Here is a 57,453-nt window from a genome sequence, read left to right as displayed (position 1 = left end):
CGAGTGCCCTGCGGGCGAGCGGCGGAGTCGCCCCGCCGCAGCGGGCGCCGCGGCGGGAGCTGGCGCGCCCGAGCCGTAGAGGCACACACCGGAGCCCGGGCGATCGTCGCTTCTGCATGAGGCAGTTCGCCTCAGCCGGGACATTCTGCCTTTGCGCTGGCAGACACAGCCGCATCCGGGTGGTCGATTGTCGACGCGGTCGACCGCAGAAGGACCTCCTGTGTACGGAGCCCGCCGCGAGCTTCTGCGCGCGCGAGCGTGAGGCCAGAGGACGCAGCGAGGTTTGCTCGCGCGAAACGGCTGCGCTCAGGGCGACGCGGCGGCGTTGGGCAGCCTCGGCGGAGTGACCTTGGGACAGATATCGCGCAGCTCACCGGGGGGTGAGAGCGGATCGGGGCCTTCCCTGGGGCAGGAGCGCGGGCCATTCGCGATGGCGTCCTGCCCACGGTCGTCCGGGGTCCATTCGCGGTTGATGCTGGGCGCGTTCGCGAGCCCCTCGGCGCAGGCCGCGGAGGCGACGAGGAGCAGCGCGAGCGCGGCGCGCATCGAGCAGCCAAGAGAGCATTTCATAGGCACGTCCCATCTCCCCGCGGCGCCTGCGCTGGCGGCGCCAGTCCACGGAAGCTGTCAGGGTTTCCCATCTCCCATCTCCCTTCTCCCAACGGCCTTCACGGTCCGTGCCAGGTCGAGGTTGCCGGGCCGATCGGGATGCCGGGCCGCCCGACGCGGCCGCCAGCGGCCGCGCGAGCGCCGGCCGAGCCGAGCGCGCCGACGGCGACCACAAGTTCCGGCGACGACGTGCGCATGGCTTGCGCCCCCACGCAAATGCCCCAGGTGGTGGGCGGGGGGGGTCCGAGCGGAGCGCGATCCCGGAAGGAGTGTCCATCATGGCGAGAGACGTCTTCGAGGTGTTCAACGACCTCATCCAGCTCGATCGCGACGCGATCGTCGCTTATGACCGCGCCATCGAGGCGTGCGAGCACGCTCATACCAAGGAGCGGCTCGCGAGCTTCAGGGACGATCACGCGCGCCACGTGGTGGATCTGACCGCGCATGTGACGTCGCTCGGCGGCGTCGCGGCACAGACCCGCGACCTCAAGGGCAAGCTCATCGAAGGGTTCACGGCGATCACGAGCCAGGGAGACCAGAGCGCGCTCCTCGCCATGCGCGGCAACGAGGAGCTCACAAACCGGCAGTACCAGGCCGCGCTGGACGAGTCGCTCACGACCGAGGCGCGCGCGATCATCGAGCGCAACTACGCCGATGAGCAGCGGCACCTCGCGTGGATCAAGGACGCGCTGTCAAGGAAGGTCTGGGAACAAGCCGCCTAGTGGGCGGTCGGCCCGCGGCGGTGGTGAGTACGATCGGAAGCAGATTCTACGGTTGGGGGTAATATGAAATCGAATCGGTCCATCCAACTTGCGCTCGCCATGGGAGCGCTCGCGGTCGTGCCGGCGCTCGCAGCCGCTCAGACGGGCGGCACGAGCACGCCGCAGCAACGCGAATCGGGCACGCCGGGAGCGGCGCAGGGCGGTGCGCAGCATCAGGGCGACAAGCCCAGCCCGAGCGGCGCACAGCGCGGGCAGCAGCAGCAGCAGGGTCAGAAGAAACAGGCGATAAAGCTCCAGGAGCAGATCTCGTTCCCGGTCGAGGAAGGGTGCACCTACACGGCCTCCGTGAACGGTCGGATCGAGCCCGTCGCCGCAGGCAAGTCGCAGCAGCCGTCGGGCGGCCAGACCGGCGGCGGCAACCTGGGACGGGGCGGCGCCGGAGAGCAGGGCCATACCGAGGGCAGCCAGGCCCAGGCTCATGCCGGCGGCGCTCAAGGCGGCAGCCAGCCCAGCGCAGGCGCACAGGCCGGCAGGGCCGAAGGGGGCGGCCAGGCGGGGCCAGGTGCTGATTATCGCGAGGGTCAGGAGAAGGTGAAGCCCAACCTCACCGTGGCCGCCAGCGTCAGCTGCCCGAACGCGGTCGATCTCAAGGTCTCGGACACGCTGAAGACGGATAAGGCCGTCAGCCGCTCGGAGCTCGAGGAGATGATCTCGCGTCGAACGAGCATCGCGACCGAGAAGGGCGGGCGCTTCTGCATGTACGTGCCGCAGTTCGAGCTGACCCGCGAGAAGCTGAGCGGAAAGGGCATCGCCCAGCTCTGCCGCGTGCCCGCGGCGGCCGAGAAGGGCGGAACGCCGTAAACGCCGAAGGGGAGAGGGCGATCCTGAGAGCACGCGCCCTCAGGATCGCCCGGCGGCCACGGCGCCGCGAGCGCGCGCGGGGCCTCTCAGGACATCGAGCCGGAGCTCAGATCAGAGCGGAGGGCACGGCGTCAGCCTGCCGATCTTGAAGGGCCGGTCCGAGATCGAGTAATAGCTGCTTGTACCGACCGAAGCGACGCTCCATGTGTGGCCTCCCGGGACTCCCGTGAGATCATTGGCGTAGAGACGCATATAGGCCGTCCCCTCCCCAGCGGTAAACACGCCGCCAACGCACCGGCTGTCAGGATAGGCCACACTGCAGCCGTGCTTCGAGGAGGTGGAGTCGGCGATCGGCAACGCCCACTGCTTCGTGGTCCCGTAGACCGGGGACAGCGCCGGCAAGACCTGCGTCACTGGGCCCGTGATGATCGCGGTGTGCCCGGAGTACGACGCCGTCGCGTCGATGATGAGGACGTCGCCCGCAGCAATGTTGGCGACGTTCGTGATCTCTGTGAAGTGGCTTGTTGCGGGGGCAACCGCGAAGAAGTTGTCGAAGTACAGCGCCGAGTTCGGGCTGACGTTGCCCCAGAGGACGGCGATGTCTGTGCTCGTGTATCCGAAAGCCGCCTTCTGGACCGCCGTGAAGAACACAGCGCCGCTCGCCACCGGTGTGGTATCAGCGATGAGATCGAGCGCGGTGTCGGAAATATCGACGCACGCATCGGCCGGGGCAGAGCCAAGCGCGACGAAAGAAGCAGCAGCAGACACCATCAGGAAACGAGCCATATTGCTGAGCATGAATTACCTCGGTTGACGGTTACCACGTTGCCGTTCTGCAGGCCGAGCAGATTCGGTAGAGGAGGCCGATCGTGTACAGCGATAGAATCGCACCTGGTCGCGTCGAGCCTAGCATCCAATGTTTACTCCCAATACAATGCATCCGTCAACACACTTCGAACATCCCCTCGACTCAACGAATCACTTTTCTGGGCCCATGTAGGACACGAGAGCTCTTCAGCCGGCACCGCCGGATAATGTCTACCGCTTGATGGCCTCCTCGAATGATTAACTCAGCCATCTGCAGCTGACGCCACGCGCCAACGGCTCCGTGACGAATAGCCGCGAGGAGAGATTGACCCCCGGAGACCCGTATCACTGGAATCCAGCAACACGCCACACGCCGAGCTCAGCGGCCCAATGGCGCTGCGACGGGTGGCGCCCAGGACGCGCGAGGAGCGACAGGTGGTTGGCGAAGAATCGTGCTGCGCCAAATGGCCGGACGGTCGACGACCGATGGCCCACGAGCAGAGCAATCGAGCCGTCCTTGGGAGAATGGTTCGCGTTGCTGGCGCGGCGACGAGCTGGTACATGCCAGGCGACCCGACGGGGTGCGCGGCTGCCAGGAGCACGCCCAGGCGCCGCACGGGCGCGCATTCATCGGCAGCCTCCGGCCGCGTCGCGCGGGGGCCCGCGGGGGCGAGGGGCGCCGCAAGGCGGCTTCTCCCAGCCGACTCGCTCGTCGCTACCCCGCCGTCAGTACGGCAGCTCATCCAGCGCTGGGACCTCCGGCGGCCGCCCCCGCGCGCCGTTCTTCCCGAGCCGCGCGGTGGTCGGCACCTCGGCCCCGGGCTGCGTCGCCTCGCCGTCGTCGTCCGGACCCGGCAGCGCCTGCGCCACGCCCCGCCGCCCCGTGAAGCGGAGATCCCGCGCGATCACCTCGGTGCGGTAGCGCCGGATGCCGTCCTTCTCGTAGCTCGACGTGCGCAGCCCGCCCTCGATGAGCACACCGTCTCCCTTGGACAGGACCTTCGCGAGCGCCTCGGCGCGCTGCCCCCAGAACACGATGTTGTGCCACTCCGTGCGCTCCTTCGGCTCCTTGTTCTTGTCGACGAACGACTCGTTCGTCGCCATACGCAGCTGGAGCACCGGCGTGCCATTGCCGGTGTAGCGCAGCTCCGGATCCGAGCCGAGGTTGCCCATGAGAATCACCTTGTTCAGTCCGTCAGTCATGATGTGCTCCAGTTTACCACGTTGTTGTCGTCTGCCATCGTCTACTGTCGTTCGAGAGCGTCAATCGCTGTCACCAACGACATCTGCGGCCGTTTCATCCCCGCCCGCGACAGGCCATGTCGTCCCCGAGGGTGGTTCAGAAGGACGAGCGGCGCCCGGCGGCGACGGGCCGCCGGCGCGCCGCCTGCTCGGGCTCATGCATCCATCGCCGCGCCGCCGTTGCCACCGTTAGCGCGCGCCGGCGCCGCCGCATCGACGGCGGCGCGGAGCGACGTGGCGAGCGTCGGCTTGCCGAGCAGCGCCTCGCGGGCGCGCTCCCTCCCCTGCCCGATGTGCTCGCCCGCGAACGACAGGTGCGCGCCGCTCTTCTCGACGACCCCGATCTGGCAGGCGAAGTCGATGAGATCCGCCGCGCCGTCGATGCCCGCTCCCCACCGGATGTCGAACTCAGCTTCCCGGAACGGAGGAGCCATCTTGTTCTTGACCACCTTGACGCGCGTCCTGCTTCCAATGGCCTCGTCGCTCACCTTCACCGGCCCCACCCGGCGCACGTCGAGCCGCACGCTCGCGTAGAACTTGAGCGCGTTGCCGCCGGTCGTCACCTCGGGATTGCCGAACACGACGCCGATCTTCTGCCGGAGCTGGTTGATGAAGATGAGCGTCGTGTCGGTGCGGTGGCATATGCCCGTGAGCTTCCGCAGCGCCTGGCTCATCAGCCGCGCCTGGAGGCCCATGTGGGAATCGCCCATGTCCCCCTCGATCTCGGCCTTGGGCGTGAGCGCAGCCACCGAGTCGACGACGATCACGTCGACGGCGCTCGAGCGCGCGAGCATCTCGACGATCTCGAGCGCCTGCTCGCCGTTGTCCGGCTGCGATACGAGCAGCCTGTCGATGTCGACGCCGACCGTGCGCGCGTACGTGACGTCGAACGCGTGCTCGGCGTCGATGAACGCGGCCACGCCGCCCGCGCGCTGCGCCTCCCGCATCGCGTGCAGCGTGAGCGTGGTCTTCCCCGACGACTCCGGGCCATAGATCTCCACGATGCGGCCGCGCGGGTATCCCCCGATCCCCAGCGCCGCGTCGAGCGACAGCGATCCGGTCCGGATCAGGCCGATGTCCCGGGTCTCGTTCTCGCCGTTCAATGACATGATCGCCCCCTTCCCGAACTGCTTCTCGATGGTGCCTACGACGGTCTTCACGGTGCGGAGCTTCTCAGCGATCTCGGTCATCATCTCGGTCTCTCCTTTTCGACGTGCGTTCGTTGCTTGTTGCGTGTTGCTGTTGCGTGTCGAGCGTGCGCGCCCCCGAGCGCGCGGACAGACGATCCAGCGCGGCCGTCGGGGCGGCCGCGATCGCGCCGGCATCGCTGCGGGCGCGGTGGTCCTCGGCGCCGCGGCGAGCTCAGGCGCCCGCGGCGGTGGTGGCGGGCGCCGGCCCGGAGGCGGCCTCGCGGTCGAACAGCCGCGCGCCGATCGCCTCGGCCACGTGCGCTGCCCGCACCGCAGAGCTCCTGTCCATGTCGGCGAGCGTCCGGGCGACCCGCAGCACCTTGGTGTACGCCCGCGCCGAGAGGCCGAGCCGCTCCACGGCCGACGCGAGCACGCGCGCGCCGGTGGCGTCCGGCATCGCGACGCGCGCGAGATCGCGCGGTCCGAGCTCGGCGTTGTGCGTCGCCGCGACCTCCCCCGCCTCGAAGCGCGCGCGCTGCGCGGCGCGGGCCTCGACCACGCGCGCCCGCACCGCCGCGGAGCTCTCGGGCGCCTCGAGCGACGACCGGCCGTCGACGAGCGGCGCGCACAGGTGAGCGACATCGACGGGCGGCAAGGAGATGTGAAGATCGATGCGATCGAGCAGCGGCCCGCTCAGCCGCGCGCGGTAGGCGCGGACGCGATCGAGGGAGCAGGCGCAGCGATTGCCGCGGTCGCCATGGAAGCCGCACGGACAGGGGTTGATGGCGGCCACGAGGATCGGGCGCGCCGGGAATACGACGCGGGCGCGGGCGCGGCAGAGGGCGACCGTGCCCTCTTCGAGCGGCTCGCGGAGCGCCTCGAGGACGCCGCGGCGGAACTCGAGCAGCTCGTCGAGGAACAGGCACCCATGGTGGGCCAGGGAGACCTCGCCGGGGCGGATGGGATCCCCGCCGCCGACGAGGCCCGCGGCGCTCACGGTATGATGCGGGGCGCGGAACGGCCGAATCGCGACGAGGCCCCTGTCCGGGGAGAGCAGCCCGGCGACGGAGTGGATCGCGGTGATATCGAGCGCTTCGTCGTAGGACATCGGCGGCAGAACCGTCGGCAGGCGCCGAGCAAGCATGGTCTTTCCACTGCCTGGCGGACCCATCATGATCAGGTTATGTCCCCCGGAAGCGGCGATCTCGAGGGCGCGGCGCGCCCCGTGCTGGCCGCGGACCTCGGCGAGATCCGCCGCTGCAGCGCTCGGCTCTGCGTCGATCGCGGCCATGGTCCCTGCGCCCGGAAGTGGCCTGTTGCCGCGGAGGTGCGCGACGACCTGGCCGAGGTGCTCCGCGATGAGGACGTCGATGCCAGCCACGCTCGCCGCTTCGCGCGCGTTGCCCTGGGGGACGATCGCGCGCGCGACCCCCTGCGCCGCCGCGCCGCGCAGCGCGGGCAGGACGCCGCGCACGGGGCGCACCGCGCCGCTCAACGAGAGCTCGCCGAGCAGGCCAATCCGGTCGAGCCCCTCGGCGGGCACCTTGCCGAGCGCCGCGAGCGCGGCGATCGCGATGGCGAGGTCGTACGCGCCGCCGCTCTTCTTGAGGTCTGCCGGGGCGAGGTTCACGGTGATCACGTATTCGTCGAGCTCGATGCCCAGTTGCTGGAGCGCGGCACGGACGCGCACGCGGCTCTCTCGGACGCTCGCCTCGGCGAGGCCCACCATCTGGAAGAACGACGGACCGCGGCCCGAGTCGACCTCCACCCGGATGGGGTGCGCGTCGAGCCCGAGCAGAGAGAACGTGAGCGCCGTGGCCTGCATGCCAGAGCCCTTTCGCGAAAGGCGTGCCAGGCGGAGAGGGCGGTGAACTCAGGGAAATTCGCCGCGGGAGGGGTGGCGGACACGGCGGAGGAGGTGGCGGCCGCCATGGTGAGTCGCCGGAATCGAGGTGCTCGCTGACGCAAGCGGAGGAGCTGGCCGCTCGCGGTCAGCGTGCTTGTCCATCAGGAGAAGGCGATGGGCGAGGTCCTCGTGATCACGGCCAGCCGCCGTGTGGCCTCCTGGGCGAAGCGGGTCGCGCACCTTCAGGGCGCGCTCGGAACGCGCTTCGAGCCGACGCCGCGGGTGCTGCTCCTGGCAGGTCGACGCGTCGAGGCGCTGCTCGATCCGATGCACCCGGAGCTCGCGCTCTTCGCCGCGTGGGCCGTACGCCAGCCTGCACGGCTCCTGCGGAGCTCGACCGATGGATCGCCCGCGCGGCGACGGCGGCGTCCATGAGCGAGGTGTTCGCGCCGAAGCCGGCCAGCACGACCCGCCGATCCCCTGCCAAGACGCGCTCGCGCGCGCCGGACCGCGGGCCGCGGGCACAGAAGGCGGCAAGGCCTCAGAAACCAGGGCGCTCGCCGTAACAGCGCACGGCCTTCTCCTTCGCCCTCTCGCCAGCAGAGGCACCAGCGGTGCCCCACGCAGCGAGGAGCTTCATCGGCGCGACGGGTCCACAACGAGGAACGCGCCCGGCCAGGGCGAGCCCCGCTCCGCCGCAGCTACTCGGGCGCGCGATACCTCGCCACGACGATCGTGATGTCGTCGTCCGGGCTCGGGCACCACCCCTCGACCTCCTCGAGGATCCGGTCGCGGATCACGCCTACAGGCTCGGTCTGGACAGCCTCGATGACGGCGCAGAGCCGCTCCAGCCCGAACTGCTCGTGATGGGCGTTCCGCGCCTCGGTCACGCCATCGCTGTAGAGCACGAGAACGTCCCCGTCCCCAAGGTAGAGCTCCGCATCCCGCGTCAACGCGCCGATCTCGGGCAGCGCGCCGATCCAGACGCCTGAGCTCGGAATGCACGCGCAGCGCCGCGTCCGCGCCGAGCACACGATCAGGTCGTCGTGCGCGCCCGCGAACGTCATGCGCCCGTTGCGCTCGTACCGGAGCAAGAGGAGCGTCGCGTGCTCGTCGCGCTCCAGACGATCGCGGACGTTCTTGAAAATTGCCTTGTTGAGCGCCGTGACGACCTTCGCCGGACTCGCGGCCGGATCGTTGCACGTCAGCGCCGATACCATGCTCTGGATCATCAGCATGATGAGGCCCGCCGCGAGCCCGTGCCCCGCGACGTCGCCGATCCCCAGCCACCCGCCACCGTTCGCGGGGATCACATCGTAGTAATCGCCGCCGACCTCGGCCGCCGGCTTCATGACCGCGCAGAGGTCGAGCCCCTCGATCGAGAGCTGCTTCGGCACCAGCGTTGTCTGGATGCGCGCCGCGACCTGGCTCTCCTGACGGACCCGCTCCTGCTCCAGCCGCTCGCGCAGCTCCACCTCCCGGACGACCTGCCGGTGCAGCGCCGCGGCCTTGACCGCGGAGCCGAGCTGGAGGCGCAGCACCTCGTACATCATCCCGCTGGCGCGGTGGTCGAGCACCGCGACGCCGAACCGCTCCTCGTCGCCGAACGCAACCGGGAGCACGATCCTGCTGATGCGCTCGTCGGCGTCCAGGAAGCCCGGGGGCGCGAGGAGGTGCGCCGGGAAGCTCACGGCCGGCACCTCCACCTCGCGGCCGTCCTCCATCACGAACAGCGGCTTCATGGCGGCGTGCTGAGCGTCGTCGTACAGCGACACGGCGACGTCCGAGAACCGCATCCGCGGCAGCTCCGACGCCAGCAACCCCTTGAGCACGGGCAGGCTCAAGCACGCCGAGAAGCCCCGCGCGCCGTAGGTGACATCGATCGCGGCGAGCTCGACGTTCAGCCGCTGCTCCCCCTCGACGTGCACGCACTCGCTCCCGATCAGGATGCGCGCGGCGTGCCAGAGCTGCTCCAGCGCTGCGTCGCCGCCCACGGGCGACCCCTGTACCCGCGAGCGCAAGAGCGATATCACCGCCTGGAACTCCTCGAGGAGCACGCCCTCGCGCCTCGCCCCGTCGAGGAGCGCCTGGAGCGCGCGCAGGAAGCGCCCCTCGTCGCCCGCGAGCTCCGCCTCCATCGCGGCGAGCAGGGCGCCCTCCCAGCCGTCGAGGGCGCCCCTCGGGATCGCCACGCTGCTCGCGAGCGCGCGCTCCAGCGGCGCCCGCTGATCCGCGATGGGGCGCGGAAAGCCGCGCACCGAGGGGACCGGCTGAAGGAACGTGTCGCCCGCGCGGTACCCGCAGCCGCAGGACTCGCGCTGCGTGAGCTCGACCCGCGCGAGCTCCAGCGCCTCGACAGCCTCGCCGTCGATCATGCGGAGGACCGTGCTCACGGCCATCCCCCCGAGCCGCTCGATCGGCTGGCGCACCGTCGTCAACGACGGCTTCGTGAAGCGAGCGATGCCCACGTCATCGAACCCGCACACGAGGACGTCTTCCGGGATGCGGCGTCCCTCGGCCTTGAGCACCTCGATCGCCCCGAGCGCCATCCTGTCGTTGGCCGCCACCACGGCGTCGAACGCCACCCCTCGAGCCAGGAGCTCGCGCATCGCCGCGCGCCCCGTCGGGATCGTGAACCCACCGAACACGAGGAGGCGCTCGTCGCAAGGGAGCGCCCGCGCCGCGAGCGCCCTCCGGTACCCGCAGGCGCGCAGCGCGGCCTCCTCGCTGCTGCTCGGGCCGCCGATGTACGCGATGCGCCGGCACCCGTGCTCGTCCGCCATGTGCCCGACCGAGATCTCGCTCCCGAGGGCGTTGTCGACCATCAGGCTCGGCACACCGTCGATCGCGGTCCCGATGCTGCACACCGGCAGCGGCGCGAAGGACCGGCAGAACGATCGCATGACCTCCATGCCGCCGTAAGGGGAGAGCGTCGATGAGGCGACGATGACGCCGTCGGCGGTCTCAGGGCCGATGAGGTGATAGAAGGTGCCCCGGTCGGCCACCTCCGGCCGGCGAGCCATGGCCGGGTCGCTGAACGCCGTCAGCAGGTTGACGTCGTGCGCCGCGGCGCCGCGCTCGATCCCGGCGCGCAGCTCGGACTGGTAGTCGCCAACGACATTGTCGATCAGAAATGCGAGCGTCCGACGCTTCCTCGTCATGGCCTCGGGCTCTCGATCATGCGTCCGCGATCGAGACCAGCTCCGGGCACATGCGATCCAGGGGCTTCAGGCTCCGGCGCTGCCATGTCCGCTTCGCGTCCGTGACGAACCGTATCCTGCATCTGAGACCATGGCTCATCAGGCCGCAGATGAAGCGGACGAACGCCTTGAGGCAGCTCGAGCTCATGAAGCACAGGCCGCGCACGTCGAACTCGACGGTGCTCACCGAGAGGCGCATCACCTCGCCCTCCAGCGCCTTGACGTACCTGCTGAGCGGCGAAGATGCCGCCATGTCGCCCGTGCCGGTGAGCTTGACGCTGAGGGTGTCGTCCCTCAAGGCCGGCTCGATCCCGAAGCTGTCGGTGACGACAGGATCCACGCTCAGGCAGCTCATCTCTTCTCCATCTCTCGACCGGCGCGCGCGATGACCGCCGGATCGTTGCCCTGGATGCTGCAGCCGACGGCCGGTGCGATGGTCGATGCGAGCTCTCCACACTACGACGTAGTCGCGCCGGATCCAATCCCTTCCCGCGAGCCGCGTGGATCGATCTCGACATGCGTCAGGCGCCACATGTCACGCGTCACGCGTCGCGCGTGCGCGCGGGGGGCAGGTGGAAGGCGCACACGCGGCGGCGCCGTGCGGTAAGCAGCGCAACATTTGGTCGCGCCGGCGTGGGTTCAGAGCGCGCTGACGAGCGGCCCGGCGTCGCCTTCGAGCCATTGTTCGGAGATCACGACGCTCGTCGAGAGCCCGGTCTGGAAGCGGTATCCTTCCTCGATCGAGAGGATCTCGATGACCCTCCTGTCGCCGATCCGGACGGGGAAGATCACCGAGATGCTCGACGGAAAGGCGCCGTCCTCGTCGGGCCTCTGCTCACCGACCGAGACAGACTCGCCTCCGGCCCCCGCGCCGAGCGATCTCACGGCGACCACCGACGGAACGCTGCAATCGATCCGCAGCCACTCGCGCTGCCGGCGCGCCTTGCACGCGCCGCCCCTCGCGGCGCGCGCGAGCGACACCTGCTCCGCGGCGTCCCACTCGGCCGCTGCCGGCCGCGCCGTCCGCTCGGGCGGCGGCGGCGTCGCCTCGAGCGCGCGCTTCTGCGGCGCCTCCGCGCCTCCTCCCGCGTCCGCCGGGTCTCCCGCGGCCCCCGCCTGCGGCCCGGCCCCCGCGCCTCCCGCCTGGGCGAGCACCGACTCCGCGGCTTGCGCCGGCGCGAGCGCGCCGAGCAGGACCATCCCGATCACCGCTCTCTTCTTCATAACGTCCTCAAGAAGGCGGCGAGCGCCGCCTTGTCATTCCTCGACATGTGGCTGGTGCGACCCATCCGGTCCTGGTTGGCGTCGATGAGCTCTTCGAGCGTCCTCGCGGATCCATCGTGGTAATAGGGCGCCGTCCCGCCGACGAAGCGCAGCGAGGGCGTCTTGAACACCTGGCCCGCCTTCTCCTCCGCGAACCCGGGCCGCGCCGCGAACCCGGGCATCGGGTAGCCCATGCGGTCGGTGTGCTCCGTCTCGGGCACGTGGCAGCGAGCGCATTGCGCCGTGTCGCTCATGAAGAGGGCGCGGCCGTGCTCCTCCTGCGGCGTGAGCTTCCGCGCCTCCCTGGGCGGCGGCACGAGGCCTGCGCGCAGGAACGCGGCCAGGTGGCGCGCCCTCAGGGCGAGCTCGCCGTTGCCCAGACCGCCGGGCCCCCACCGGTGAAGGCCGAACCCCTCGCGGAGGCGCTCCGCCAGGTTCTCGCTCTGGGCGTTCCAGCCATAGGGCCCCTCGGCCGACACGCGGCCCGCGAGCATGGGAGTCTGCCGGGGCACGCCGCCGCGCGGCTCCACATCGGCCGGCTGGTTCTCGGCGGATCCGAGGAAATTCACGCTCTCGCCCCCGACATCCATCACGCGGGCTTCGTGCCACACATGGCCGTCGTCGCGCCCGTCCGGGTGGCAGCCGGCGCACCCGAGGCCGCCGCTCGTGCCCCAGTCGACCGCGTTGTAGAAGAGCTTCCGGCCGAGGGCGGCCTGCTGTGGGACCGGCGCGTCGGCCAGCGCGATGTACGGCACGGGGCTCGGCTCGAACGGCGCGTCGTCGCGGTGCTCGTCGAGGCGGACGATCGCGAGGGCGTCCGTCGAGCGGCAAACCACCCACGCCATGGACTCGTCCGCGGACAGCGCGACGCCGCTGGGCGCGCCGCACAGGGTCGCCACGTAGACGTCGGGCCCCGCATGGCGGCCGAGATCGTAAGTGCGGAGCGGCCGGAGCGCTGGATCGACAGCGAGCGCGTCGAGCTCCACCAGGGCATCGGTACCCTCGCTGGCGATGAGCAGGGTGCGGGTGCTCTTCCGGTACACGAGCGCGCGCGGCTGGACGAACGGGGCGAGCGAGGTGTTGGGGAGCTCCAGCTCCGCGTCGTCGAACCCCGCGTCGTCGAGCGCGCTCGCCCGCCAGAGCGGCGCGCCCTGGCGGCGCCGGGGCGCGAGGGGCGCCTCGTCGCTCGTCATCAGGACGTCGACCGTCGAGGCGCCGAACCACGCCTGCTCGCCGAGCGCGCCCAGCGCGTGGCGCGCCACGAAGAGGCGGCGGCCATCCGGCGAGAGCGCGGCCGCGTAGCCGAGCGACGCGGAGAGCGACTTGCCATGAGGAGCCCGGAAAGGCGACGGCGGGAGGACCAACGGCCTGGCCTCGGGAGCGCCGCGCAGCGCGATCCGGGTGAGCGCGGCGGACGTGAGGTGCGTGACGTACGCGGCCGCGCCGTCCTCGCGGATCACGACGCCGCGGGGCTCGCGCGGGACATCGATGGACCACGTCGCGGTCGCGGTCGCGAGGTCCACCGCAGAGACCTTGCCCGCCCACGCGCTCGTGACGAGCGCCGTGCGCTCGTCCGGCGTGATCGCGAGCCCCCAGGCGTCGGCCGGCAGGGGCACGCGGGCCGCTTCCACGAGCCCCGCCGCCGGATCGGGCCGCAAGATGACGAGGAGCCCGGGATCGCGGATCGTGACGAGCACGCGGTCCGCGAGCGCGAGGACCTGCGCCGGCCGCCCCGGCATGGCGATCTCGACAGGCGGCGTGCTCACGTCGACGGGAAGCGGGATGCGCCGGAGGACCGCGTGGTCCTCGTCGGCCAGGTAGAGCGCGTCGTCCTGCGGCGCGCGCACGAGCGCGCCGCCGATCCGCGTGACGGCCTGGAGCTTCTGCGGCGGCGGAGAGGCTAGCGGAGCCGGCGCGGCCGTCCCGGCGACTTCAGCGCTGCGCTCTACGGCCGGCGTCTCCCTGGAAGGGCGCGAGCAGGCCGCGGCGAAGAGCGCGGCCAGGAGGAGGGTTGATGGTCGGTGCTTCATCGGTCGCCCGAGCCAACGACGGCGCCTGGCTTCCGTATTCCTCGGCACCGTCGGTCCCGATCCTCCGCGCGCCGGCCATCGCTGCGCGGGAGGCGTCGCGGCGCCTGCGACAGCCCTCCCCCCTTTCCTTGGCGACCTTGGCGCCGTGGCGATTTCTCTGCTGAGCCGGGGTAACTTCCCGCCGTAAAGCAAGAGAATCTCTCAGCCTCGCTGCGGCGGTGTGTGTGACATGCGCTGTGGTACGGTCATCGCGAGTCCCGTGCCTGGATACAGCGGCTCGCATAGAGCGTTGGGGAGCGTTGGTGGGACCGAGGGTGGGGCGACTCGGCACATGGGGAGGCGCCGATGCTGGCCGGCTGCGCGCGCGGCTACACCCGCCGCGGCCGGCGACCGGCGCCCCTCACCGCGCGATAATCGGTGAGCAGCGACCCCAGGATCGTAACCGCCCCCGCGGCGACGTGGATGACCGCGGCGAGCGGGTCGCGCTTCGCGTAGCCGAGCGCGAACGGCGCCGCGATCGCCGACGCGCCGAAGGCATGGTCGATGACCTCGTGCGCCTCGATCGGTATCCGCTTTGCCAGGCTCAGCCGGTAGTCGGTGAGCAGGGAGACGAAGACGACCGAGGCGCCGAGCGCGACGCCCGCGACCTTTGCGGCCTTCGTCCGCGCGGAGAGCCCGGCCAGCGCGACGATGAGTCCGTTCGAGTAGTCGAGGACGGAGTGCACGTCCTCGGGGACGATCCGCGCGAGCGGCACGGCGCCGAGGAGCGGCCTCGCGGGGATCGTCGTCGTCCGCTGCACCGCCCGCACGCTCGGGGCGAGCGAGGCGAGCTCTGCAGTCGGTACGTCGTCCGACGGCAGGTAGGTCGTCGGCAGCTCGTATGCGCCCAGCGAAACGTTGGATTGTGCCATGAGGTCCTCCCGCTCTGCGCAGAGGCAATCCGCAGACCGGAGGACAGGCCTCCTGCGCAGCCCGGGGCCCAGCTCTCTTGAGCTCGGCCCCCCCGCGCCCGCGCCTCCGCGCGGGGCCGGTCCGCGCGCGCCTCCAGCGAGGCCTCTGTTCGTGCGATCCGCGATGCTAGGCTGCGCCGATGGGAGTCCGGATTATTCCTCTCGGCGGCCTCGGCGAGGTCGGGATGAACGCGATGCTGATCGAGGAGGAAGGCCGCCGCGTGCTCGTCGACTGCGGCGTCATGTTCCCCAACGACCAGGTGCTCGGCGTCGAGGTCGCGATCCCCGACCTCAGCTACGTTCGCGAGGCGGGCGGGGTCGACGCGGTGCTGGTCACGCACGGCCACGAGGATCACATCGGCGGGCTGCCGTCGCTGCTGCGCGAGTTCCCCGTCCCCGTGTACGGGACGCGCTTCACGCTCCGGCTGGTGCGCGAGCGGCTCGCCGAGCACGGCATCGACGTGCCGCTCCGCGAGGTCGAGCCGCAACGGCATTTCGTGGCGGGCCCGTTCCGCGCCGAGCCCCTCCGCGTGACCCACTCCATCCCCGACGCGGTCGGCTACGCCATCGAGACGGGCGAGGGGATCCTCATCCACACGGGCGACTACAAGATCGATCTCACCCCCGTGGCCGGCGAGCGGCTCGATCTCGGCCGCTTCGCCGAGTACGGCCGCGCCGGCGTGGCGGCCCTCCTCTCGGACTCCACCAACTCGGAGCGCGACGGCTGGTCGGTCAGCGAGACCGCGGTGGCCGAAGGGTTCACCCGCCGGTTTCGCGAGGCGAAGGGGCGCATCCTCGTCGCGCTGTTCGCCTCCAACGTCCACAGGGTCCAGAGCGTCCTCGACCTCGCCGCCCAGCTCGGCCGCAAGGTGGTGCTCGCCGGGCGCAGCCTCGCGACCAACACGCGGATCGCCGAGGAGATCGGCATCCTGAGCGTCCCTCCCGGCGTGCTCGTGGACGACGCCACGGCGGCCTCGCTCCCGCCCGAGCGCCTCGTCGTGCTCGCTTCGGGCGCGCAGGGCGAGCCGAACAGCGCCCTCGCGCGCATGGCCATGGGCGACCACCACCGGCTGCGGGTCGATCCGGGCGACACGGTGATCTTCTCGTCCCGCGCGATCCCCGGCAACGAGATCGCCGTCAGCCAGCTCGCCAACCGCCTGGCGAAGCGCGGCGCCGTCGTGCTCGATCGCGGCCTCGATCCCATCCATGCGAGCGGCCACGCGCAAGCCGAGGAGCAGAAGATCCTCCTCGACGCGGTCCGGCCGGAGCACTTCGTCCCCATCCACGGCGAGTACCGGATGCTTCTTGCCCACGCGCGCACGGCGCTCCGGATGGGCGTGCCGCCGTCGGGGGTCTTCATCGTCGAGGACGGCGACTCGCTGATCATCGAGGATGGCCGGATGCGCCTCGGCGAGACGGTGAAGAGCGGCCGGGTGTGGCTCGACGCGCGCGGCGGGCTCGACGTCTCCGAGCTCGTGCTCCGGGAGCGCGAGCAGATCTCGGATCAGGGGCTCGTGATGGTCCTGGTGGTGGCCGACCGCAAGACGGGCGAGATCTTGCGCGGCCCCGATCTCCTCGGGCGCGGCGTGGCCCACTTCGAGGAGGGCGGCCCGCTGTACGCCGCCGCGCTCGACAGCGCGCGCGACGCGCTCGCCGCGCTGTCGCCCGCGGCGCGCACGCTGGCGCCGGCGCTGGAGGACGCGCTCAGCAGAGGCGTGAGGCGGGTATTCCGGCGCGAGGCGTCGCGGCGCCCCGCCGTGCTCCCGCTGGCCGTCCTGCTGTGAGGTCCGGCGCCTCTCGATCAGGCGGCCCGGGCGGCTCGCGCGGGCACGGCGCCTGACCGCGCCGACAGGCGATCTGGAGTGAGCGCGGCTGTCGCGCACTCTGGAGCGCGCGGACCGCGGAGCCCCTTTGTTCTGTCGCGGCATGACCGGAGTCGCTTCATGGTCCATGCTGGGGGTTGCGCTGAGGGTGCGTGTCCCGGCGAGCGCCCGAGCGGATCACCGCGCGACGCGGCACCATGGTGGAGCAGGCGAGATGAACGACAGTCCCACGAACTCGCGCCTCCTGGGCGAGGCGGAGACGACGATCCTGGAGGGAAGGCGCGCTGTCGCCGGCGTGAGGGCCGAGGAGCAGCGCGGCGCCGACCCCCGCCCTCCCCCGTCGTCGCGGCAGGGAGCGCCCGCCAGCCGGCGGGCTGCGCCGCCGGCGCGGCCGAGCGAGGACGTCGCCGCGGTCTATCTCCAGGAGATCTCGGGCAGCGCGCCGCTGAGCCGCGAGCTCGAGGTGGAGCTCGGCCGTCGTATCGAGTCGGCGGAGCGCGCGATGATCGAGGCCTGGGTCGCGTCGCCCGTCGCGCTGCGGGCGCTCGCGGCGCTCGCCGACGATCTGCGGGCGGGGCGGGTGGACATGAGCGATCTGCTGCTGAACGCGGACGGAGGCGACGCGCCGAGCGACGCGACGTCCGTGACGATGGCGCGGCTGCTCGGGCTAGCGCGGTCCCTGGCGGAGGCCGGGGCCGGGCGGACGGAGGCGAGCGGACAGCGAGCGCGCACCGCCCTCTCGTCTGGGCTCTCCGACGTGCGCCTGGGCCCGTTGGTGGAGGAGCGGATCGAGCGCACGCTGCGCGCGGCGATCCCCGCGGTCGATGGACGCGGGCGCGAGGCGATCGAGGGGACGCTCTCGGCGATGCGCGTCGCCGGCCGGGCGGCGGCCGAGGCAAGGGCCGAGATGGTCCGCGCGAACCTGCGGCTCGTGGCGGCGGCAGCCCGGCAGCTCCGGCACCGCGGCGTGCCGTTGCTCGACCTCATCCAGGAGGGCAATCTCGGGCTCATCCGCGCGGCGGAGAAGTTCGATTACCGGCGCGGCTATCGGTTCAGCACGTATGCGATGTGGTGGATCAAGCAGGCGCTCTCTCGCGCGCTGCTCTATCAGGGCCAGGTCATCCGGGTGCCTGTCCACATCGCCGAGACCCGGCGCCGGGCGCTGCAGGCGCGGCGGGAGCTGGAGCAGGAGCACGCGCGCGAGGCGGCGCCGGAGGAGGTCGCCGAGCGGAGCGGGCTGTCGATGGAGAAGCTTCAGACGCTGCGGGAGGTGGCGCTGCCGCCCGTGTACCTCGACGCGCCGGTCGGGGACGACGACGGCGCGCGCCAGGGCGACTTCTTCGCGAGCGAGGGCGCCGCGCCGGACGAGCTCCTGGTCCACCGCCGCCTGCACGCGCAGGTCTCTGCGCTGCTCGAGGCGCTGACCCCGCGTGAGCGCGACGTGCTGCGGCTCCGGTTCGGCCTCGACGGCGGGCAGCCGCACACGCTCGCCGAGATCGGGGGCATGTTCTCGGTGAGCCGGGAGCGCGTCCGGCAGATCGAGGAGAGCGCGCTGAGCAAGCTGCGGACGCTGTCGCGGAGGCAGGCGCTGGAGACGCCGCTCGGGGGCTGACCGGCGCTGCCGTCGCGAAGGCGCGCCGGCGGCCTCAACCCCGGCTCAGCGCGGCGAGTCGCCGTGGCGGAACTCCGCGGTCGCCTCGTCGAGCCGGGCCTTGAGCTGCGGATCGAGCGAGAGCTCGGCCGCGGAGAGCGTCGCGTCCAGCTGGTCTGGCCGGCTGGCGCCGATGATGGCCGACGTGACGGCCGGGTTGGCGAGCACCCACGCGACGGCGACGGTCGTGAGCGACTGGCCTGCTTCGGCGACGATGCCCGAGAGCTTCTCGACGGTCGCGAACGCGCGCTCGTTCCAGTAGCGCTGCTGGTAGATGGACGCCGCCGCGCCGAGCGTGAAGCGGGTGCCCGCCGTCGGCTCGCCGCGGCGGTGCTTGCCCGTGAGGAACCCGCCGGCGAGCGGGTTGTAGGGGATGACGCCGAGGCCCTCCTCCTGCGCGAGCGGGAGCAGCTCGCGCTCGATCTCCCGGAACAGCAGCGCATAACGCGGCTGCACGGACACGAACCGCGCGAGCCCGCGCACGTCGGCGCGGCCGAGCGCGCGCGCCAGGCGGTATGCCAGGTAGTTGGATACGCCGATGTACCGCGCCTTGCCCGAGCGAACGACGAGGTCGAGCGCCTCCAGCGTCTCGTCGATCGGGGTGTCGCGGTCGTCGGAGTGGAGCTGATAGAGATCCACGTAATCGGTGCCGAGCCGGCGCAGGGAGGCGTCGATCGCGTCCAGGATGTGCTTGCGGGAGGCGCCCTGATCCCACGGGTTCGGGCCGACGCGGCCGACGCACTTCGTGGCGAGGATGAAGCGGTCTCGCTTGCCCTTGAGCCAGCGGCCGACGATCTCCTCGGTGCGCCCGGCGGCCTCCAAACCGCCGCCCAGCGGATACACGTCGGCCGTGTCGAGGAAGTTGACGCCGGCGCCAGCGGCCTTGTCGAGGATGGCGCGGGAGGTCTCCTCGTCCGTCTGGAAACCGAACGTCATCGTGCCCAGGCACAGGCGCGAAACGGTGAGGCCGGTACGGCCGAGTCGGGTCGTCGGGATGCTCATGATCTTCCGTTGGTGCTTTGGCTAGGTTGCTCGTGGCGTCGCGCTGGCGCGGTCGCCTCCCGCTCCCGCAGGGGGCGCGGGCCCGTCGTTTCAGGGCTCAATAATAGATCGGCCCGACGCTCCCGCCGCCGGCAACGACGGCGTCGCCGTTGATCGCGACGCTCCTCGGCGAGGCGAGGAACGCGACGACCCACGCGACCTCGCGGGCGTCGACGATCCGGCCGATGCTCACCGAGGCGGCGAACTCCTTCTCCGGCTCGGGCCGGACGCGCTCGGTGCGCGTCGCGCCGGGGTGCACGACCGTGACGTTGATCCCCTTCGGGCCGAGCTCGTCCGCGAGGTTCTTGGTGATCGCCGCCACGCCGACGTTGCGCAGGGTGGCGACCGGGCGGCCGGCCTTGCGCACGGCCAGCCCGCCGATATTGATGATGCGGCCCCAGCCGTTCGCGATGAGGTGCGGCGCGACGGCGCGCGCGGTCCGCAGGTAACCCACGACCTTGATGTTGATGTCCTCGATCACCTGCGCGTCGACGATCTGGTCGAGGCGCGTGGCGGTCGAGATCCCGCCCGGCACGGCTGCGTTGTTGACGAGGATGTCCACGCCGCCCAGCGCGGCGACGGCGCGCTCGACGAGCCCGTTGACCGAGGTCTCATTGCCGGTGTCGACAACCAGCGGGACGACGCGGCGGCCCGTCTCCGCCGAGAGCTCGGCGGCGGTCGCCTCCAGCTTGTCCTTGCCGCGCGCGGCGATCACGACGTCTGCGCCCTCGCGCGCCAGCTCCCGCGCGATGGCCTTGCCGATACCGCGGCTGCCGCCGGTGACGATGGCCCGCTTGCCGGTGAGTTCGAGATCCACGATCAGCTCCTTCCATCGGCAGACACGAGATCATGTGTCTTCTCGCGCCGAGGGAGGCGCGCCAAAGCACGTTTCATTCCACCCTGCGCTTGCCGCTATTCGCAGAGGGGATGGCGTGCGCCGGCGTCCGCGTCGCCCTGCCCGCGCCTGCCGGGCCCTCCTGGCGGCGCCGCGCGCGCCGGCACGCCGGCCGGCAGGTCTGCTCCGCAGGCAGCAGGCTGCTGGCGCCTTGCTGCGGGCGGAGCAGCTCGCCCATCACCGACGCGCGCGGAGCCAGCGCGGCGCGGGCGAGGGCGCCCGCGCGAGCCGGCCGAGGTGGCGCAGGCAGCCGCTCAGCGCGGCGGCGGAGCCGTCCGAGCGGGCGCGGGTCGCCGCGACCGGAGCCGGTCGACGACCGCGAGCACGCCCGCCGCGATCGCGAGGATCGGCGCGAGCACCACGCCGCCGAACCACGCCAGCGCGTAGGCGACGCCGAGCAACGGGTCGCCGCCACCGGCGGGCGGGGGCGTGCCGCTCAGCACGGACACCTGCTCGCGCAGGCCGAGCATGTGGCAGACAACGAAGGCCGCGAGGAGCATCGCGGCGCCGAGGGCCAGCTGTCGGCTCACGGGGCACCTCCCGCCCCGGCGATCCGCTCCCAGAGCGGGCCGAAGCTCAGCGCGTAGAGCAGCGCCGCGTCGCCGACCTGGTTGCTTGCGGCGTACCGCAGCCGGTCGCCCTCGCGGATCGGGAACGCGGCGAAGTCGAGCGACGTGAGCAGCCCCCCGAGGTACGGCGCGTCGCCGAAGGCCGCGGCGCCGAGCAGCGCGAATCCGCTCGACCCGGCGCTCGCCCCGACGAGCGGCACGATCGGGCCCGAGTCCACGTCCTCCGGGCCGGCCCACGAGCGGGGCCACTCGCGCGCCCAGCCGAAGCCGAGGAGCTCCGCCCCGAGCTCGCGGCGCGCCCGCGTGTACTGATCGCGCGCGAATTCAGGGTCGATCAGGAGCAGCGCGTGCGCGACCAGCCAGAGGGACGAGCCCTCCGGGCCGTCCAGGATCCTGCCGTCGTGGGTGTAGCTCGATACGAGCAGCCCCGTCTTCGGGTCCAGGAGCCGGGCGCGCGCCGCCGCGAGCCAGCGGCGGCCGAGCTCGAGGCCGCGGCGCTCCCCGTGCAGCGCGTCGGCCATGCGCATCGCGGAGAGGGCGAGCGTGTTGCAGAAGGTCCAGCACTCGTCGGGGTAGCTCTCGGCGGACAGCACGGGGCTCCGCTCCATGCGGGACCGCATCTCGGCGACGCGCGCGTCGAGCTCGGCCTCGTGATCGGCGCGGCGCGCGACCAGGGCGCGCGCGCCCAGCATGAGCGCGATCTCGCCGTCCACGAAGAGGCTGCGCGCAGGCTGCTGCACGAACGGCCGCCGCGTGGCGTACGGCATCATGAAGTGCAGCATCCCCCGCTCGCGCTCGATCGCGAGGGTCTCGTCGACGATCCGGTCGATGACGGCGAGGTGGCGCGCCTCCGCGCCCGGATCCCGCAGCGCGGCGTTGGCGAGGCCGAGGACGAGGAAGGTCCGCCCCATGAAGTCCCACTCGGCGTTCGCGGCCCGCATCCGCGCGAGCGTCGCGCCCTGCGCCGCGCCGCCCTCCTCCCAGAGCGAGAGCTGATGCGCGAGCAGCGCCTGCCCGCGCGGCGAGAGCGCGCCGGCGGCGCGGTGCTCGCCCGGCTCGCTCCGGAAGAAGAGGTGGAGGCACGGCAGCCACACGGCAGCGGCGACCAGCAGCGACAGCGCGGCGGCGCCGAGCCGGCGCAGGCGGCCAGCCGCCGCAGGGCGAACCGCGACGCCGGCGGAGGACGAGAGGTCGGTCATGAGACGGAGCGTGGCGCCGCGCCGTGGCCGGGCTGCGCGCAAGATGTGGCGGATCGGAGGAGGCTCCGGGGATCTTCTCGCTGGATAGCCGATCTCGTACATGAGCGCGACGATTGGGTCTACGAAGCGTCGGAACACTCCTACGACGACACCGACGTCGGCCTCGCCTCTTCGCGGTACGACAAGGAGGCCACGTCACCCCATCTGGCCTTACACCTACGCAAACATACCCCCGCGGTAGACGTTTGCCCTGCCGCGTGACCGGATCACGCAAACGAGGCGCCGATCCCCAAAGCGTCGCACACAGGCGCTTGAGCGTCTGATATTGCAAGCGTGAGGGAGCATACATGACGAACCACGCTGGATTCACAATCGACTTCAGGACCACGGCGGGGCCGCTGGTCCTTGGTATCGCGCTGCTCGCGGGAGGCTGCGCGGAGGAGGCCGCGATCCACGAGGCGACGAGAGCATCGAGCGACCGCCTCGCCGCGGGCACGAGCAGGGCGAACGAGGATCTGGAGAAGCACGGGTCCTGGAGCGCGCGCCGCCGGTGGCAATCACGGGGTGTGGGCGGCGGGGGCGCCCTCTATTCGCCGTCTATCAACCCGCACGACGGCCGCGAAATCTTCATGGCAAGCGACATGAAGGGGGTCTATCGCACGAGGGATTTCGGCAGGAGCTGGACGACCCTGCACTTTCACAAGCTCCAGGGCGGCGTCCTCTCACAATTCCGTTTCACCGCCGATCCCGACGTCCTCTATGGGGTGAGTTACACGCTGTCCACGAACGGCATCCAGGACGTGGCCACGCTGGCCAAGAGCACCAACGGGGGGGCGACGTGGGACGCCGAGATCACGACGCCAGGGCGGCCAGGAGACGGCCACTACCTGTTCGTTGACCGGCAGGGCACGCGGCGGCTGCTCTTCTCGGACTCCACGGAGCTCTACTTCTCGCGCGACGGCGGCCGCACCTTCCGCTCGGTCCACGCGACGACCTGGCCGGGCGGCCTCCTGGTCGGCGGCGTTTACTGGGATGGGCGCGACATCTATGTTGGTACGAGCGATGGACTGCTCGTCTCGCACGACAACGGAGGCACCTTCGCCGTCGACACGTCGATCGGCGGCATGCCGGCGGGCGAGAAGATCGTCTCGTTCGCCGGCTCCGGGCACGGCAAGAGGACGACCTTCCTCGCGGTCACGTTCTCCGCGACGGACGGCGAAGGCAACGCCCTCATCAGCGCCGACACGACCGGCGGCGAGCTGGACGCGTACGCTGGCCTCTACCGGCTGAAGCTCGGTGAGAGGCGCTGGGAAGCCGCGACGTCCGGGCTCGGACCGACCGACAAACTCGCCTTCGTGGCGATGCCCGACGACAACGCCCGCGTCGCGTACGTCGCCGGCGGCGATCGCGAGAAGCTCTCGCCCATCGTCCTCCGCACGGTGAACGGCGGAGAGACCTGGCAGCACGTGTTCCGCACCGACCACAACGCCAACATCGACACCGGATGGAGCGGGTTCGAAGGAGACATGGACTGGGAGTTCGGCGAGTACGCGCTCGGCCTCTCGGTGTCGCCCACGGATCCCGACCGCGTGGCCCTCACGGATCTCGGCTTCGTCCACGTCAGCGAGGATGGGGGCAGGACCTTTCAGCAGGCCTACGTGAAACCAGCGGATGAGAACCCGAGGGGAGCGGACACGCCCAAGTCCGGCGTTTACCGCACGAGCGGCGTCGAGCAGACGTCGGGCTGGTGGCTGACGTTCTACGACGAGGACACGATGTTCGCGTCGCTCACGGACATCCGCAGCGCCTTGAGCGAGGATGGCGGCGAGTCCTGGTCTCGCGACGGCGCGAACGGCCTGTCCCTGAACACCACCTATCACGTGGTCAGGCACCCATACACGGGGGCGCTCTACGCCGCGACCGGGAGCGTTCATGACATCTACCAGAGCCCCTACCTGCGCGACGCGCGCCTCGACGGAACGCCGAGCCGCCCGTCCAGAGGGGGAATCATGGTGTCCGCCGACAAGGGTGCCACGTGGTCGCTCTTCGCCGATCTCGGGCGTCCCGTCGTCTGGCTGGCGCTCGATCCGAACGATCCGGATCAGCTCTACGCGAGCGCGGTCAACAGCCTGACGGGAGGGATCTATCGCCTCGATCTGAGCGCGCCGGGGGCGGCGCCAGCCGCGCTCCCGGCCCCGCCCCGCACGCAGGGTCACCCCTACAACGTCCATGTGCTGAAGGACGGAAGCATCGTGGCCACCTACTCTGGCCATCAGCCCGGCAACACCCGGACGTTCACCGACAGGTCCGGCGTGTTCCTCCTCCAGCCTGGAGCTTCGGCGTGGGAGGACCGCTCCTCGCCCGAGATGCACTACTGGACCAAGGACATCGTCATCGATCCGAACGACACCACCGAGAGCACCTGGTACACCGCGGTCTTCAGCCACGACGAGCGCTTCTACGGGGGGCTGTACCGGACCAGGGATCGCGGCGCGACATGGCAGCGCATCAGCGATCGATATCGCGTCGAGTCGTGCGCCATCGACCCGAAAAACGCGCACCGTATGTACATGACGACGGAGCGGGACGGGCTCTGGCTGACCGAGAACCTCGACGATGAGGCGCCGACCTTCGTGCTGGACGAGGGCTATCCATTTCACCATCCGGTGCGGGTGTTCTGGAACCCGCGCCGCTCGAAGGAGGCGTGGACGGTCAGCTTCGGCGGGGGCATGCGCTCGACGTTCGACCGCTGATCGCGCTCGATCACCGAGGACGCCGTCCGACCGACGTCATCCGGGAGCTCGATGAGGCGCCCACGAGATCGTTCGCCGTAGTCGGCATCGACCTCCCCAAGGCGAAGACCTCTCGCCCTCCAAGGCAAGGGACATCCTGAACCGCTATCCATGCGCGGGCGGTGGAGCAACGGGGGTGTCCCGCCGGAAGAGCCTCCTCGTGACGGCGCGGGTCATGGCGAGGAGGTTCTCGCTGGTGAAGCGGAACCAGAAGCCGGCGTAGCAGCCGTTCGTGCGGAAGCCGGGGTTGGCGGCGGCGTAGCGCCGCGCGGCCGGGCGCTCGAAATAGCGCGGCGAATAGCGGCTCACCGTCTCCTCGGTCATGAAGATGTTGACGCGAACGAGGCCGGTCTCGTCGTCGACGTGGTAGTTGCTCTCCCTGGCGAGCTTCAGGAACGCCTCGCGCACCGCCTCGTCCTCCGCTGTGCCCCGCCGCTTCGGATCGAAGAGCTCGTAGCGCGCGAGCGCCTCGGTGATGGAGACGAACCCGAAGAGGCTGGCGATCGAGAGCCGGTAGAGGCGGGTCCGCGGCGCGCGGCGCTTCGTCTCGAGCAAGAACAGGAGGCCGGAGACGAGGTGCAGCCCGCGGGTCCGGAAGTCCGGCGAGATCCTGAGCTTCCCGCCGACGATGGCGCGGCTGCGGGGCAAGGCGAGCGGCGCGGTCTTCCAGAACTGGAAGCCGACGATCGCCCCGGTGTCGGCACGGCGGAAGACATGGACGACATCGTTGGTCCTCGCGTGGACGCAGAAGTGCCCGAAGTCCTCGGCCATGAGCGCGTTCGAGAGGGCGTGGAGCTCGCGCAGGCGCGGCTCGGCGAAGTCGCGCCGCTCGACGGTCTCGAGGCGGACGGCGGGGCGCAGCGGGGAAAGGCGGAGAAGGAGGTTCAGCATGGAGGGATCCAAGAGCGCCAAGACGGGCACATGTCCGCGGCGGCTAACCGCCGCTCCACGGAGCGCGCCCTTCGGCACGGTAGCCCATTTCGTCGCGGAGGCCGAGGCCGCCGATGCCAGGCCGAACGGAGCCCCTTGTGTGCAGGGCGCAAGGCGTCCATTGCCTGAACCTCAATCCATCATCTCCCAGTTTCATCGAATCCCCGGTTGGCACGAGCTGGGAACAACGCCCACGAACGACGCCAGACCTCGGCCTTCAACGCCTGTCGCCGGCTGACGACCTGCCCACAAGCGGCTCCCCCGACGAGACGATCATGGACTCTCTTACTTGCCCGCGAAGGCAGACAAACCACTTTTGGATTCGCAGCAGGACACGAAGACACCGAAAGGTCTTACCATGACGACACATCTCACCCCGCTTTTCGTGCTCGTCGGAGCGACGCTTCCGCTCGGCGTGGCCGCGCTCGCGTGCAACTCGGCCGACCGGGACGAGGGCGCAGAGCACGTCGCCTCCGCCGAGGATGAACTTCCCCGCCGCGGGCGATTCGGCGATTTCGAAGCCACCACAGAACGAAACACGCGCAACTTGCTCCAGCGGGGACAGGAGATCTTCCGATTCGACACCTTCGGCGACGAGCAGTTCTGGGGCGGCAAGCTCCGGTTGCACGAGAGCATCGCCAAGGTGACTCCAGCTCAAGCGCTTGAGCTCGGGCTGAAGGTGGACGCGGACGCGCTCCCGTCGCGGCTCCGGGACAAGATCGCGCGTGGCCAGGTGGACCTCGACGATCCCGCCGTCACGCTGAGCCTCCTGCAGCTCGATGCGATCCTCGGGGTGACGGGCTTCTTCAACGACCGCGGCAAGCTGATCTCCATCGGGCTCCAGTGTGCGTTCTGTCACTCCACGGTCAACGACTCCGTGCGTCCAGGCATCGGCACGCGCCTCGACGGCTGGGCCAACCGCGACCTGGACGTCGGCGCCATCATCGCTACGGCCCCGACGCTCCAGCCGATCGTCGACCTGCTGCCGAAGGTGCCCGCGGGCATCACCGAGGCAGGCGTGAGGGAAGTTCTGCTCAGCTGGGGGCCGGGCAAGTACGACGCCGAGCTGCTGCTCGACGGGAAGGCGTTCCAGACTGACGGAGGGACCTCCCTCGCGACCTTGCCCCCGCCTGACGAAAGGACCTCCGCCGCGACCTTGCTCCCCAACGCGTTCGATATGGGCGGCGTCAACGAGCACACATGGACGGGCAACTGGGGCTCGGTGCCCTATTGGAACGCGTTTGTCGCCGTGACCCAGCTCCATGGGAAGGGTAATTTCTTCGATCCCAGGCTCAACGATCCCGTCAAGTACCCGAACGCCGCGGCCACCGGGATCTGGAATGTGGTCGTGGGTCCGAAGGACGATCTTGTCACGTCGAAGCTCCCGGCGCTGCACTTCTACCAACTCGCGCTCCCGGCGCCGAAGCCGGAGCCGGGGCGCGATTTCAACGAGGAGGCCGCCGAGCGCGGCGCGAAGCTGTTCACCGGCAAGGCGAAGTGCACCGACTGCCACAACAAGCCGCTCTGGACCGATGCTGGCTGGAACCTGCACACGCCCGAGGAGATGAAGATCGACGCCTTCCAGGCGAACCGCGCGCCCGGCAACTCGTACAAGACGATGAACCTCGCCGCCCTCTTCGTCCGAGAGCTAGGGCTGTTCATGAAGCCGAAGAACAAGGGTCGCTTCTACCACGATGGCCGCTTCGCGACGCTGCTGGACGTCGTGCGCAGCTACAACGAGCGCTTCGATCTGGGGCTCGACTCCGGCGAGAAGCGTGACCTCGTGGAGTACCTGAAGTCGCTTTAGTCGGGCAGGCCCGGGTGGAATGCGCGCCGCCAGACCGGCCGAGAGCCCGGATGATGGATGATGAGGAGCGCGAGGCAGCGCTAGGGCCTCGAATGGCTGCGCCTCGTCTACCCCCCGTACAGGGCGTGCAGCGCCCGCGTGGCCTCGTCCGCGGCGATGTTCACCGGGTCGATCAGCGCCGCGTCCGGACCGAACGTCGTGCGCAGCGGCCGCTGGCCGTGCGGCATCTCCAGCAGCCTCTGCAGCACGCGCGCGAGCTCTTCCGGGGATGGTCCCTCCATGGTCTTGACCATTTCGAGCACGGCACGCGCCACGCCGCCGAGCGCCCCGTACTCGGCGGCGCGCGCCGTGTCGTCGTCCAGCCACATGTTGTCGAAGATCTTCGTCCGGACCATTCCCGGCTCCAAAATCACGACGTCGATCCCGAACGATGCGAGCTCACGCTTGTAGCCCTCGGCGATCATCTCCATCGCGGCCTTGGCCGAGGAGTAGAGCGCCGTGGTCGGCAGGGCGACGCGCCCGCCGACGCTGGACGTGAAGGCGAGCACCCCGGTCTTTCGCCGGCGCATGTGCGGCAGGACGGCGCGACAGACGCGCTGCGTCCCGAAGACATGCGTCTCGAAGAGCCGTCGCAGCTGATCGACGCTGCTGCACTCGGCCAGCCCCATCACGCAGCCGCCCGCGTTGTTCAGGATCACATCGATCTTCCCTGTCTTCTCCACCACCGTCGCGACCGCCGCGGCCACGGAGGCGTCGTCCGTCACGTCGAGCGCGACCGTCTCGATGGGGATCCCCGCCGTCGCCAGGCCGGCCACCTCGTCGCGCGCCGCTCGGTTCCTGCCGTTGGGATCGCGCATGCCCGCGAAGGCCACATACCCGTTCCTCGCAAGCGTCTCCGCCACGCTCCGGCCGATCCCCGTGCTCGCGCCCGTCACCAGCGCTACCCGCTTCGCCGTCATCGGTCCTTCCCTCCTCGGGCGCAGAGGCCTCACCCGGCGCTCGTTGCCCCGCCGACGGTAATACACGATCCGACGAAAATTGAAATTCTGGCCAGAAATGTGCGGCAACCTCCAGCCAGAATCAAACGTCAAACCGGAGCCGCCCACACCCCCTACGCCACGGCGAACCCGGCGCAGAGCAGGTCCTGAGGCCGGGACGACGAGCCGATGTGGACACGGAAATCCCCCGGCTCCACCGCGCGGCGCCCCTCCGCGTCGACCAGGGACAGCTCCGAGGCGGGCACGTCGAAGCGCACCTTGCGCGCCTCCCCCGCGGCCAGGCTCACGCGGCGGAACGCCTTCAGCTCCTTCTGCGCCCATGTGGACGACGTCACCAGATCTTCGATGTACAGCTGGGCGATCTCGACGCCCTCGCGCCCGCCGGCGTTGGTGATCGTCACCTCGAACGACGCTGTGCCGCCTCGCTCCACGCTCGGCGTCAGGACGTTCAGATCGCCGTAGGTGAAGCGCGTGTAGCTCAGGCCGAAGCCGAAGGCGAACGCCGGCTCCTGCGTGAGGTCCGCATAGCGATTCCCGTGCTGACCGCGGGCCTGGTTGTAGAATATCGGCTGCTGGCCCACGTGGTAGGGGAACGAGATCGTCAGCTTGCCAGAGGGGTTGATCTTCCCGAACACCGCCTCGGCCACGGCCCGTCCGCCCATCATCCCCGGATTGAACGCCTCGAGGATCGCCGCCGCGCCGAGCGCCGAGCGCGGCAGGACCAGCGGCTTGCTGTTGATGAGGACCGCGACCGTGGGAACGCCTGTCCTGGCGATCGCGTCCGAGAGGGCCCGTTGCCCGCCCATGAGCTCGAGGGTCGCCGTGCTCTTTGTCTCGCCGATGAGCTCGATCCGGTCCCCCAGGACCAGGACCACCACGTCGGCGCTCCGGGCAAGCTCCACCGCCGCAGGGATGCCGGACTCGTCCTCACTGACGACCGAGCAGCCCGCGGCATGGACCACCTCGCACCCCGGGGGCGCGAGCTCCCGTATCCCATCCACGATGGTGACGATGCTCGATCGGGGGTGTTGCGGCCCGTTGCCGCCGCTCATCTGGCCCGAGCCGAGCGACCAGTCGCCCAGCTGGGCGATCGGGTCGTCCGCGTTGGGGCCGATCACCGCGATCCGCCGCAATGGCCTCGACGCCGCGCCCTGCGCGAGCGGCAGCAGGCCGTCGTTCTTGAGCAGCACGAGAGACGCCCGCGCGACCTCCAGGTTGAGGTCCCGGTGGGCCGCACACCCGATGATCTCCCGGATGCGTTGCTCGCTGCTGTACCCGGGGTCCTCGAAGAGCCCCAGGGAGAACTTGAGCGACAGGACGCGCCGGACGACCGCGTCGATCTCGGCCTCGGCCAGGAGCCCGCGGCGCACCGCCTCCTGGGCGCCCTCGTAGAACTGCGGTGTCGCCATCATCAGGTCGTTGCCGCTCCGGACAGCCACCGTGGCCGCCTCGGCCATGTCCTTGCAGACCTTCTGATCGAGCACGAGATTGCCCACGTTGTTCCAGTCGGTCACGAGGATCCCCTCGAACCCCCACTCCTCCTTGAGGACCTCCGTCAGGAGCCAGCGGTTGGCGGTGGCCGGGATCCCGTCCATGGACTGATATCCAGTCATGAAGGCCATGCAGCCGCTCCTCGCGGCCCGCTCGAAGGGCGGCAGGAAATACGAGCGCAGGTAGCGCCGCGAGATGTTCGCCTCCGAGGCGTCACGGCCGCCCAGCGTCTCCGAGTACCCCGCATAATGCTTGGCCGTGGCCAGCACCGCGTCCGGATCGTCCAGGCCCTTGCCCTGATAACCCTTGATCATCGCGCAGGCGAGCTCTCCGATGAGGTGGGGATCCTCGCCGAATGTCTCCCCCACCCTGCCCCAGCGGAGATCGCGCGTGAGGCACAGGACGGGAGAGAACGTCCACTTGAGGCCCGTGGCCCGCATCTCGGCGGCGGTCACCCGCGCGACCTGCTCCAGGAGCCCCGTATCCCAGCTGCAGGCCATGGCGAGCTGCGTGGGGAAGATCGTCGCGCCCGCCCAGAAGGAATGGCCATGGATCCCGTCGTCGGCCATCAACACCGGAATGCCAAGTCGGGTATCCAGCGCGCGCCGGATCGCCGTGTCAGCGTCCTTCCCGTTGCAGTGAAGGAGGCTGCCGACCTTCATCCGCCCGATCGCGTCCTCCAGATCTCCCTGGGCGTCGAGCTGCATGAGCTGACCTACCTTCTCGTCCAGGGTCATCCGACGCAGGAGGTCTTCCACCCGCTTTCCCACGGGTTGCTTGGCATCTTTGTAGAGAGGAGCGTCGTTCATGGGTTCTCCTGACCACGATGGGGAGCGCACGGCAACAAGTCCACTGTCGCCCTCGTCGCCTTCGTCAAGAGCGCCACGCCACGCACACCACGCCAGCGCAGCACCACGGAGCGCAGCGTGCGGGTTCCCTCGAGGGCCGCGCGCCGCCAGAGACCCCGGCCCTCGTCGACTCAGACGCGGAGCACGGCGCTGCCCCACGTGAGGCCGCCGCCGAGCGCGCACAGCAGCACGTGATTCCCGGGCAGGATCCGGCCGTCGCGGAGCGCCTCGTCGAGCGCCATGGCGACCGAGCCCGCGCAGGCCCCGGCCGCGCTGGCGCCGTCGACCGCGCCGAGGACGCGCTCAGGCGGGCACCCGAGGCGCTCGGCGAGGAGGGCGACGAGGTGCGGGTCGGCGTGGTGCGGGATCACCCAGTCGACGTCCGCGGGCGCAAGCCCGGCGGCGGCGACCGCCGAGAGGGCGTGGGCCCCGAGGTGCTCCTCCGCGGCCTGCCGCAGCTCGGGCTGCTTCACGCGGAGGTATTGCCGCCGGTCGGCGAGCCGCTCCACGGTGAGCGGCTCCGCGGATCCTCCGCCGGGCACCTGGAGCACATCGGCCTTCTTCCCGTCGGCGCGCAAGCCGACGCTGAGGATCCCGCGCCCGTCGCCGCTCGCCGGCCCGATCACCACCGCGCCGGCGCCGTCGCCGAACAGCTGGGCAGCGGCCCTGTCCCGCGGATCCAGGCGGCGGGAGAGCAGGTCCGCGCCGATGACGAGCACGTGCTTCATGGTCCCGGCCGTCACGAACTGGTTCGCCACCGACAGCCCGTAGAGGAAGCCCGTCAGCGACGCGGAGAGGTCGAACGACGGGATGTGCTCGGCGCCGAGCTTCTGCTGCACGTACACAGCGGTCGCGGGCATCGGCGCGTCGCCGCTCGAGGTGGCGAGGATGATCATCTCGAGGTCGCGCGGCCCGATGCCGGCCGCCTCGAGCGCCGCCTTCGCCGCCCGCGCCGCCAGGTCGCTCGTCCTCTCGCCGGGCGCGACGCGGCGCCGCTCGTCGCTCGCGCCAGGGTCGCCCGCCGCGCCGTCCGCCGGCGCGCCCGCCTGCGCCTCGCTCGTCGGAGCGGCGAGCGGCAGGGAGCGGCCTGTGCCGAGGATGCGCGCGCGTGGATTTCTGGCATCGGACGTCATCGGGAGCGCAGCCTACATCAAGGGCTGCTCGTTGGAACGGGCGATCGTGCCCTGCCGCTCGGTCCACGGAATGCTTGAGTCGCGGACGCGCTCCGGTACATAAAGCGCCTCGATGGCTACGAGCTCCGAAGACAGAGACCGCCCCGACACGGACGAAGCGCCTCCCGGCGAGGCCGACGCGCACGACACCCGCAACGAGGACGACGGCGAGGGCCGCGCCGCTGCCGACGCAGCGTCGCCGGCCAGAGCCTCGCGTCCTGCAAAGCAGGCTGGCGCAGCGCGGCGCCCGGCCGGCAAGAAGCCCGGCGCGCGGCCTCGCGCCGCCGCCCAACCGCAGGGCGGCTCGCTCGGCAAGAGCATGATCCTGTTCCTCATCATCATCGGCGGCCTCGCCGCGGCCTTCGCCTATTTCGGGCGTGAGCCCGCGGCCGGCACGGCCGGCCCCAAGTGGAAGACCGGGGACAAATCCCAGGTCGAGGTCACCCTCGTGTCCACCGACATCAAGGATCTCGCCTGCTGGTCGGCCGAGGAAATCAACGGCCGGCACTGCGCGTTCGAGTCGCCCACCAAGGGTTGGTCCAAGGGCGATGCGGACGACAAGAAGCTGCTCCGTCCTTACACGACCACGGACCGCGTCCAGTTCCTCGCCTCCGGCCTGTGGAGCGAGCCCGCGCTCACCGACGGCAAGCTGCCGTCCGCACGGTTCGCGGTGAAATGCACCTACACCGTCGAAGGCAGGATGAAGCGGCCCGGCATCCGTTGGTCCAGCGAGGGCGCATGGCTCGACAGGACCGATGACTGGTACACGGGGCTCCTGTCGGACTGCAAGCTCATCACCCCCTGATGTCGCAGGCGCCGCTGCGTTCCTGGTCGTGACGCGCCGACCGCGGCGTACGACGCAGCGCATGCAGCCGTCGCTGCGCCGTGTGCCATACCCCCCTCGTGTGGCCACGACCCTCCGTGGTAGTGTGATTTTCGGCTTGGAGGTGCTCATGCCCTGTCATCGGGTGATCGCATTGCTGCTGTGGTCCGCATTGTTCGCCGTCGCTGGATGTGAAGCTGACCCGGGCACCGTGAACAATCTGCCGACCTATGTCGTCACCGCGTCGAGCTCCTCCAGCGGGGGCGCGGGCGGGGAAGGCGGAGCGACCACCACCGTCGCGACGACGAGCACAGGGGGCGAGGGCGGCATGGGCGGCGAGGGCGGCACGGTGTGCACGTGCGAGCCCGGGCTCTCGTGCTGTGGATCGGAGTGCGTCAACCTGGCCGGTGATCCGCGCAATTGCGGGTCGTGCGGCACGACCTGCACCGAGACTCAGGTCTGCATCCAGGGCCAGTGCGCGAATGCGTGCGCCCCCGGCTTCGGGTGCGAAGAAGGCCTCTGCTGCGGCGTGAGATGCTGCCGCGCCGGCGAGATCTGCTGCGACTACGGCGACAGCGCCGACGCGCCCGACGTTCACTGTCAGGCGACCGCGAACGGCACCTGCCCCCTCGCCTGCAGCGGCTGCGAGAACTGACGGACCTCGATAGCGGCGCGCGGCGCATCGAGCAGCGCCGCGCGTCGGCGCATCGCGCGCGCCGCGCCGCGCCTCGTGTGCGGGATGCGACTGGCGCGCGTCCGGCGGCGCCGCGCGTCGGCGCATTGCGCGCGCCGCGCCTCATGTGCACGGAAGGCGGCGCATCGCGCGCGGCGCGCCTCGTCCGCGCGCCGCGCACGCCACGTCGGCTCACGGCTTCTCGAAGATCTTGCCCGGGTACTTCCGCTCGAAGTGCCCCACCACGCCCCGGCCGATCGCCACGATGGTGAGCCCTGCGATGCCCATCTTGATGGCCGGCCCGATCAGGGGGACGAAGCCGACCGCCCGGGTGGCGAGGAATTTCAAGCCCTGCCCGAGGATCGCGAAGCTCCCGCCGGCCGCGGTCGTCACCACGGATCCCACGTTCTCGCCGTAGATCTCGCCGACCATCGCCATCATGTGCGTCTCGATCGCGACGAGCCCGGCGGAGGTCGAGATCGGGAGCGGAAGCGCGGCGAACGCCGCCCCGCCGATCGCGTAGCGGTGAACCCATCGGAGAGCTTCATCCCTGCACGTCGTCATGTCCCGAGGTTGCCGCAAGTCTCGCCATCCGTCCATCGAGCTCCGCACTGACGGAGCGAGCGCGTCGATGGCCCGGAACCCCCGCTCTTCTGTGCGCTGCCTTCCCGTGCCGCGGGAACCGCGCGTGCATGGCCGTCGCTCGGCTCGACCTCCGCGCTCGCGCCGGAGGGCGGTGCCCGAGGCAAAGCGACCCCGCGAGGGGATGTTGGACCATCGGAGCCCGTGGCGATCCGGGCTCCAGGAGGTGCCCATGACAGCTCGACGCGCGCTCTTCAGCCTGCCCCTCCTCTGCGCCTGCGCCGCCTTCGCGGCGCACGGCGCGGAGCCACGCCCCTCCTCGCCTGGAGCGGGGCCGCCGACCGGCCCTGCGCCCGCAGAGGCGCCCGACGCCGAGCGCGTCCCTCTGTTCGAGGACATCGGCGCTCTCCATCACCCCGTGACGACGTCATCGCCGCTCGCGCAGCGCTATTTCGATCAGGGGTTGCGGCTCGTCTACGCGTTCAACCACGACGAGGCGAGGCGCGCATTTCAGGAGGCCGCCCGGATCGATCCCGGCCTCGCCATGGCGCGCTGGGGCATCGCGCTCACGCTCGGCCCCAACATCAACCAGCCGGCCGACGCGGCGCGGGAGCGGGCCGCCCTCGATGCCATCGCGGAGGCGCGCGCGCTCGCCGCGTCCGCGAGCGAGCGCGAGCGCGCGTACATCGACGCGCTGGCGGAGCGCTACGCTTCAACGCCGGGCCGCGACCGGGCGGCCCTCGACCGCGCCTACGCGAGCGCGATGCGCGAGCTCGCGCGCCGCTTCCCCGACGACCTCGACGCGGGTGTGCTCTTCGCCGAGGCGCTCATGGATCTGCGCCCGTGGGATCTCTGGACGCCGGACGGCCGGCCGCAGCCCGAGACCGACGAGATCGTCTCCACGCTGGAGGGCATCCTCCGGCGCGATCCCGAGCACGTCGGCGCGAATCACTATTACATCCACGCGGTCGAGGCGTCGCGCGCGCCGGAGCGGGCGCTGCCGAGCGCCGAGCGCCTCGGCGGTCTGGCCCCTGGCGCTGGGCACCTCGTGCACATGCCGTCGCACATCTTCGTGCGCGTCGGTCGCTACGCCGACGCCTCCAACGCGAACGAGCAGGCCGTGCTGGCCGATCGCCGATACATCCGCGAGCGGCGGCCGGAGGGCATCTATTCGATGATGTACTTCCCTCACAACCTCCATTTCCTCTCGGTCTCGGCGAGCATGGAGGGGCGCAGCGCCGTCGCCGTGCGCGCCGCGCGAGAGCTGGCCGACGCGGTCCCCGACCACAACGTCCGGCACATGCCGATGCTCGAGATGTTCCGCCCTGCGCTGCTGTTCGCGCTCGTCCGGTTCGGACGGTGGGACGACGTGCTCGCGGAGCCGGCGCCGCCGCCCGAGCTGCGGTACACGACGGGGATATGGCGCTATGCGCGCGGCCGCGCGCTCGCCGCGACAGGGCGCCGTGACGATGCCGCGCGCGAGGCGGCGGCGCTCCGGGCGATAGCGTCCGAGATCTCGGAAGACGCGACGATCGGCAAGAACCGCGCGAAGGACCTGCTCGAGATCGCCTCGCTCGTGGTCGAGGGCCAGATCGCGTCGGAGCGGGGCGACACCGGCGCCGCTGCCCGCCTGCTCGAGGAAGCCGCGCGCATCGAGGACGAGCTGCGCTATTTCGAGCCGCCGGACTGGCCCGAGCCGGTCCGCCACACGCTCGGGGCGGTGCTCCTCAAGGCGGGTCGCGCGCGCGACGCAGAGGCGACTTACCGGGAGGACCTGCGCCAGAACCCGCAGAATGGCTGGTCGCTGTGCGGGCTCGAGCGCAGCCTGCGCGCACAGGGCAAGGAAGAGGACGCCAACGCCGCACACGCGCGCTTCAAGCTCGCCTGGGCGCGCGCCGACGTGCGGCTGTCCGGGTCATGCCCGTGAATGTCCGGTCTCGAGCGGCTGAAGACGGCGAGAGAGGCGCGCATTGCCGGCGCGCACATCGGAGCATCTGCTAGGTTGGTGGGGTGTTGCGCGCGAAGCTTGGACACTCGGCGCTCTGGTGTCTTTTCTCTCTCGCTTCCAGCCTGTGCGCCGTCTCGCTCTTCGGCTGCGAGAGCACCAACCTGCCGCCGTATACCAGCCTCCCGGGGGAAGGCGCCGGCGGCTCGGGGTGTGAGCCGGGGCAGATCAGCGGCGCCAGCGGATGTGCGCAGGTGGGCATTCCCGGCTGCGTCGACGCGTTCGTCGACGAGGACGGCTTCTGTCGTCCCACGCTCGCGAAGTGCTCGCCCGGGACGATCCCGAAGCACGACGAGGGCTGCATTGAAGTCGGGATCCCCGGCTGTGCGGCGGAGTTCGTGGAGGGCGGCGCTTGTCATCCCACCATGGCCAAATGCCCGGAGGGAACATTCGCGGTCCCGCAGAAGGGCTGTGTTTCGATCGACGGCCCGGACGGCTGCGGCTCGATGCCGTGGGGCGAGATCGTCGAGGCCCCCGGCGATCTCCATGTCGATCCTGGCTACGAGGGAGGAGACGGCGACGGGTCGCGGGAGAGGCCGTTCACGACGCTGGCGGAGGCGCTGGCGAGCGTTCGGGCGGACGGGCGCGTCGTCCTGGCCGAGGGCGAGTACGACGAGCCGATCGAGATCACGAAGCCCATCGAGATCGTCGGGCGGTGCGCCTCGCGGGTGGTGCTCCGGGGCGAGCAGAGCGATCCCAGCGGCAACGTCAGCGCGATCTGGATCCACGACGTCGAGCGGGCCGGCGTGAGCGGCGTGAGCGTGCTCAGCTCCTCGATCGGGATGCTGATCCAGGCAGCGGCGGTCTCGGTGCGCGACATCCGGGTGACGGGCGAGAGCGGCAATGGACTCGTGGTCGCGCTCCCTGGCGCGCGCCTCGATCTGTCGCGCAGCCTCATCCAGTCGTCGTGGGCGGACGATGGAGCGGGCGAGGTCTGGACGAGCGTGCTCGTCGTCTCCGGGGCCGAGGCGCGGCTCACCGAGAACGCGCTGGTCGGGGGCACGGTCAACCTGCGAATCAACTCGGAGGCAGCGGAGGTGGTCGCGGAGGGCAACCTGCTGGAGGCAGCGGCGCTGCGGTCGGTGACGAGCGACGGCGTCGGCGTGCACCTCGAGGAGGGCACGCTCCGGCTCGACGCGAACGCGCTCGTCCACCATCACCTGGGCGCGCTGGTGACGGGCGCCGGCGCGGAGCTCGCGGCGGCGCGCAACCTCATCGCCGCCCCGGCAGACGCGGCGCCCGAAGCCGGCGGCCTGGCCGTGGAGCATGGCGCGCGCGCCTCGCTCGCCTCCAGCGTACTGTCAGGGGCGTGCGATGCGCTGCTCGTCGTCGCGGACGCCGATACGGCGGTCGAGGCATCGGGCAATCTCTTCGATGGCGTGGCCGCCTCGGAGAGCGATCGCCTCGGAGTCGCCGTCGAGCAGCGCGGCGGAGCGCTCTCGCTGTCGTCGAGCCTCGTGCGCCAGGCCGGCGACGCTGGGCTGTTCGTCTCGGGCGGGACGCTCTCGGCGAGCGGCGTCGTCATCGAGGGCACGCGCGCGAGCCCGCTGCACCGGGATCGCGCCGCCGGCGTGCTCGTGCAGGGTGGCCGCGCCGCGCTTGCGTCCACGTATGTCCTGGAGCCCCACGTCGCGGGCGTGTCCGCGTCCCAGGGCGCGACCCTCGAGATCGCGGACAGCCTCATCGAGCGCTCGCTGCCGGAGGAGCGCGCCGGCACGGGCGGCGTCGGCCTGCTGAGCGCCGGGGCGGCGCAGGTCCTCGTCCAGAGGTCGGCCGTGCTGGAGAGCCGCGTGGCGGGCCTGCTGCTGGCCTCGCCTAGCACGGTGGAGGACACGGTCATCCTCGGGGTCGAGGGCGGCACGTTCTCGGCCCTGAGCGCCGGTGGGCAGACGGAATCGGTGCAGGACCTGGGCGATGGACTCGTGGTCCTGGGCTCGACGGCGCAGGTGAGCTACGTGGAGGTGCATCGCTGCGCGCGCGCCGGTTTGCTCTTCAGCGACAGCCGCGGCGCGCTCGCGAGCTCAGAGTCGACCGGCAACCGGTTTGGCCTCGTCGTGCAGGGCGCGCAGGCGCCGTCGGTGTCGGAGGACAACAGCTTCGAGGGCAACCAGGAGAGCGATCAGCTCGCCGGAGGCACGCTCCCCGTCCCGAGCAGCGCCACGCCCGCCCCGTGAATGACGATCGCTCGTCGAGCGGCGCGGGAGCGGCGCCGCCCGGCCCGGACAGACGTCGCGCCCGTCGCGGCGACGCGCGCGCGGATGTCGTGTTGAGATCGCGAGGCGCCTCGCGCAGCGACGGTTTGCGTCGCCGAGAGCTTGCGTCGATGTCGCGAGAACGACGTCGGTCAGGGCTCACGATCGCGTCAATGACGACGATCGCGCACCTCACGGACTTCCATCTCCTCGAGGCGGATCACGACCGGCGCCGCGGCGCCGAGCGGTGGCGGCTTCGTTACCTGAGCTTCGGCCGCCCCATCGACGCAGCGCAACGCCGGCGCCGCACGCTGGCCGCGCTCGTCGAGGCGTGGCGGACCGGGGCGGACCACCTGGTGCTCACCGGCGACCTGACGGAAGACGGGACTCCTGCCCAGTTCGAGGTGCTCGCGGCCGTGCTGGCCGAGAGCGGTTGGGACCCGGCCCGCGTCACGTTGGTGCCTGGCAACCACGACGCGTATACCGAAGGCGCGTGGGAACGCGCGCTGGCGGGCTGCCTCCGCCCCTTCGCGGCGACGAGCGGGCAAGCGACGGCCGTCGCTCTGCCCGGGGCCGTCGTGGCCGCGGTCTCGACCGCCATGATGCAACCGGTGACCCGCTCGGCGGGCGCGATCGCGGCCCGCGAGCTCTCGTGGATCGCCTCGCTCGCCGCCGAGACGCGCCGCTCGGGCGACGCGCTCGTGCTCGCGCAGCACCACCCGCCGCTCCGCCATCCGATCGGAGCGATGCAGTGGCTGGATGGCCTCATCAACAGCGCTGAGCTCATGGCATTGCTCCACGAGCACGATCACCTTCACGTGATCCACGGCCATACGCACCGAGAGCACGACGCGCCGGTGCGCTCAGGCGCGCCGCCTCGCATCTTCTGCGCTCAGGCGCTCGTGGACGGACCTTCACCGCTACGCCTCTACCGTGTGCGTTGCGGGCGCCTCCTGTCCGAGCGGGCGCGCGTTCGGAGCGGCGCGTCGGCGTTCGCGCTGGCGTAGAATCTCTCACACGCACTGCAGCGCGCGTTCCCCTCATCGCGCTCTTTTCGCCCAAGACGCGGCTCGTATAGAGTCCTCGTCCGATCATGAAACTCACGCGCTTGCTCAGGTGTACGATCACCGTCGTTGCTCTCTCGACGTTCGCGGCCCAGCTGGGCTGCGGCGGCGCCGCGCCCACGTCGGTGGCGCCCGTGATGGTCGACGCCGAACCTGTCGAGACGTCGAGCCCGAAGATGAGCTCGCGCTCCGAGATCGGCGGCATGAACGAGGAGAAGGTGCAAGCGGCGTTCGAGCGCGTGTCGCCTCGGCTCTCGCGCTGCTATCAGAAGGGCGTCCAGCGGATCCCCTATCTCGGGGGCGAGATCCGCTTCAAGGTCCGGGTGACCGAGGAGGGCACGGCGCGCTGGGCGTTCGTGAAGGACTCGAACCTGGGCGATCGCGAGACCGAGGCGTGCATGCTGAGCGTCCTGAAGGCGACGAGGTGGCCGAAGCCGGTCGGCGGAGAGGGTCTGGCGGAGAACAGCTTCACCTTCGAGCCGAGCAGCGACGAGCGCCTGCCGGTGCCCTGGACGCCCGACCAGCTCGGGACGCCGTACAAGAAGGCGAAGCCGGCGCTCGCGACGTGCCGGAGCCAGGCAGGCGCCAGCCAGCTCAAGGCCACGCTTTACATCGACACCGACGGCAAGCCGCTCAGCGTGGGCGTGTCCAGCAACGACGAACGGGGCGAGGAGGCGGCCGAGTGTGTCGCCGGCGCGCTGCGCGAGATCACCTTCCCCTCCCCTGGCAGCTATGCATCGAAGGTGAGCGTCGACATCAATTGACGTGACTGACGTGACGCCGCGGACCTAACGCAGCGACCGCCCGCACGCCGGGCTGGCCGTTGGCGGAGGTACCCGGTGGCGGCCCGCTTCGCGCTGCGACCGGCCCTGTCCGACGCGGAGGCGATCGCAGGGTTCGTTCATTGGGCGCGAAATCTACCGCCCTTGCTGGCAGCGCGCGCCGCGGGACTGCGCTACGCTCTCGTCGTGGGCAAGGTCCTCCGGCAGATCCTGGTGCTCTTGTGGAAGGTGGCTCGCCTCGTCCTGTGGAAGTGGCTGAAGCCGCGCCTCATGAAGTTCGCGATGATCACGGCGGCGCTCGTCGGGGTCATCCTGCTCGTGGTGGCCGTGCTTGGCAGGCTTTAGCGGCGAGCGCGGCTCGCCTGCGCTGGCGGCCGCGGGCGGCGCAGGTGTCGTTCGCTTGTCCGCAGCCGCTTCCGGCAACTAGTCTCTCCCGCTTGCATGGCTAGCTCACCGCCTTCCTTGCTCCTCGCGGCCCTGACGTGCGCGATCGCGTCGGGGGGCGCCGCGGCTTGCTCCGAAGAGAGCCCCGCCGAGGCGGCGCCTGCCTCGCTCGAGGCGGACGCCCCGCGGACGCCCCCCGAGGCGGACGCGCCGCGCGTGTCCGCGGGAGCGGCCGCGCCGGGCGCCGCGGTCGTCGAGGCGGCGCACGTCACGAAGGCGCCGGCCCCGGCCCAGGCGGAGGCCGAAGCGCCGCCCTCGTCGAGCGCAGCGGGAACGACGCCGCCGGCCAGCGCGGCGGGAGCGACACCACCGGCCAGCGCGGCGGCGGAGGGCGCGCGCATCTACTCCAAGGCGCGGTTTGCGTGGATCAGCCCTGGCCCTTACCCGACGCGGGGCTGGAGCGGCTACCTCGGGCTCGGCGGCTCCGTCGCGCTGCGCGGCGGCAGCGTCGAGGCCGCGCGGACGCCGGGCGAGGGGTGCGACGCGTGGTACGCCATCGAGCCGCGGGGTTACGTCTGCGCTGGCGCCAGCGCCGCGGTCGATCCGAACGACCCGGTCGTGGTCGCGCTGCAGCCGCACGCGCCCAGGGTCGACTCCCCGTGGCCCTATGACTACGCGGAGTCGACCGGCGCGCCGCGCTACCCGCAGCTCCCGAGCGCGAAGGAGCAGCGGCGCGCCGAGTGGGACCTCGAGGAGCACCTCGCGAACATCGCGAAGGTGCGCGCCGCCGAGGGCGCTGGCGAGGAGGCCATCCGAGAGATCGACGAGGCCCTCGTGGGGGTCGACCTGAAGCCCACGGGGGTCGCCGCCCCGGCGCTGTTTCCTTTCGGCGGCCTCGTGCGCGAGGGGCGCGACCGGATCGTGAACGGCTCGACGGTGGCGTTCACCCGCGCGTTCGACGCGCAGGACCGGACCTGGGTGGTGACCTCGGATCAGGCGTACATGCCGAAGGATCGCCTGAAGCCCTATCCGCGCTCGAGCTTCCAGGGCGTCTGGCTGAAGGACGGGCGTTCGCTCCCGCTCGCGTTCTTCCGCAAGACCGATCGACCGAAGTACCAGCGGGGCGCCGGCGGCCGCTTCGAGCCGACCGGCGCGTCGTTCGCGCGGCTCGCCTCGGTCGGGCTCACCGGTCGCGCCGAGCTCGAGGACGGCGAGCGGTTCCTCGAGACGCAGGAGCCAGGGGTCTACGTGCGCGCGGACGACACCGTCGTGATCGAGGCGGCGAAGAGCTCGCCGCTCGAGGGCGAGGCCGATCCGTCATCGCCGCCGCGCAAGTGGATCGAGGTGAGCGTGCTCGGCGGCTGGTTCGTCGCCTACGAAGAGCTCACCCCGGTCTTCGCGACGCTCATCTCACCGGGGCGCGGCGGCGTCCCGAGGCAGGGCATCCCCGCCATCGAGACCGCGGCGACGCCGACCGGGCGCTTCCGCATCGACGGGAAGTTCGTGACGGCGACGATGGTGTCGAGCACGAACGACAAGATCGTCCACTCCGAGGTGCAGTTCGTGCAGAATTTCAGCGGACCGCACGCGCTGCACGGCGCGTACTGGCACGACGCCTGGGGCGAGCCGAAGAGCGGCGGCTGCGTCAACCTCTCCCCCATCGACGCGAAGCAGATGTTCGCCTGGACCGACCCGCCGGTGCCGGAGGGGTGGCACGGCCTGCGGGCCTCCCGCGACGCCGGCCGCTCCACGGTGGTCCTCATCCACCGCTGATCGCGCGCGCGATCCGGCCCGCGAGCCGCAGCGCGGCTTCCGCGAACACGTCCGGATCGAGCAGCAGGCCGACCACGAGGAAGCCGTCGCGCGGCATGTCGAAGAAGTAGCCGGGGTGGACGATGATCCCCTCGTCGCGCACGAGGAGCTCGACCCAGCCGTCCTCGTCGTGCACGCGCGGGACCTCCAGCGTCGCGTACCAGCCGCCGTCGATCGGGAGCCGCCGGACCGCGCCCCCGGCGTGCGATTCGATCGCCGCGTCGAGCGCGGCCAGGTTAGCCTGCACGCGCGACAGGATCGCGCGCTGGATGGGCGCCCGCGAGGCGAGGATCTCCGGCAGCGCGAGCTGCACCGGGGTGCCGACCGAGAGGTAGGTGTCAGCGATGACCTCCAGCCGCTCCAGCGCCGCGGCGGCGAGCTCCGGCGGCCCCGAGACCGCGATCCAGCCGAGCTTGAGCTGCGGCAGCGCCATCACCTTGGAGAGCCCGCTCAGCACGAAGGTCAGCGCCTGCCGCGAGCCGACGAAGCTCGGCAGGCGGTCCGGGGAGAGGTCTCCGTGGGCGTAGTCCCCGAAGACCTCGTCGACGATCAGCGCGAGCCCGCGCTCCCCGGCCCACGCCTCGAGCGCGGCAGCGTCGTCGCGGCGCACGAAGGAGCCGGTCGGGTTGTTCGGATGGACGAGCACCACCGCCCGCGTCCGCTCGCCGGCCGCGCGCTCGAGCGCGCCGAGGTCGATTCGCCATCCTTCCTCCCTGAGGAGCGGGTAGGGCGTGAGCGAGACGTCCTCGAGGCAGGCCAGGTACTCGAGAAGCGGGTACGACGGCACGGGGACGAGCACGTCGTCGCCGCGCTCGGCGAGCAGCTTGAGCAGCCAGCCGTACGCTTCGCTGGTGCTGGCCGTCAGCACGACGCTCGACGGATCCACGTCGAGCCCGCGCTCTCGGTAGTAGCGCGACACCGCGGCGCGCGCCGCCGGATCGCCGAGCGGCAGCGGCGAATACCGCGCGCCGCGCGGCTCGCCGAGCGGCGCGATGAGGTGAGCCGTCTCGATGATCCCGCAGCGCGTCGGGTTCGACTCGGTGAAATCGACGAGCGCGCGCCCCGCCCCGCGCGCCTCTGCGAGCACGGACGCGAGGCTGTTGCCCGAGAGATCCCAGCCGGTGCGCGCCGCGAACCGCATCGGCCGGGGGGCGCGCGCGTGTCCCGCGTCCGCCTCTACCGCGGGAGGTCGATCCAGGCTCACCCGTTTCTCCATGCGTCCGTGCTCCATCGCCGTCGTGCTCTACCCCGCCCCGCCGCTCGGCCACCGTGACACGTACGGCGCCGGACGGCAGCCGCGCGACGCGAGGGCGCACGGGCCGCGGGGGGGTGCTCAGCCGCGGCGCCGCCGCCGCGCTGCCGACACCCCCGTCACGAGGACGCTCGCGAGGCACCAGGCGGCGCGGCTCGACGGCGGCGTGCGGTCCGGGCCAGCCGCGGCCCAGGTGCACGCGCCGCTGGTCGCCTCGAGCTCTCCGTTCGCCATCCAGACGTCGCTCCCTACCGGGAGCTCGCGCGCGCCGAGCGAGGCACCGCCGTAAAGGACGTCGATGGCCAGCGTCGTCCCGCCGGAGCCGCGCGGCGCGGCGACCGCGAACTGCCACAGCCCGCGGCGCACCTCCCGGAGCGGCGTGTGCATCGCCCCGCCGCGGACGGCGACCGTGAGCTTCCCATCGACGCCCCTCACCGGGGCTCCGTCAGGGCGTCGCAGCTCGATCGTCCCCCAGACCGGCCACGACGGGTCGGGCCTCGCGTAGGTGCTCGACAGGACGTACCAGCTCTTGGCGAGCGCCGGTTCGTTGCCGCCGGTCTCGGCGGCCTCGAGCGCGAGCCGCGCGCCTTCGAGATCGAGCACGCCGGGGCCGAGCTGCGCGTCGAGCGGCACGGCGCCCCTCGGGTACCGCGCGCCCGCCTGGAGCGCCTCCGTGACCTCCGCCTGGGTCAGGTTCGGGTTGACCTGGAAGAGGAGCGCGATCGCCCCTGCGACCTGCGGCGCCGCCATGGACGACCCTGACGCGATCGCGTGGTAATCGTCGACGACGAAGCAAGGCTCGTCGCCGGGGCACCCGGGCGTATCGAACAGCCCTCCGGGATGGGTGCGCGGGTCGACGCCGCTGGCCATGGCGGCCGCGACCAGGCCGCCGGGCGCGCTGATCTCCGGCTTGGCGACGCCGAACGGCGTGGGACCAGCCGCGCTGAAGTAGCAGGCGCTGTCCTCTTCGATGTCCACGCCGTCGAGGCTCGTGAGGCGCACGCTCGTGGAGCTCCCCTGCGGCTGCCAGCGGACGCGGTTGATGGTGCATCCCACGGCGAGCAGCCCAGGGTGGCTCGCGGGCACGTTGATCGTCCCTTGCTTGATGGCGCGCGGGAACAGGAGCCCGAGATCGTGCGACGGCGAGACGTCGCCGAGCCCCGTCACCCAGAGCTGCGCGTCCCCTTGGCCTCGCAGGCGGATCGCGAACTCGCCCGCCTTCCACGCCCCGCTGAAGGCCACGACGGCGCTGTTCGTCGCTGCGGTGATGGGCGACTTCCCGTTCGCGAGCCGGTTGATGACGGCGCCGGTCGTCTCGCCGTCGTCGCCGGTGTAACCGGCGTCGTCTCCGGGCTCGACCAGGCCGATCCACGCCTCGCCGCCTGGCCCCTCGAGGCCGACCGACACCTCGTCCCCGGGCCGGAAGGTGATCCAGACGTATCCTTCACCGCGCTCCGCGCTCGGCGTGCGGATGGGCACGCGCGTCTCGGCGTGCGCCGACACGTGGGCCTCGGTGTGGATCCCGAGCGATCCTTCGCCGTCGATCTCGTACAGCGCGCCGCTGTTGCCGGCGGCGACGACGATCGCCCGCCCCGGATGAGCGCTGCCGACCATCGCGGCGAGCCCCGCCTCGAGCGGGCTCGTCCCGTCGTGGGGCCCGAAATCGCTCCCGACGCTCAGGTTGACGACCGCCGGCATGTTCAGCTCCTCGGCGCGGTCGAAGATGAACTGCACCGCCTTGAGGATGTCCGGATCGTCGAAGCCCTCGCCCGGCCGCGCAGGCGCGGCGATGATCAGCGTCGCGGCGGGCGCCACGCCGACATACCGCGGCCGCTCCGAGACCATCGGCCCGCCGTTGCCTGCAGCGATGGAGGCCACGTGCGTGCCGTGCCCCGCGATATCGCGGAGGATGCCGGGCATGCTCTTCGCGAGCATCGCGTCGATGTCGGCGTCGGAGAAGATCGCGCACGCCGACTGGTCCGGATCATCGCACCCGTACGTGTGCTCGAGCGCCGCGTGCAGCCCCTTCGGGCTTCCGGCCTGCAGCATCCATCGGATCCGTGTCTTGCCGTCCTTGTCTCGAAAATCCGGGTGGGTCACGTCGAGGCCGGTATCGACGACGCCGACGACCACCCCCTTGCCATCCGCCCCGGTGACCTTCCTGTACGGCTCGACGCGGATCCACCCCTTGGACCGATCCAGCAGGGGCTGCCGCGGCGGTCCTGTGAACAGCCTGAGCTCCGGGTGCGCGGCGGAGAAGGCGCCGACGTCGCCGGGCGCGAGCCGGATGGTCCCGAGGCCCGGCGCGACCGGGAGCAGCCCGAGCGCCCGCGCGTCGGCGCCGGCGGGCAGCGGCACCATCACCGGGATGCGCCCGCGCGGATCGGCGAACGGGTGCCGACCCAGGCGCGAGCTGAGCAGGCGCGCCACCGCCGGGGCCGGGACGTCGGCGCGCGCTTCACCGGCCGCCAGGGCGAGGCCGAGCAGCGCGATGGAGAGCGGAGACCTGCGGGCGAGCACGCCGCGAGTCTACACCACGTCCGCGCGCGGCCGAGGTCTCAAAGGGCGCCGCCCTCGCCGCGCGTTCTCCGGAGCGCGCCGCGGCCCGCTCACACCGGCGGCACGAGGTGCTTCTTGCGCGGCCTCTCCTCGACCTTGCCGGCGTACCGCTCGAAGCGGCGCGCCACCTCGCGGCGGAGGTTCGCCGTCGGGATGATCGCGTCGATCACGAGCTCGCTCGCGAGCTTCTCCAGGTCGACGTCGGCCCGGTACTCGTCGCGCAGCTTCTGGACGAGCGCCTCGCGCTCGGGCCCCGCCGGGATCGCCTGGATCTTGTTGAAGTAGACGGCGTTCACCGCGGCGCTCGGCCCCATCACCGCGATCGAGGCCGAGGGGAGGGCGACGCACTCGTCGGGCGCGAACGCCGGCCCGCACATCGCGTAGAGCCCGGCGCCGTACGCCTTGCGCACGACGACGGACAGCTTCGGCACGCTCGCCTCGCTCACGGCGGCGATCATCTTCGCCCCGGCCCGGATGATCCCCTGCCTCTCGACGACGGTCCCGATCATGAAGCCGGGCACGTCGGCGAGGTACAGGAGCGGGATGTTGAACGCGTCGCACAGCCAGATGAACCGCGCCGCCTTGTCGGCCGAGTCCACGAACAGCACGCCGCCCTTGTATTTCGGCTGGTTCGCGACGATGCCGACCGCGCGTCCCTCGACGCGCGCGAGCCCCGTGACGATCTCTCGCGCGTAGAGCTTCTTGATCTCGACGAAGCTGCCCTCGTCGATGATCGCGTCGATCACGGCCATGATGTCGAACGGCTTGTTCTCGTCGGCGGGGATCACGTCCTCGAGCGGCCGCTGCCCTGGCTTCTCCGGCCTCGGCTCGACGCGTGGCGCGGCCTCGGCGGAGCTCTGCGGCATCAGCGCGAGGTAGCGCTTCGCGAAGGCGATCGCCTCCTCCTCGGTCTTCACGAGGACGTCGCCGCACCCCGAGACCGAGCAGTGCATGCGCGCCCCGCCGAGCTCTTCGAGCGTGACCTTCTCGCCGATCACCATCTCCGCCATCCGCGGAGAGCCCAGGTACATGCTCGCGTTGCTCTCGACCATGCACACGACGTCGCAGAACGCCGGGATGTAGGCGCCCCCCGCCGCCGACGGGCCGAACAGCAGGCAGATCTGCGGGACGAGGCCGCTCAGCTCGACCTGGTTGTAGAAGATCCGGCCCGCCCCGCGCCGCCCGGGGAACATCTCGATCTGGTCGGTGATGCGCGCCCCCGCGGAGTCGACGAGGTAGAGCAGCGGGCACCGGAGGCGCCGCGCTGTCTCCTGCACGCGCAGGATCTTCTCGACCGTGCGGCGCCCCCACGAGCCGGCCTTCACCGTCGAGTCGTTCGCCATCACGCACACGGGGCGCCCGCCCACCGTCCCGGTGCCCGTGATGACGCCGTCGGCCGGCAGCTCGGGATCCAGCGCGTTGGCGAGCGCCGCGTCCTCAATGAAGCTTCCTTCATCGACGAGCAGCGCGACGCGTTGCCGCGCGAACAGCTTGCCCTGTTCCGCGTTCTTGTCGTGGTACTTCTGCGCGCCTCCCTTCTCGATGCGCGCCGTGAGATCCCGCAGCTTCTGATCGAGCGACATGGCGCGACCCATAGCCCTAAGCGCGCCGGGCGACCACCTCCCGCGCCGCCGATTCGAGCTCCCGCGCGGTCCGGGCGACCAGCACCTTCGTCGACGCGGCGGCGTAGCGCGGCATCGCGCTGTCTCCCGTCCCCCAGGCGCCCGGCCCCTCGGGGCAGAGCCACAGGAGCGCCCGCGCCCTGTCGCGCAGCCTCCTCACGACCTCCGCCTCGTCCGCGAAGTAGTTCGTGCGCCCGTCGCCCAGGATCACGAGGGTCACCCGCCGGTCCACGTCACGCCCGTGTCGCTCCTCGAAGGCCAGCAGGGCGCGCCCGTAATTCGAGTTGTGCGCCCGGCTCACCACCTCGCCGCGCTGGATCCGATCGAGCGCCGAGCCCGCCGGCAACGCCTCGAAGAGCTCGGTCGTCTCGGCGAGCTCGCTCACGAAGACGAACGATCGCGTCCGGTCGAAGAGCTCCTGCGCCGCGCAGACGAACTCGAGCATGAACCGCGCAGCGACGCGGACCGAATCCGACACGTCGCACAGGATCATCAGGCGCGGCTTGTCGCGCCGCCGCGCCCGCCGCGCCGGCTGGAACGGCACACCGCCGGTCTGGAGGCTGCGCCGCAGCGTCCGGTGGGGATCGATCCTCCCGCGCCGCGCGCGGCGCCTGCGGAGCCGCTCCGCGCCGCGGAGTCGCTGGGACAGCTCTTTCACGGCGCGACGCACCTCCTCCATCTCGCCCTCGCCGAGCGAGGCGAACGGCACATCCATGCGGCCCTCGGCAGCTGGCTCTTCGCCCTCGAAGCGCCGGAGCGACAGCGTCACGTGCTCGCGCACGCGGTGCCGCATCCGCTCCAGCTCGGCGGCGAGCGCCTCCGCGAGTGCCCTGCCCCGCTCCTCGCCGAGCGCCTCCTCGAGCGCGCTCCGGATCCGCCGCAGCGCGCTGGCGACGGCCGGCACCCCGAGCTGATCCATCACCCGCTGCGCGAAGAACCCGACCTGGAGCGAGCTCGTCATCGGCGCGAGCACGCGCGCGATCCCGGCTGCCTGGAGCGCTCGGTCGAGCTCCCCTGCGGTCCCTGCGAGCGCCTGGAACGCGATCGCGTCGCCCGAGGCGCCGCTCCGCTCCGCCGCCGCGCTGAGCAGATCGCGCAGGGCGGAGAGCTCCCCATCCGAGAACCCTCGCTCCCGCAGGCGCCCCCACAGATCGCCGACGTGCGCGCCCTCGGGGGAGAAGAAGCGGTCGAAGCAGGCGCGGTACCGGCGGAGATCGGCGGCGCGCTCGACGACCACCGCGCCGATGGCGTCGCGCAGCGTCCCACGGTCGCCGAACCCGACCAGGGCGCAGGCGCGCGTGACGTCGATGGCCTGCGCCGTCGAGACGGCGAAGCCATCGCGGCGCAGCGCCCAAAGGAACTCGTCGATGGCGAGGAGCATGGAGAGCGTACCGGTCCAGCCCGCGCGGCCCCGCGGCGGCTACGGCGCCGGCGCGGGCTCCGCGAGCAGCGCCTTGAGGAGCTTCTCGACCTCGGCGTGCCGGGTCGGGTCGTACCCGACCACCACGTCCCGGATGACGCCCTTCTTGTCGATCACGAACATGGTGGGGAGCGCCTTGACGCCGTAGGCCGCGGAGGTCGACTCCGACGCGTCTGCCGCGACCGCGTAGCGCATCGAGAGGGCCTGCGCTGTCTTCGTCGCGACGCCGACCTCGTCGGTCGTCACGCCCACGACCCGCAGCCCCTGCGCGGCGTACGCCGCGTGCCACGCCGAGAGCTGCGGGGCCATCAAGCGGCACGGCGCGCACCAGGTCGCCCAGAAATCGAGCAGCACCACGTTTCCGCGCAGGGCCCCGATGTTCGCCGGGACGGCCCCTCCGACGGCGGTGAGCGGCTTCCAGGCTGGCGCGAACGTGCCGATCTTGTCGAGTCGGAGGATCTGATCGTGCCCCGGGAACGGCACCAGCGTCGGCGCGACGTCTCGCTCTCGACCGCCGCGCCGGATCCGGAGGTTCACCACGTTTCCAGGCCCCGCGAGCGCGACACGCGCGACGAGCTGCTTTGGCTCGTCGATCTGCACGCCGTCCGCCGCGAGGACCTGGTCCCCGTCCAAGATGCCCGCCTTCGCCGCCGGCGAGCTGTTGATGACGTGCTTCGCGACCACCCCCCCGGCCGGCCCTGGCTCCAGCTCCACGCCCAGCCAGGCGCGGCGGGACGCCTCCTCGGCGGCTGCGCGTGGGGCGCCTCCCAGCAGCGCAGCGCCCGACAGCGACACCAGCGAGGCGGCCAGGAGGGCGCGCCATGCGCGGCCTCGCCTGGAAGAGGCCAGGTACATCCGGGCAGTGTAGCATCTCGACCGGTGCGGTCCCGAACCCGCCTCTCTGCGTGGTGCGCGCTCGCTGCGGCGTCGCTCGCCTCGATGACGCTCTCGACGGAGTCGCGGTTCTGCGCCGGGTGGGCCCCCCTGCCGCTCGGCTGTGCGCCGCCCCCGTCGTCCCTGTCCCGCGCGGACGTCGCGGGGACCACGGAGTGGATCGGACCCGGCTCCAGCTCCACCCCCAAGGCGCGCGCGCCGGCCGAGGCGCCCGCTGCACCTCCGGCGGCGGCGCCCTCGGCCTGGGAGCTCGCCGGCCAGCTCGCGACCTTCCAGCCCGTCACGGATCGAGCTCGTTCCCAGCACTTCACCGGCGAGATGGAGGCGGAGGTGAGGATCAACGCGGCGGCCGCGCCCTACCCGCAGCTCGGTCCGGATCGCGTCCTCCCCTCTGGCGCGGCCGTTGTCGAGTTCCACTACCGGGCGGGCTCGCCGGAGCCGGCCACGCTCCTGGCCATGGTGAAGCGACCGGCTGGCTACGACCCCGACGGCGGCAACTGGGAGTACCTGGTCCTCACGCCCCAGGGCACCTCCACCCACCGCGGCGCTCTGCCGCTCTGCAAGCGCTGCCATGCCGACGCTCCGCACGACCACCTCTTCGGCGGCCCCCGATAGGCGCTCGCGGGCCATCGACAGCGCGGCGCGTCACAGCGCGCGTTGGCCAGCGATCTCGCTCCGCAAAGATTGCGAAGCACGGCATGGCACGCGACAGCGGTGCCCGAGCACCTCGTCGGACACTGATCCGCGACCACCGAAGAAACCGCGACGAAACGTGAGTATTCCGTTGGACGTGTGCGCGCGCGAGGACGCCCCGAGGAGGAGGCCGCGAGATGGCACAGAGGCTGCTCCAGGCGGAATTGACCGTGTTCTGCGCTGTGGGCTGCAGCGTGTCTCGGTCCTCCTCCCCTCGTAACGGGCCTCACTAGCTTGTGCTTGGTCGTTCAGCTGGCGCCATCCGCCTCGTCCATGGCGTCGCTGCTGCTTGGCTTACGGCTTCTTCCCGTTTCGTCAGCTTGGCCTGCTCGTCTGGTTGTGAGTTTCTGAGCTTCGCTTGCCCTTCGAGAGCGTGTGAAAGCGCGCGGCCATTCCGTAACGGAGTCGCCGCGCGCCCTGTTTTTGTCCTGAGCTCGTTGCCCGCGGCCGGCTTCGTGCGCGTCGGAGGCATGGCCTGCCCCGCTCGCCCGCTTCGCCCTGCGGCGGCTCAACCTTGCGGATGGGATCAGCCTTTGCGGACGAGAAGGCTCGGCCATTCGGAGGGAGTCGCGGGAGGGCGAGGCGCGAGGGCACAGGAAGCAGCGATGTTTGCAGCGACCTCGGCCGCAAACGCCGCGCATCCGAGCAGACGCCCTCAGGCCTCGATCACTTTTCCTTTGACAGCTCGCTCAGGGGCGTATAAACGCCGGCACTCACTTCGCGCAACCGAGCGCGACGCGGGAGTGCGGTGGCGTAGCCACGTCTTGCACTTGTCTTCACCAGAGCGCCCATAGCTCAGCTGGATAGAGCATCGGCCTACGAAGCCGGGGGTCGGAAGTTCGAATCTTCCTGGGCGCGCCTGATCGGTCGTGTAAAAGGTCCTGAGCCCCTCATGGACGTCATGGATGACGGAGCGGAATTGCTCCTCTCCCCTGTGGCACAGCCGGAGGAACCAGCGAGCGTCGACGCGCTGTGGATGCGCGAGGCGCTCGCTGAGGCCGAGGCTGCAGCAGGTGCCGGTGACGTCCCCGTGGGGGCGCTCATCGTCGATGCGGCGGGGACGGTGCTGGCGCGCGGTCGAAACCGTCGCGAGGTCGATCAGGATCCGACCGGCCACGCCGAGGTGGACGCGCTGCGGGCGGCGGCCAGGCGGCTTGGTCATTGGCGGCTCGAAGGGGCGACGGTCTATGCGACGCTGGAGCCGTGTCCCATGTGCGCGGGCGCGCTCGTCAATGCCAGGATTGCGCGGCTCGTCTACGGCTGCCCGGACCCGAAGGCGGGAGCTGTCGACACGCTGTTCGCGATCGGGCGCGACAACCGGCTTAACCATCGCTTCGCGGTCACCTCGGGCGTGCTCGCAGACGAGTGCGCCGGCGTGCTCCGCGCGTTCTTCGCGAAGCTCCGGACCGCCGCGTCGAAGCGCTGACAGCCCGCCCGCGCGTGGGGCGTCAAGGCGCCGTCAAGGCGCCGCCCTCGTCCTCTCCGGATCTCTCCTCGCCGGCTTCACCGCCGTCCTCACCGCTCTGACGGGGCGCCAGATGAGGCGCAGGAGAGCCTCGCACCACGACCTCCTGGAGCCCCTTCTCCAGCTCCTCGTCGGAGATCCGCTGGCGCCTGTGCGCGATCTGCATGAGCTTGCGCAGGTACCCGCTCCACGCAGGCGTCACCTCGCCGTTCGCGTCGAAGTGCTGCACGCTCGGGTTTGGCAGGATCGACGCGATGTACAGCGCCTGTCCGAGCGAGAGCTGCGCCGCCGACGCATTGAAGTAGTGCCGCGCGGCAGCGCCGATGCCGTAGACCAGCGGCCCGAACTCCACCGCGTTCAGGTAGAGCTCCATGATCTGCTCCTTGGTGAGCTCCTGCTCGAGGTACATGGTGAGCAAGGTTTCCTGGAGCTTGCGCGCCACGCTCTTGGTCCGCTCGAGGTAGAGGTTCTTGGCGAGCTGCATGCTGACGGTGCTCGCCCCCCGCACGAACCGCCTCTTCCGGAGGTTCTCGCGGATCGAGTTCTTGATGGCTTCCTCGTCGAATCCGTGGTGCCGGTGGAAGCCGCCGTCCTCCGTGGTCAGCACGGCGACCTCCATGAAGCGGGAGATGTCTTCGTAGGAGACCCACTCGGGGGTCCCTGGCCCGGACTCGATTTCCACGCGCTTGCCGCCGGGCCCGTAGACCAGGCGCCGGAACGCGCGCTTGAAGCGATCGACGCTGAGCTCCGGTGGCATCTCGGTCACGCGGCAGGTGTTGGAGATACCCCAGTCAAGCAAAAAGTTCCGGTCGAGGTTCGCTGTATCGAACCGGAGCTTCCCTTCGATCCCGAACGAGCCGGCGAGCCTCATGCCGTGGAGCTTCGCCACGATGCCTTTGGGCACCGAATCCAGCATCGACTGGCAAGCCGTGAGAGGCACCTCGAAGTTGCCGCGGACCCGGTGTGAGTTTCCGGCGTGCTCGTATTCGCCGTGCGCGATCAGCCTCAGTGCACCGAGGTCGACCTCGGCGTCATCGGCGACGAGCTTGGACCCGTCGAGCTTTGCGTTCGCTTTCGCTCGCCATGCCAGGTCGAGGCCAGCGATGGGCTCGTCTGCGAGGGCCGCGCTCCGCAGGGAGAGGTTTTTCAGCCTTCCTTCGCCGTCGATGCCGAGCGTCTGGCCGTCGGCCGAGAGGACGACCCGCGCTCGGCTGACGATCGACGTCCGCGCCACATCGAACAGGCCCATGTCCCCTTCATGGACGCCGAGGGTGGAGAGCCAGATGGGTCCGCCCTGCACGTCGGCGACGATCTCCTGCGGGGTCTCCTTCGCGTCGTTGATCGGCACGCGAAGGCGAAAGGTGAGCGCCTGCTGGGCGTCGGCGCCGGAGGTCGCGATCGCGGCCTCTCCAGGCGAGAGCTCCACCACGAGCGAGCCTGCCTCGCGCCTCACGGCGAGGTGGCCCGGTCCCAGGTTGAGATGATCGGCGTCGCGCTGGAGACGCGCGGTGACGCCCGCGACGTCGACCTTGGCGTCCTTGCCGAGCGCCAGATCGATGCCCTGCGCCGCCCGCAGGAGGGCTTCTCGAACCGCAGTCCCTCGATTTCGCGCCGCCTCTGCCCCGCCGCTGAGCTCGGCTGTCCTCGTCAGCTGTGCCGGATGGGTGCGCCCGCTCTGCTCAGGCACGACCTGAGGTTCAGGGGTGACCTCCGGGAGCGCCACGTTCGCGTCGATGGCGTCGGCCGAGAGCTCGCTCACCTGGTACCGTCCCTGCTCCTGGGCAAGCACCAGCCGGCCGTGCCGGACCGAGAAGGCGGCGCGTCCCAGGGACAGGATCGCTTCGCGCGCAGCGATGGATGTCCGCCCTCCCTCGCGCGACAGGCGCACGTTGTCGGCCGACAGCCTCTCCCCGGGTGAATCGGCCCGATCGGTCCAGACGAGCCGCAAGCCCTCCAGTTCGGTGCTGCCGCCCCCCTCGCTCGTCGCGGTGCCGGAACGTCCTGGCGGCTGCCCCGCCCGCCAGGTCTCCAGCTCGTGGAGGATGGCCTCCCGCGGGCCAACGGCGGAGACCGTCCCCCCGCGCATCGTCACGCGTCGTCCCGAGACGCCCAGCGCGACGGCGACCTCATCCAGGCGGATGGAGATGCTCGGCGCCCCGCGCAGGTGGACGTCCACCCCCTTCAGGGAGACGCCGCTCCAGGTGGGCCGGACCTGGTCGATCGACAGCGATGCCCCGTACCCATCAGCCGCCCGCTCGGCCTGATAGCGCACAAAAGGCGCGAATCCGACGACGAGCCCACCACAGAGGGCCCCCCCGGCGACCGCGGCGATTCTCCTGCGCTTGAATCCCAAGGTTCCCCTAGGGTAGCAACGCCTGGCGGTCGGAAGAAACTCGCAGCGTCATCTCGATCTCGCGCCGCGGTCTCCTACCGGACCCCGCGCCTGTGACTGCGCTGGCCCTTCCTCTCACGCGGCAGGCGGCGCCGCACGCAGCGCGAATGCCCGGAGCTGGGACCAGCGAAAATTCAAGCCGTACAACACGACGACAGCCCTCGACGGGCCCTTGGTGCACGTCGGGCCAGAAGATCGTTGGGTCGCCGCCACGCCGCATCCCCGAGAAACAGCGCCAGCGAAGCCCCCGAGGCGGGCTCGACGTCGCGAAGACGCCGCAGCGCGGGCCCAGTGCTCGGGGCGCCATGGACAAAAAAAACCTGCACACGGTTTTCACCGTGTGCAGGTTCGAAGAAAATCCCGGCGGCGTCCTACTCTCCCACCAGGTTGCCCTGGCAGTACCATCGGCTCCAAGAAGCTTAACTTCCGAGTTCGGTATGGGATCGGGTGTGACCTTCTCGATATCACCACCGGAAACTTGTGGGTGCGTCCAATCGGAACCCGGCGGAGCCCGCTTCTCGCGGTGCTCTGTTCCATGTTTACGCCAGGTCAGCTGTGTCACGCTGCTCGTCACCCGAACTCCGGGCGCGACGCTTCGATGTTTGCCTTAGAAGTATGGTCAAGCCGCACGACCTATTAGTACCGGTTAGCTCCGCCGATTGCTCGGCTTCCACACCCGGCCTATCAACCTCGTGGTCTACAAGGGGTCTTTAGGGGCCTTGCGGCCCGGGACACCTAGTCTTGAGGCCGGCTTCCCGCTTAGATGCTTTCAGCGGTTATCCGTTCCGTACATGGCTACCCGGCTATGCCCTTGGCAGGACAACCGGAGCACCAGAGGTACGTCCACCCAGGTCCTCTCGTACTATGGGCAGCTCCTCTCAAGTGTCCTACGCCCACGGCAGATAGGGACCAAACTGTCTCACGACGTTTTAAACCCAGCTCGCGTACCGCTTTAATCGGCGAACAGCCGAACCCTTGGGACCTGCTCCAGCCCCAGGATGCGATGGGCCGACATCGAGGTGCCAAACCGCGCCGCCGATATGAACTCTCAGGCGCGATCAGCCTGTTATCCCCAGAGTACCTTTTATCCGATGAGCGATGGCCCTTCCATACAGAACCACCGGATCACTAACGCCTGCTTTCGCACCTGTTCGACCTGTCGGTCTCACAGTTAAGCTCCCTTGTGCGTTTGCACTCTACGCCTGGTTTCCAATCAGGCTGAGGGAACCTTCGCACGCCTCCGTTACTTTTTAGGAGGCGACCGCCCCAGTCAAACTGCCCACCAGGCAGTGTCCCCGACCCAGTTCATGGGCCCAGGTTAGATTTCCAGAATACCCAGGGTGGTATTTCAACGTTGGCTCTGCCGAACCCAGAAGCCCGGCTTCATAGCCTCCCACCTATCCTACGCAGAATATCCCGAAAATCACTGCCAAGTTGCAGTAAAGGTTCATGGGGTCTTTCCGTCTTGCCGCGGGTAGAGGGTATCTTCACCCCCGATACAATTTCGCTGAGTCCCTGGTCGAGACAGCGGGGATGTTGTTATGCCATTCGTGCAGGTCGGAACTTACCCGACAAGGAATTTCGCTACCTTAGGACCGTTATAGTTACGGCCGCCGTTTACTGGGGCTTCGGTTCAGAGCTTCGCTTGCGCTGACTCGTCCCCTTAACCTTCCAGCACCGGGCAGGCATCAGACCCTATACGTCGTCTTACGACTTCGCAGAGTCCTGTGTTTTTAGTAAACAGTCACAACCCCCATTTCTCTGCAACCACCTCACGCTCCAGGCGCCAGCCCTTCACGCAAAGCGGCACACCTTCTCCCGAAGTTACGGTGTCATTTTGCCGAGTTCCTTAACCAGGGTTCTCTCACGCGCCTTGGGATACTCACCCCGCCCACCTGAGTCGGTTTGCGGTACGGACACCAAAGAGGCTCTGTACGCGGCTTTTCTTGGAAGTTTGGGATCACCGAGTATCCCGGGCCGAAACCCGGACCTCATCACCTCTCGGGTTAACGAGCCGTCGTTTGTCCCTATCGGGTCCTGACTGCTCACCCTACCGGCTTGAACACGGAAGCCATCTACCGTGCTCGGCCTACCCTTCTCCGTCCCCGCTTACTTCAACGCCACCCTTGGTGGTGCAGGAATATTAACCTGCTTCCCATCACCTACGCCTCTCGGCCTCGGCTTAGGATCCGACTAACCCATGGGAGGATTATCCTTCCCCAGGAAACCTTGGGCTTACGGCGACCGAGTTTCTCGCTCGGTTTATCGCTACTCATGCCTGCATAAGCTCTTCTCAAGGCCGTTATCGGTCGTCACCGTCCGACGTGTATCTCCTTGAGAATACTCCCCTACCGCTCTCTTTCGAAAGCCCGTGGCTTCGGTACTGAGCTTGAGCCCCGTTATATTTTCGGCGCGGGTTCGCTTGACCAGTGAGCTATTACGCTTTCTTTGAAGGATGGCTGCTTCTAAGCCAACCTCCTGGTTGTCAGTGCGCTCCCACATCCTTTGACACTTAGCTCAGATTTGGGGACCTTAGCCGACGATCTGGGCTCTTTCCCTCTCGGCTACGGAACTTATCTCCCGCAGCCTGACTCCCGGATACTTGTCGACGGCATTCGGAGTTTGATTGGGTTTGGTAATCTGGTAGGACCCCTAGCCCATTCAGTGCTCTACCTCCGTCGCAATTCGTCCGAGGCTATACCTCAATATATTTCGGGGAGAACCAGCTATATCCCAGCTTGATTAGCCTTTCACTCCTATCCACACCTCATCCCCCACATTTTCAACTGTGGTGAGTTCGGTCCTCCAAGCGGTGTTACCCGCTCTTCAACCTGGACATGGATAGATCGCTAAGGTTTCGGGTCTACGTCACGCGACTCGACGCCCTGTTAGGACTCGCTTTCGCTTCGGCTTCACCTCGCGGCTTAACCTCGCCACGTAACGTAACTCGCAGGCCCATTATG

General features: G+C 70.5%; 43 protein-coding genes, 1 tRNA gene and 2 rRNA genes (2 of these 46 cut by a window edge). 19 read left to right on the top strand and 27 right to left on the bottom strand.

Annotation, left to right across the window (positions count from 1 at the left end):
- Window positions 1-79 carry the 3' portion of a metallophosphoesterase gene (locus WMF19_RS15425; RefSeq protein ID WP_437899792.1) on the top strand. 1,688 nt of this gene lie to the left of the window's left edge, so 79 of the gene's 1,767 nt are visible here — the last part of the coding sequence; its start codon lies off the left edge, out of view; it ends in the stop codon at window positions 77-79.
- 227 nt (window positions 80-306) lie between these two features.
- Here the strand turns inward: WMF19_RS15425 and WMF19_RS15420 are convergent, their stop codons facing one another.
- Window positions 307-570 (bottom strand): hypothetical protein, encoded by a 264-nt coding sequence (locus WMF19_RS15420; RefSeq protein WP_437899791.1) that lies wholly within the window; start codon window positions 568-570, stop codon window positions 307-309.
- A gap of 317 nt (window positions 571-887) precedes the next feature.
- Here WMF19_RS15420 and WMF19_RS15415 point away from each other — a divergent pair, with 317 nt between their 5' ends.
- Both WMF19_RS15415 and WMF19_RS15410 read left to right on the top strand, forming a co-directional pair.
- Complete coding sequence (locus WMF19_RS15415; RefSeq protein ID WP_437899790.1) at window positions 888-1,331, top strand: ferritin-like domain-containing protein; 444 nt, start codon at window positions 888-890, stop codon at window positions 1,329-1,331.
- Window positions 1,332-1,394: 63 nt separating this feature from the next.
- The gene (locus tag WMF19_RS15410; protein WP_437899789.1) at window positions 1,395-2,192 is read left to right on the top strand and encodes a hypothetical protein; all 798 of its coding nucleotides are present in this window, start codon (window positions 1,395-1,397) and stop codon (window positions 2,190-2,192) included.
- A 111-nt stretch (window positions 2,193-2,303) separates the two neighbouring features.
- On the opposite strand, the gene WMF19_RS15405 is transcribed toward WMF19_RS15410, so the two are convergent.
- The 4 genes from WMF19_RS15405 to WMF19_RS15390 all read right to left on the bottom strand — a co-directional run bounded on the left by WMF19_RS15405 (window position 2,304) and on the right by WMF19_RS15390 (window position 7,196).
- Window positions 2,304-2,990 carry a hypothetical protein gene (locus tag WMF19_RS15405; RefSeq protein ID WP_437899788.1) on the bottom strand — a complete coding sequence of 229 codons (687 nt, stop codon included), beginning with the start codon at window positions 2,988-2,990 and terminating at the stop codon, window positions 2,304-2,306.
- Between the two features lie 735 nt (window positions 2,991-3,725).
- The gene (locus tag WMF19_RS15400; RefSeq protein WP_437899787.1) at window positions 3,726-4,202 is read right to left on the bottom strand and encodes a single-stranded DNA-binding protein; all 477 of its coding nucleotides are present in this window, start codon (window positions 4,200-4,202) and stop codon (window positions 3,726-3,728) included.
- A gap of 194 nt (window positions 4,203-4,396) precedes the next feature.
- Entirely contained in the window at window positions 4,397-5,434 is a 1,038-nt protein-coding gene (gene recA, locus WMF19_RS15395; RefSeq protein WP_437899786.1) for a recombinase RecA, read from the bottom strand.
- A gap of 169 nt (window positions 5,435-5,603) precedes the next feature.
- Entirely contained in the window at window positions 5,604-7,196 is a 1,593-nt protein-coding gene (locus WMF19_RS15390) for a YifB family Mg chelatase-like AAA ATPase (protein ID WP_437329314.1), read from the bottom strand.
- A 195-nt stretch (window positions 7,197-7,391) separates the two neighbouring features.
- Here WMF19_RS15390 and WMF19_RS15385 point away from each other — a divergent pair, with 195 nt between their 5' ends.
- Window positions 7,392-7,652: a hypothetical protein gene (locus tag WMF19_RS15385; protein ID WP_437899785.1), complete on the top strand. Its 261-nt coding sequence runs from the start codon at window positions 7,392-7,394 to the stop codon at window positions 7,650-7,652.
- A 266-nt stretch (window positions 7,653-7,918) separates the two neighbouring features.
- Here WMF19_RS15385 and WMF19_RS15380 read toward each other — a convergent pair whose 3' ends face one another.
- From WMF19_RS15380 to WMF19_RS15360, 5 genes are all read right to left on the bottom strand, one after another.
- On the bottom strand, window positions 7,919-10,378 hold the full coding sequence (locus tag WMF19_RS15380) for a SpoIIE family protein phosphatase (protein ID WP_437899784.1): 2,460 nt from the start codon (window positions 10,376-10,378) through the stop codon (window positions 7,919-7,921).
- Window positions 10,379-10,394: 16 nt separating this feature from the next.
- Window positions 10,395-10,772: a hypothetical protein gene (locus WMF19_RS15375; protein ID WP_437329311.1), complete on the bottom strand. Its 378-nt coding sequence runs from the start codon at window positions 10,770-10,772 to the stop codon at window positions 10,395-10,397.
- A 284-nt stretch (window positions 10,773-11,056) separates the two neighbouring features.
- A complete protein-coding gene (locus tag WMF19_RS15370) occupies window positions 11,057-11,641 on the bottom strand; it encodes a hypothetical protein (protein WP_437899783.1) in 585 nt (194 codons plus the stop codon).
- Window positions 11,638-13,710: a hypothetical protein gene (locus tag WMF19_RS15365; RefSeq protein WP_437899782.1), complete on the bottom strand. Its 2,073-nt coding sequence runs from the start codon at window positions 13,708-13,710 to the stop codon at window positions 11,638-11,640. The genes WMF19_RS15370 and WMF19_RS15365 overlap by 4 nt, the downstream gene beginning before the upstream one ends.
- A gap of 368 nt (window positions 13,711-14,078) precedes the next feature.
- Window positions 14,079-14,621, bottom strand: a complete 543-nt coding sequence (locus WMF19_RS15360) for an SPW repeat domain-containing protein (protein ID WP_437899781.1) — start codon at window positions 14,619-14,621, stop codon at window positions 14,079-14,081.
- Between the two features lie 179 nt (window positions 14,622-14,800).
- On the opposite strand from WMF19_RS15360, the gene WMF19_RS15355 reads away from it, so the two are divergent.
- Window positions 14,801-16,444 (top strand): ribonuclease J, encoded by a 1,644-nt coding sequence (locus WMF19_RS15355; RefSeq protein WP_437899780.1) that lies wholly within the window; start codon window positions 14,801-14,803, stop codon window positions 16,442-16,444.
- A 253-nt stretch (window positions 16,445-16,697) separates the two neighbouring features.
- Window positions 16,698-18,095, top strand: coding sequence for a sigma-70 family RNA polymerase sigma factor (locus WMF19_RS15350; RefSeq protein WP_437899779.1), 1,398 nt, complete (start codon window positions 16,698-16,700; stop codon window positions 18,093-18,095).
- A 45-nt stretch (window positions 18,096-18,140) separates the two neighbouring features.
- Here the strand turns inward: WMF19_RS15350 and WMF19_RS15345 are convergent, their stop codons facing one another.
- The 4 genes from WMF19_RS15345 to WMF19_RS15330 all read right to left on the bottom strand — a co-directional run bounded on the left by WMF19_RS15345 (window position 18,141) and on the right by WMF19_RS15330 (window position 21,838).
- Window positions 18,141-19,136 (bottom strand): aldo/keto reductase, encoded by a 996-nt coding sequence (locus tag WMF19_RS15345; RefSeq protein WP_437801592.1) that lies wholly within the window; start codon window positions 19,134-19,136, stop codon window positions 18,141-18,143.
- A 97-nt stretch (window positions 19,137-19,233) separates the two neighbouring features.
- Window positions 19,234-19,992 (bottom strand): SDR family NAD(P)-dependent oxidoreductase, encoded by a 759-nt coding sequence (locus WMF19_RS15340; protein ID WP_437899777.1) that lies wholly within the window; start codon window positions 19,990-19,992, stop codon window positions 19,234-19,236.
- A 332-nt stretch (window positions 19,993-20,324) separates the two neighbouring features.
- The gene (locus WMF19_RS15335) at window positions 20,325-20,600 is read right to left on the bottom strand and encodes a hypothetical protein (RefSeq protein WP_437899776.1); all 276 of its coding nucleotides are present in this window, start codon (window positions 20,598-20,600) and stop codon (window positions 20,325-20,327) included.
- On the bottom strand, window positions 20,597-21,838 hold the full coding sequence (locus tag WMF19_RS15330; protein WP_437899775.1) for a hypothetical protein: 1,242 nt from the start codon (window positions 21,836-21,838) through the stop codon (window positions 20,597-20,599). Before WMF19_RS15330 ends, WMF19_RS15335 begins: the two co-directional genes overlap by 4 nt.
- Before the next feature lie 347 nt (window positions 21,839-22,185).
- Here WMF19_RS15330 and WMF19_RS15325 point away from each other — a divergent pair, with 347 nt between their 5' ends.
- Complete coding sequence (locus WMF19_RS15325; RefSeq protein WP_437899774.1) at window positions 22,186-24,591, top strand: hypothetical protein; 2,406 nt, start codon at window positions 22,186-22,188, stop codon at window positions 24,589-24,591.
- A gap of 144 nt (window positions 24,592-24,735) precedes the next feature.
- Here WMF19_RS15325 and WMF19_RS15320 read toward each other — a convergent pair whose 3' ends face one another.
- A complete protein-coding gene (locus tag WMF19_RS15320) occupies window positions 24,736-25,521 on the bottom strand; it encodes a hypothetical protein (RefSeq protein ID WP_437899773.1) in 786 nt (261 codons plus the stop codon).
- Window positions 25,522-25,918: 397 nt separating this feature from the next.
- Between WMF19_RS15320 and WMF19_RS15315 the strand changes: the two genes are divergently transcribed.
- Window positions 25,919-27,367 (top strand): hypothetical protein, encoded by a 1,449-nt coding sequence (locus WMF19_RS15315; protein ID WP_437899772.1) that lies wholly within the window; start codon window positions 25,919-25,921, stop codon window positions 27,365-27,367.
- Window positions 27,368-27,474: 107 nt separating this feature from the next.
- Here WMF19_RS15315 and WMF19_RS15310 read toward each other — a convergent pair whose 3' ends face one another.
- From WMF19_RS15310 to WMF19_RS15300, 3 genes are all read right to left on the bottom strand, one after another.
- Entirely contained in the window at window positions 27,475-28,326 is an 852-nt protein-coding gene (locus WMF19_RS15310; RefSeq protein ID WP_437899771.1) for an SDR family NAD(P)-dependent oxidoreductase, read from the bottom strand.
- Between the two features lie 152 nt (window positions 28,327-28,478).
- Window positions 28,479-30,665 (bottom strand): glycoside hydrolase family 3 N-terminal domain-containing protein, encoded by a 2,187-nt coding sequence (locus WMF19_RS15305; protein WP_437899770.1) that lies wholly within the window; start codon window positions 30,663-30,665, stop codon window positions 28,479-28,481.
- A 170-nt stretch (window positions 30,666-30,835) separates the two neighbouring features.
- Complete coding sequence (locus WMF19_RS15300) at window positions 30,836-31,837, bottom strand: 3-oxoacyl-ACP synthase III family protein (protein WP_437329297.1); 1,002 nt, start codon at window positions 31,835-31,837, stop codon at window positions 30,836-30,838.
- A gap of 112 nt (window positions 31,838-31,949) precedes the next feature.
- Here WMF19_RS15300 and WMF19_RS15295 point away from each other — a divergent pair, with 112 nt between their 5' ends.
- Both WMF19_RS15295 and WMF19_RS15290 read left to right on the top strand, forming a co-directional pair.
- Window positions 31,950-32,681: a hypothetical protein gene (locus tag WMF19_RS15295; RefSeq protein ID WP_437899769.1), complete on the top strand. Its 732-nt coding sequence runs from the start codon at window positions 31,950-31,952 to the stop codon at window positions 32,679-32,681.
- Window positions 32,682-32,829: 148 nt separating this feature from the next.
- Window positions 32,830-33,354 carry a hypothetical protein gene (locus WMF19_RS15290; RefSeq protein ID WP_437899768.1) on the top strand — a complete coding sequence of 175 codons (525 nt, stop codon included), beginning with the start codon at window positions 32,830-32,832 and terminating at the stop codon, window positions 33,352-33,354.
- A gap of 210 nt (window positions 33,355-33,564) precedes the next feature.
- On the opposite strand, the gene WMF19_RS15285 is transcribed toward WMF19_RS15290, so the two are convergent.
- A complete protein-coding gene (locus WMF19_RS15285; protein WP_437329295.1) occupies window positions 33,565-33,936 on the bottom strand; it encodes a hypothetical protein in 372 nt (123 codons plus the stop codon).
- Window positions 33,937-34,186: 250 nt separating this feature from the next.
- On the opposite strand from WMF19_RS15285, the gene WMF19_RS15280 reads away from it, so the two are divergent.
- The 6 genes from WMF19_RS15280 to WMF19_RS15255 all read left to right on the top strand — a co-directional run bounded on the left by WMF19_RS15280 (window position 34,187) and on the right by WMF19_RS15255 (window position 42,154).
- Window positions 34,187-35,881: a tetratricopeptide repeat protein gene (locus WMF19_RS15280; protein WP_437899767.1), complete on the top strand. Its 1,695-nt coding sequence runs from the start codon at window positions 34,187-34,189 to the stop codon at window positions 35,879-35,881.
- Window positions 35,882-35,964: 83 nt separating this feature from the next.
- The gene (locus tag WMF19_RS15275; protein WP_437899766.1) at window positions 35,965-38,133 is read left to right on the top strand and encodes a DUF1565 domain-containing protein; all 2,169 of its coding nucleotides are present in this window, start codon (window positions 35,965-35,967) and stop codon (window positions 38,131-38,133) included.
- A 191-nt stretch (window positions 38,134-38,324) separates the two neighbouring features.
- The gene (locus WMF19_RS15270) at window positions 38,325-39,158 is read left to right on the top strand and encodes a metallophosphoesterase family protein (RefSeq protein ID WP_437899765.1); all 834 of its coding nucleotides are present in this window, start codon (window positions 38,325-38,327) and stop codon (window positions 39,156-39,158) included.
- An 86-nt stretch (window positions 39,159-39,244) separates the two neighbouring features.
- Complete coding sequence (locus tag WMF19_RS15265; protein WP_437899764.1) at window positions 39,245-39,979, top strand: AgmX/PglI C-terminal domain-containing protein; 735 nt, start codon at window positions 39,245-39,247, stop codon at window positions 39,977-39,979.
- Between the two features lie 204 nt (window positions 39,980-40,183).
- Window positions 40,184-40,342: a hypothetical protein gene (locus tag WMF19_RS15260; protein ID WP_272103522.1), complete on the top strand. Its 159-nt coding sequence runs from the start codon at window positions 40,184-40,186 to the stop codon at window positions 40,340-40,342.
- Window positions 40,343-40,438: 96 nt separating this feature from the next.
- Complete coding sequence (locus WMF19_RS15255) at window positions 40,439-42,154, top strand: L,D-transpeptidase family protein (protein ID WP_437899763.1); 1,716 nt, start codon at window positions 40,439-40,441, stop codon at window positions 42,152-42,154.
- Here the strand turns inward: WMF19_RS15255 and WMF19_RS15250 are convergent.
- From WMF19_RS15250 to WMF19_RS15230, 5 genes are all read right to left on the bottom strand, one after another.
- A complete protein-coding gene (locus tag WMF19_RS15250; RefSeq protein WP_437899762.1) occupies window positions 42,141-43,409 on the bottom strand; it encodes a pyridoxal phosphate-dependent aminotransferase in 1,269 nt (422 codons plus the stop codon). The two genes, WMF19_RS15255 and WMF19_RS15250, sit on opposite strands and share 14 nt — an antisense overlap.
- A 117-nt stretch (window positions 43,410-43,526) precedes the next feature.
- Entirely contained in the window at window positions 43,527-45,965 is a 2,439-nt protein-coding gene (locus tag WMF19_RS15245; RefSeq protein ID WP_437899760.1) for a S8 family serine peptidase, read from the bottom strand.
- Between the two features lie 89 nt (window positions 45,966-46,054).
- A complete protein-coding gene (locus tag WMF19_RS15240) occupies window positions 46,055-47,587 on the bottom strand; it encodes an acyl-CoA carboxylase subunit beta (protein ID WP_272103516.1) in 1,533 nt (510 codons plus the stop codon).
- A 16-nt stretch (window positions 47,588-47,603) separates the two neighbouring features.
- Window positions 47,604-49,007: a VWA domain-containing protein gene (locus WMF19_RS15235; RefSeq protein ID WP_437899759.1), complete on the bottom strand. Its 1,404-nt coding sequence runs from the start codon at window positions 49,005-49,007 to the stop codon at window positions 47,604-47,606.
- A 39-nt stretch (window positions 49,008-49,046) separates the two neighbouring features.
- Window positions 49,047-49,901, bottom strand: a complete 855-nt coding sequence (locus WMF19_RS15230; RefSeq protein ID WP_437899758.1) for a redoxin domain-containing protein — start codon at window positions 49,899-49,901, stop codon at window positions 49,047-49,049.
- A 24-nt stretch (window positions 49,902-49,925) separates the two neighbouring features.
- Here WMF19_RS15230 and WMF19_RS15225 point away from each other — a divergent pair, with 24 nt between their 5' ends.
- The 3 genes from WMF19_RS15225 (at window position 49,926) to WMF19_RS15215 (ending at window position 52,059) form a co-directional block, all read left to right on the top strand.
- Complete coding sequence (locus tag WMF19_RS15225) at window positions 49,926-50,555, top strand: hypothetical protein (RefSeq protein WP_437899757.1); 630 nt, start codon at window positions 49,926-49,928, stop codon at window positions 50,553-50,555.
- Between the two features lie 862 nt (window positions 50,556-51,417).
- Window positions 51,418-51,491 (top strand) — tRNA-Arg (locus WMF19_RS15220).
- Window positions 51,492-51,609: 118 nt separating this feature from the next.
- A complete protein-coding gene (locus WMF19_RS15215) occupies window positions 51,610-52,059 on the top strand; it encodes a nucleoside deaminase (protein WP_437899756.1) in 450 nt (149 codons plus the stop codon).
- Window positions 52,060-52,081: 22 nt separating this feature from the next.
- Here the strand turns inward: WMF19_RS15215 and WMF19_RS15210 are convergent, their stop codons facing one another.
- From WMF19_RS15210 to WMF19_RS15200, 3 genes are all read right to left on the bottom strand, one after another.
- Window positions 52,082-54,370, bottom strand: coding sequence for a transglycosylase domain-containing protein (locus WMF19_RS15210; protein WP_437899755.1), 2,289 nt, complete (start codon window positions 54,368-54,370; stop codon window positions 52,082-52,084).
- Between the two features lie 478 nt (window positions 54,371-54,848).
- Window positions 54,849-54,965 (bottom strand): 5S ribosomal RNA (gene rrf / locus WMF19_RS15205).
- A 140-nt stretch (window positions 54,966-55,105) separates the two neighbouring features.
- Window positions 55,106-57,453: ribosomal RNA gene (locus tag WMF19_RS15200) — 23S ribosomal RNA — on the bottom strand; it runs 659 nt beyond the window's last position.

This window comes from Sorangium sp. So ce124 (assembly GCF_051525235.1).
GTDB classification, from domain to species: domain Bacteria; phylum Myxococcota_A; class Polyangia; order Polyangiales; family Polyangiaceae; genus Sorangium; species Sorangium atrum.
The sequence above is the reverse complement of the archived record's forward strand: the minus strand, read 5'-3'. Positions and strand labels throughout refer to the sequence as shown.

What these genes read in the sequence shown, in the direction of transcription:
- WMF19_RS15415 (WP_437899790.1), top strand. Translation starts at nt 888, where the DNA reads ATGGCGAGAGACGTCTTCGAGGTGTTCAACGACCTCATCCAGCTCGAT.
- WMF19_RS15235 (WP_437899759.1), bottom strand. Translation starts at nt 49,007, where the DNA reads ATGCTCCTCGCCATCGACGAGTTCCTTTGGGCGCTGCGCCGCGATGGC.
- WMF19_RS15320 (WP_437899773.1), bottom strand. Translation starts at nt 25,521, where the DNA reads ATGCTGAACCTCCTTCTCCGCCTTTCCCCGCTGCGCCCCGCCGTCCGC.
- WMF19_RS15215 (WP_437899756.1), top strand. Translation starts at nt 51,610, where the DNA reads ATGCGCGAGGCGCTCGCTGAGGCCGAGGCTGCAGCAGGTGCCGGTGAC.
- WMF19_RS15300 (WP_437329297.1), bottom strand. Translation starts at nt 31,837, where the DNA reads ATGACGTCCGATGCCAGAAATCCACGCGCGCGCATCCTCGGCACAGGC.
- WMF19_RS15270 (WP_437899765.1), top strand. Translation starts at nt 38,325, where the DNA reads ATGACGACGATCGCGCACCTCACGGACTTCCATCTCCTCGAGGCGGAT.
- WMF19_RS15375 (WP_437329311.1), bottom strand. Translation starts at nt 10,772, where the DNA reads ATGAGCTGCCTGAGCGTGGATCCTGTCGTCACCGACAGCTTCGGGATC.
- WMF19_RS15280 (WP_437899767.1), top strand. Translation starts at nt 34,187, where the DNA reads ATGACAGCTCGACGCGCGCTCTTCAGCCTGCCCCTCCTCTGCGCCTGC.
- WMF19_RS15345 (WP_437801592.1), bottom strand. Translation starts at nt 19,136, where the DNA reads ATGAGCATCCCGACGACCCGACTCGGCCGTACCGGCCTCACCGTTTCG.
- WMF19_RS15240 (WP_272103516.1), bottom strand. Translation starts at nt 47,587, where the DNA reads ATGTCGCTCGATCAGAAGCTGCGGGATCTCACGGCGCGCATCGAGAAG.
- WMF19_RS15250 (WP_437899762.1), bottom strand. Translation starts at nt 43,409, where the DNA reads ATGGAGAAACGGGTGAGCCTGGATCGACCTCCCGCGGTAGAGGCGGAC.
- WMF19_RS15310 (WP_437899771.1), bottom strand. Translation starts at nt 28,326, where the DNA reads ATGACGGCGAAGCGGGTAGCGCTGGTGACGGGCGCGAGCACGGGGATC.
- WMF19_RS15405 (WP_437899788.1), bottom strand. Translation starts at nt 2,990, where the DNA reads ATGCTCAGCAATATGGCTCGTTTCCTGATGGTGTCTGCTGCTGCTTCT.
- WMF19_RS15390 (WP_437329314.1), bottom strand. Translation starts at nt 7,196, where the DNA reads ATGCAGGCCACGGCGCTCACGTTCTCTCTGCTCGGGCTCGACGCGCAC.
- WMF19_RS15290 (WP_437899768.1), top strand. Translation starts at nt 32,830, where the DNA reads ATGCCCTGTCATCGGGTGATCGCATTGCTGCTGTGGTCCGCATTGTTC.
- WMF19_RS15305 (WP_437899770.1), bottom strand. Translation starts at nt 30,665, where the DNA reads ATGAACGACGCTCCTCTCTACAAAGATGCCAAGCAACCCGTGGGAAAG.
- WMF19_RS15385 (WP_437899785.1), top strand. Translation starts at nt 7,392, where the DNA reads ATGGGCGAGGTCCTCGTGATCACGGCCAGCCGCCGTGTGGCCTCCTGG.
- recA (WP_437899786.1), bottom strand. Translation starts at nt 5,434, where the DNA reads ATGATGACCGAGATCGCTGAGAAGCTCCGCACCGTGAAGACCGTCGTA.
- WMF19_RS15295 (WP_437899769.1), top strand. Translation starts at nt 31,950, where the DNA reads ATGGCTACGAGCTCCGAAGACAGAGACCGCCCCGACACGGACGAAGCG.
- WMF19_RS15255 (WP_437899763.1), top strand. Translation starts at nt 40,439, where the DNA reads ATGGCTAGCTCACCGCCTTCCTTGCTCCTCGCGGCCCTGACGTGCGCG.
- WMF19_RS15350 (WP_437899779.1), top strand. Translation starts at nt 16,698, where the DNA reads ATGAACGACAGTCCCACGAACTCGCGCCTCCTGGGCGAGGCGGAGACG.
- WMF19_RS15325 (WP_437899774.1), top strand. Translation starts at nt 22,186, where the DNA reads ATGACGAACCACGCTGGATTCACAATCGACTTCAGGACCACGGCGGGG.
- WMF19_RS15230 (WP_437899758.1), bottom strand. Translation starts at nt 49,901, where the DNA reads ATGTACCTGGCCTCTTCCAGGCGAGGCCGCGCATGGCGCGCCCTCCTG.
- WMF19_RS15420 (WP_437899791.1), bottom strand. Translation starts at nt 570, where the DNA reads ATGAAATGCTCTCTTGGCTGCTCGATGCGCGCCGCGCTCGCGCTGCTC.
- WMF19_RS15355 (WP_437899780.1), top strand. Translation starts at nt 14,801, where the DNA reads ATGGGAGTCCGGATTATTCCTCTCGGCGGCCTCGGCGAGGTCGGGATG.
- WMF19_RS15380 (WP_437899784.1), bottom strand. Translation starts at nt 10,378, where the DNA reads ATGACGAGGAAGCGTCGGACGCTCGCATTTCTGATCGACAATGTCGTT.
- WMF19_RS15330 (WP_437899775.1), bottom strand. Translation starts at nt 21,838, where the DNA reads ATGACCGACCTCTCGTCCTCCGCCGGCGTCGCGGTTCGCCCTGCGGCG.
- WMF19_RS15285 (WP_437329295.1), bottom strand. Translation starts at nt 33,936, where the DNA reads ATGACGACGTGCAGGGATGAAGCTCTCCGATGGGTTCACCGCTACGCG.
- WMF19_RS15370 (WP_437899783.1), bottom strand. Translation starts at nt 11,641, where the DNA reads ATGAAGAAGAGAGCGGTGATCGGGATGGTCCTGCTCGGCGCGCTCGCG.
- WMF19_RS15315 (WP_437899772.1), top strand. Translation starts at nt 25,919, where the DNA reads ATGACGACACATCTCACCCCGCTTTTCGTGCTCGTCGGAGCGACGCTT.
- WMF19_RS15410 (WP_437899789.1), top strand. Translation starts at nt 1,395, where the DNA reads ATGAAATCGAATCGGTCCATCCAACTTGCGCTCGCCATGGGAGCGCTC.
- WMF19_RS15265 (WP_437899764.1), top strand. Translation starts at nt 39,245, where the DNA reads ATGAAACTCACGCGCTTGCTCAGGTGTACGATCACCGTCGTTGCTCTC.
- WMF19_RS15360 (WP_437899781.1), bottom strand. Translation starts at nt 14,621, where the DNA reads ATGGCACAATCCAACGTTTCGCTGGGCGCATACGAGCTGCCGACGACC.
- WMF19_RS15365 (WP_437899782.1), bottom strand. Translation starts at nt 13,710, where the DNA reads ATGAAGCACCGACCATCAACCCTCCTCCTGGCCGCGCTCTTCGCCGCG.
- WMF19_RS15400 (WP_437899787.1), bottom strand. Translation starts at nt 4,202, where the DNA reads ATGACTGACGGACTGAACAAGGTGATTCTCATGGGCAACCTCGGCTCG.